The organism is Ruminococcus sp. (assembly GCF_016283395.1).
Window position 1 is genome coordinate 1 of sequence record NZ_JAEEMU010000041.1, and the last position, 57,671, is coordinate 57,671.

At 43.1% G+C, this 57,671-nt stretch carries 45 protein-coding genes and 1 tRNA gene; 17 read left to right on the plus strand and 29 right to left on the minus strand.

Annotated elements, in window-relative coordinates; all coding sequences use genetic code 11:
* Together QZZ41_RS08920 and QZZ41_RS08925 are read left to right on the plus strand one after the other, a co-directional pair.
* Positions 1-256, plus strand: a 256-nt coding sequence (locus QZZ41_RS08920) for a hypothetical protein (RefSeq protein WP_367267470.1), incomplete at its 5' end; no start/stop codon positions are given.
* A 56-nt stretch (positions 257-312) separates the two neighbouring features.
* Positions 313-1,734, plus strand: a complete 1,422-nt coding sequence (locus tag QZZ41_RS08925; RefSeq protein ID WP_028515271.1) for a sodium:alanine symporter family protein — start codon at positions 313-315, stop codon at positions 1,732-1,734.
* A gap of 189 nt (positions 1,735-1,923) precedes the next feature.
* Here QZZ41_RS08925 and QZZ41_RS08930 read toward each other — a convergent pair.
* The 10 genes from QZZ41_RS08930 to QZZ41_RS08975 form a co-directional block, all read right to left on the minus strand.
* Positions 1,924-1,999, minus strand: a tRNA-Ala gene (locus tag QZZ41_RS08930).
* A gap of 46 nt (positions 2,000-2,045) precedes the next feature.
* Positions 2,046-3,191 carry a family 10 glycosylhydrolase gene (locus tag QZZ41_RS08935; protein WP_295070639.1) on the minus strand — a complete coding sequence of 382 codons (1,146 nt, stop codon included), beginning with the start codon at positions 3,189-3,191 and terminating at the stop codon, positions 2,046-2,048.
* A 46-nt stretch (positions 3,192-3,237) separates the two neighbouring features.
* Complete coding sequence (locus QZZ41_RS08940; protein WP_295070642.1) at positions 3,238-3,705, minus strand: GNAT family N-acetyltransferase; 468 nt, start codon at positions 3,703-3,705, stop codon at positions 3,238-3,240.
* A gap of 90 nt (positions 3,706-3,795) precedes the next feature.
* Positions 3,796-7,518, minus strand: a complete 3,723-nt coding sequence (rpoC, locus tag QZZ41_RS08945; RefSeq protein ID WP_295070645.1) for a DNA-directed RNA polymerase subunit beta' — start codon at positions 7,516-7,518, stop codon at positions 3,796-3,798.
* Between the two features lie 121 nt (positions 7,519-7,639).
* Positions 7,640-11,554 (minus strand): DNA-directed RNA polymerase subunit beta, encoded by a 3,915-nt coding sequence (rpoB, locus tag QZZ41_RS08950; protein WP_295070648.1) that lies wholly within the window; start codon positions 11,552-11,554, stop codon positions 7,640-7,642.
* 347 nt (positions 11,555-11,901) lie between these two features.
* Positions 11,902-12,981 (minus strand): TraB/GumN family protein, encoded by a 1,080-nt coding sequence (locus tag QZZ41_RS08955; protein WP_295070651.1) that lies wholly within the window; start codon positions 12,979-12,981, stop codon positions 11,902-11,904.
* Between the two features lie 27 nt (positions 12,982-13,008).
* Positions 13,009-13,677 (minus strand): GntR family transcriptional regulator, encoded by a 669-nt coding sequence (locus QZZ41_RS08960; protein WP_074714378.1) that lies wholly within the window; start codon positions 13,675-13,677, stop codon positions 13,009-13,011.
* A 246-nt stretch (positions 13,678-13,923) separates the two neighbouring features.
* Complete coding sequence (locus tag QZZ41_RS08965; protein WP_295070655.1) at positions 13,924-14,880, minus strand: PPK2 family polyphosphate kinase; 957 nt, start codon at positions 14,878-14,880, stop codon at positions 13,924-13,926.
* A gap of 49 nt (positions 14,881-14,929) precedes the next feature.
* A complete protein-coding gene (locus QZZ41_RS08970) occupies positions 14,930-15,910 on the minus strand; it encodes a DUF4003 family protein (RefSeq protein WP_295070657.1) in 981 nt (326 codons plus the stop codon).
* Positions 15,911-16,488: 578 nt separating this feature from the next.
* Positions 16,489-17,913: a glycoside hydrolase family 16 protein gene (locus tag QZZ41_RS08975; RefSeq protein ID WP_295070660.1), complete on the minus strand. Its 1,425-nt coding sequence runs from the start codon at positions 17,911-17,913 to the stop codon at positions 16,489-16,491.
* A gap of 393 nt (positions 17,914-18,306) precedes the next feature.
* On the opposite strand from QZZ41_RS08975, the gene QZZ41_RS08980 reads away from it, so the two are divergent.
* The 3 genes from QZZ41_RS08980 (at position 18,307) to QZZ41_RS08990 (ending at position 22,737) form a co-directional block, all read left to right on the plus strand.
* The gene (locus QZZ41_RS08980) at positions 18,307-18,981 is read left to right on the plus strand and encodes a hypothetical protein (RefSeq protein WP_295070665.1); all 675 of its coding nucleotides are present in this window, start codon (positions 18,307-18,309) and stop codon (positions 18,979-18,981) included.
* A gap of 62 nt (positions 18,982-19,043) precedes the next feature.
* Positions 19,044-19,844 carry an RNA methyltransferase gene (locus QZZ41_RS08985; protein WP_295070667.1) on the plus strand — a complete coding sequence of 267 codons (801 nt, stop codon included), beginning with the start codon at positions 19,044-19,046 and terminating at the stop codon, positions 19,842-19,844.
* A gap of 145 nt (positions 19,845-19,989) precedes the next feature.
* Positions 19,990-22,737 (plus strand): DUF6055 domain-containing protein, encoded by a 2,748-nt coding sequence (locus tag QZZ41_RS08990; protein WP_295070670.1) that lies wholly within the window; start codon positions 19,990-19,992, stop codon positions 22,735-22,737.
* Between the two features lie 47 nt (positions 22,738-22,784).
* On the opposite strand, the gene QZZ41_RS08995 is transcribed toward QZZ41_RS08990, so the two are convergent.
* From QZZ41_RS08995 to QZZ41_RS09010, 4 genes are all read right to left on the minus strand, one after another.
* Positions 22,785-24,518 (minus strand): cell wall metabolism sensor histidine kinase WalK, encoded by a 1,734-nt coding sequence (locus tag QZZ41_RS08995; protein WP_295070675.1) that lies wholly within the window; start codon positions 24,516-24,518, stop codon positions 22,785-22,787.
* 5 nt (positions 24,519-24,523) lie between these two features.
* A complete protein-coding gene (locus QZZ41_RS09000) occupies positions 24,524-25,198 on the minus strand; it encodes a response regulator transcription factor (RefSeq protein ID WP_295070677.1) in 675 nt (224 codons plus the stop codon).
* A gap of 1,455 nt (positions 25,199-26,653) precedes the next feature.
* On the minus strand, positions 26,654-28,234 hold the full coding sequence (locus QZZ41_RS09005; protein ID WP_295070680.1) for a hypothetical protein: 1,581 nt from the start codon (positions 28,232-28,234) through the stop codon (positions 26,654-26,656).
* Complete coding sequence (locus QZZ41_RS09010; protein ID WP_295066703.1) at positions 28,212-28,454, minus strand: hypothetical protein; 243 nt, start codon at positions 28,452-28,454, stop codon at positions 28,212-28,214. The genes QZZ41_RS09005 and QZZ41_RS09010 overlap by 23 nt, the downstream gene beginning before the upstream one ends.
* Positions 28,455-28,750: 296 nt before the next feature.
* On the opposite strand from QZZ41_RS09010, the gene QZZ41_RS09015 reads away from it, so the two are divergent.
* Together QZZ41_RS09015 and QZZ41_RS09020 are read left to right on the plus strand one after the other, a co-directional pair.
* Entirely contained in the window at positions 28,751-29,479 is a 729-nt protein-coding gene (locus QZZ41_RS09015; protein ID WP_295070683.1) for an ABC transporter ATP-binding protein, read from the plus strand.
* A 12-nt stretch (positions 29,480-29,491) separates the two neighbouring features.
* The gene (locus tag QZZ41_RS09020; protein WP_295070685.1) at positions 29,492-30,418 is read left to right on the plus strand and encodes a SufD family Fe-S cluster assembly protein; all 927 of its coding nucleotides are present in this window, start codon (positions 29,492-29,494) and stop codon (positions 30,416-30,418) included.
* Between the two features lie 607 nt (positions 30,419-31,025).
* On the opposite strand, the gene QZZ41_RS09025 is transcribed toward QZZ41_RS09020, so the two are convergent.
* The 4 genes from QZZ41_RS09025 to QZZ41_RS09040 all read right to left on the minus strand — a co-directional run bounded on the left by QZZ41_RS09025 (position 31,026) and on the right by QZZ41_RS09040 (position 35,446).
* Positions 31,026-31,691 carry a nitroreductase family protein gene (locus tag QZZ41_RS09025; protein WP_295070689.1) on the minus strand — a complete coding sequence of 222 codons (666 nt, stop codon included), beginning with the start codon at positions 31,689-31,691 and terminating at the stop codon, positions 31,026-31,028.
* 119 nt (positions 31,692-31,810) lie between these two features.
* Entirely contained in the window at positions 31,811-32,857 is a 1,047-nt protein-coding gene (locus tag QZZ41_RS09030; protein ID WP_295070693.1) for a hypothetical protein, read from the minus strand.
* A 302-nt stretch (positions 32,858-33,159) separates the two neighbouring features.
* Complete coding sequence (locus QZZ41_RS09035) at positions 33,160-34,746, minus strand: hypothetical protein (protein ID WP_295070695.1); 1,587 nt, start codon at positions 34,744-34,746, stop codon at positions 33,160-33,162.
* Positions 34,739-35,446 (minus strand): ATP-binding cassette domain-containing protein, encoded by a 708-nt coding sequence (locus QZZ41_RS09040; protein ID WP_295070698.1) that lies wholly within the window; start codon positions 35,444-35,446, stop codon positions 34,739-34,741. The genes QZZ41_RS09035 and QZZ41_RS09040 overlap by 8 nt, the downstream gene beginning before the upstream one ends.
* A gap of 184 nt (positions 35,447-35,630) precedes the next feature.
* Here QZZ41_RS09040 and QZZ41_RS09045 point away from each other — a divergent pair, with 184 nt between their 5' ends.
* Both QZZ41_RS09045 and QZZ41_RS09050 read left to right on the plus strand, forming a co-directional pair.
* A complete protein-coding gene (locus QZZ41_RS09045) occupies positions 35,631-36,194 on the plus strand; it encodes a hypothetical protein (protein WP_295070701.1) in 564 nt (187 codons plus the stop codon).
* A 22-nt stretch (positions 36,195-36,216) separates the two neighbouring features.
* The gene (locus QZZ41_RS09050; protein WP_295070704.1) at positions 36,217-36,924 is read left to right on the plus strand and encodes a prolipoprotein diacylglyceryl transferase family protein; all 708 of its coding nucleotides are present in this window, start codon (positions 36,217-36,219) and stop codon (positions 36,922-36,924) included.
* 95 nt (positions 36,925-37,019) lie between these two features.
* Here the strand turns inward: QZZ41_RS09050 and QZZ41_RS09055 are convergent, their stop codons facing one another.
* A complete protein-coding gene (locus QZZ41_RS09055; protein ID WP_295070707.1) occupies positions 37,020-38,435 on the minus strand; it encodes a GGDEF domain-containing protein in 1,416 nt (471 codons plus the stop codon).
* A 366-nt stretch (positions 38,436-38,801) separates the two neighbouring features.
* Here QZZ41_RS09055 and QZZ41_RS09060 point away from each other — a divergent pair, with 366 nt between their 5' ends.
* Positions 38,802-39,005: a hypothetical protein gene (locus QZZ41_RS09060; RefSeq protein ID WP_295070711.1), complete on the plus strand. Its 204-nt coding sequence runs from the start codon at positions 38,802-38,804 to the stop codon at positions 39,003-39,005.
* 84 nt (positions 39,006-39,089) lie between these two features.
* Here the strand turns inward: QZZ41_RS09060 and QZZ41_RS09065 are convergent, their stop codons facing one another.
* Both QZZ41_RS09065 and QZZ41_RS09070 read right to left on the minus strand, forming a co-directional pair.
* The gene (locus QZZ41_RS09065) at positions 39,090-41,333 is read right to left on the minus strand and encodes a hypothetical protein (protein WP_295070714.1); all 2,244 of its coding nucleotides are present in this window, start codon (positions 41,331-41,333) and stop codon (positions 39,090-39,092) included.
* Positions 41,333-41,905 (minus strand): sigma-70 family RNA polymerase sigma factor, encoded by a 573-nt coding sequence (locus QZZ41_RS09070; protein ID WP_295070717.1) that lies wholly within the window; start codon positions 41,903-41,905, stop codon positions 41,333-41,335. Before QZZ41_RS09070 ends, QZZ41_RS09065 begins: the two co-directional genes overlap by 1 nt.
* A gap of 360 nt (positions 41,906-42,265) precedes the next feature.
* On the opposite strand from QZZ41_RS09070, the gene QZZ41_RS09075 reads away from it, so the two are divergent.
* Positions 42,266-43,111, plus strand: coding sequence for a Rossmann-like and DUF2520 domain-containing protein (locus QZZ41_RS09075; protein WP_295070722.1), 846 nt, complete (start codon positions 42,266-42,268; stop codon positions 43,109-43,111).
* A gap of 55 nt (positions 43,112-43,166) precedes the next feature.
* Here QZZ41_RS09075 and QZZ41_RS09080 read toward each other — a convergent pair whose 3' ends face one another.
* The 3 genes from QZZ41_RS09080 to QZZ41_RS09090 form a co-directional block, all read right to left on the minus strand.
* The gene (locus QZZ41_RS09080) at positions 43,167-44,048 is read right to left on the minus strand and encodes a DegV family protein (RefSeq protein ID WP_295070725.1); all 882 of its coding nucleotides are present in this window, start codon (positions 44,046-44,048) and stop codon (positions 43,167-43,169) included.
* A gap of 159 nt (positions 44,049-44,207) precedes the next feature.
* Positions 44,208-44,699: a hypothetical protein gene (locus QZZ41_RS09085; RefSeq protein ID WP_295070728.1), complete on the minus strand. Its 492-nt coding sequence runs from the start codon at positions 44,697-44,699 to the stop codon at positions 44,208-44,210.
* A gap of 229 nt (positions 44,700-44,928) precedes the next feature.
* Positions 44,929-45,987 carry an alpha/beta fold hydrolase gene (locus QZZ41_RS09090; RefSeq protein ID WP_295070729.1) on the minus strand — a complete coding sequence of 353 codons (1,059 nt, stop codon included), beginning with the start codon at positions 45,985-45,987 and terminating at the stop codon, positions 44,929-44,931.
* A gap of 143 nt (positions 45,988-46,130) precedes the next feature.
* On the opposite strand from QZZ41_RS09090, the gene QZZ41_RS09095 reads away from it, so the two are divergent.
* Together QZZ41_RS09095 and QZZ41_RS09100 are read left to right on the plus strand one after the other, a co-directional pair.
* Positions 46,131-47,150 (plus strand): dockerin type I domain-containing protein, encoded by a 1,020-nt coding sequence (locus QZZ41_RS09095; protein ID WP_295070732.1) that lies wholly within the window; start codon positions 46,131-46,133, stop codon positions 47,148-47,150.
* 271 nt (positions 47,151-47,421) lie between these two features.
* Positions 47,422-47,754, plus strand: coding sequence for a hypothetical protein (locus tag QZZ41_RS09100; RefSeq protein ID WP_074714406.1), 333 nt, complete (start codon positions 47,422-47,424; stop codon positions 47,752-47,754).
* Between the two features lie 118 nt (positions 47,755-47,872).
* Here QZZ41_RS09100 and QZZ41_RS09105 read toward each other — a convergent pair whose 3' ends face one another.
* Positions 47,873-48,871 carry a GGGtGRT protein gene (locus tag QZZ41_RS09105; protein WP_074714407.1) on the minus strand — a complete coding sequence of 333 codons (999 nt, stop codon included), beginning with the start codon at positions 48,869-48,871 and terminating at the stop codon, positions 47,873-47,875.
* A 15-nt stretch (positions 48,872-48,886) separates the two neighbouring features.
* Positions 48,887-49,579 carry an iron-sulfur cluster assembly scaffold protein gene (locus QZZ41_RS09110; RefSeq protein ID WP_009985666.1) on the minus strand — a complete coding sequence of 231 codons (693 nt, stop codon included), beginning with the start codon at positions 49,577-49,579 and terminating at the stop codon, positions 48,887-48,889.
* A gap of 225 nt (positions 49,580-49,804) precedes the next feature.
* Here QZZ41_RS09110 and QZZ41_RS09115 point away from each other — a divergent pair, with 225 nt between their 5' ends.
* Positions 49,805-50,272 carry a C-GCAxxG-C-C family protein gene (locus tag QZZ41_RS09115; protein WP_295070738.1) on the plus strand — a complete coding sequence of 156 codons (468 nt, stop codon included), beginning with the start codon at positions 49,805-49,807 and terminating at the stop codon, positions 50,270-50,272.
* Between the two features lie 265 nt (positions 50,273-50,537).
* Positions 50,538-51,650, plus strand: coding sequence for a GGDEF domain-containing protein (locus QZZ41_RS09120; RefSeq protein WP_295070759.1), 1,113 nt, complete (start codon positions 50,538-50,540; stop codon positions 51,648-51,650).
* Positions 51,651-51,693: 43 nt separating this feature from the next.
* Here QZZ41_RS09120 and QZZ41_RS09125 read toward each other — a convergent pair whose 3' ends face one another.
* The 3 genes from QZZ41_RS09125 to QZZ41_RS09135 form a co-directional block, all read right to left on the minus strand.
* Positions 51,694-52,212 (minus strand): cysteine hydrolase family protein, encoded by a 519-nt coding sequence (locus QZZ41_RS09125; protein ID WP_295070762.1) that lies wholly within the window; start codon positions 52,210-52,212, stop codon positions 51,694-51,696.
* A 117-nt stretch (positions 52,213-52,329) separates the two neighbouring features.
* The gene (locus tag QZZ41_RS09130; protein WP_295070766.1) at positions 52,330-54,807 is read right to left on the minus strand and encodes a glycoside hydrolase family 44 protein; all 2,478 of its coding nucleotides are present in this window, start codon (positions 54,805-54,807) and stop codon (positions 52,330-52,332) included.
* Between the two features lie 63 nt (positions 54,808-54,870).
* Positions 54,871-55,767 carry a helix-turn-helix domain-containing protein gene (locus tag QZZ41_RS09135; RefSeq protein WP_295070769.1) on the minus strand — a complete coding sequence of 299 codons (897 nt, stop codon included), beginning with the start codon at positions 55,765-55,767 and terminating at the stop codon, positions 54,871-54,873.
* 235 nt (positions 55,768-56,002) lie between these two features.
* On the opposite strand from QZZ41_RS09135, the gene QZZ41_RS09140 reads away from it, so the two are divergent.
* Together QZZ41_RS09140 and QZZ41_RS09145 are read left to right on the plus strand one after the other, a co-directional pair.
* Positions 56,003-56,356, plus strand: coding sequence for a C-GCAxxG-C-C family protein (locus tag QZZ41_RS09140; RefSeq protein ID WP_295070775.1), 354 nt, complete (start codon positions 56,003-56,005; stop codon positions 56,354-56,356).
* A 74-nt stretch (positions 56,357-56,430) separates the two neighbouring features.
* Entirely contained in the window at positions 56,431-57,459 is a 1,029-nt protein-coding gene (locus tag QZZ41_RS09145) for a 3-deoxy-7-phosphoheptulonate synthase (protein ID WP_295070778.1), read from the plus strand.
* Positions 57,460-57,671: the final 212 nt, after the last annotated feature.

The following is a 57,671-nucleotide window of genomic DNA, read 5'->3' on the forward strand; positions in this document are numbered from 1 at the left end:
TGCCACACTGAAAAAAGAAAAGCTGTATCAGATACCTACATACCGAATGAAGCGAGAAGAGGTCAAGACCATCATCTTCAGATACATCTTCGGCTACTACAATACGCAAAGAATCAATAGCTTCAATGAAGGTGGTCTCCCACCTGTGGCACTAAGGACTTATATGGGCTATGTTCAGAATAAATGGAAAATGAATATCTGTCAGACTTTGGAAATACTACGGACAAAATCCAAGTCTGTACATTTATCCTGTTGACTTTCACGCAAAAGCATGATATAATTTTAACGAAGTTTTAGACAGGAGATGTGTCAATGGATAAGATCAACGATATAATCAGTCAGATTGACAGCTATGTATGGGGACTTCCGCTTATTATCCTCATCATGGCTTGCGGAATATTACTTACATTCAGACTGAGATTTTTGCAGGTACATAAACTTGGCAAGGCATTGAAGTACATGGTGAAGAATGAAGAGGAAGGCAACGGTGAAGTATCAAGCTTCGCGGCACTTTGCACCGCTCTCTCGGCTACCGTCGGAACAGGCAATATAGTCGGAGTCGCAACGGCTATTTCGGCAGGCGGTTCAGGAGCTCTGTTCTGGATGGAGCTTGCCGCATTTTTCGGTATGGCTACAAAATACGCAGAGGGAATGCTTGCGGTAAAATACCGTATCAAGGACGAAAACGGCAATATCCTCGGCGGTCCTTTCTATTATATTGAAAACGGACTCGGAAAGAAATGGAAATGGCTTGGTAAAATGTTTGCAATTTTCGGGCTCCTTGCAGGTATCATGGGAATAGGTACTATAACCCAGATAAACGGTATCACATCAGCTGCAAATAATTTTTTTGACCCGCAGCAAAGTCATACAGTTTCTGTATTCGGCATGGAATACACTTGGACTACCGTAATTGCAGGTGCTGTAATAACTCTGCTGACCGCACTTATCGTTATTGGCGGCATCAAGCGTATTGCCACTGTTTCAGAGATAGTAGTCCCCGTAATGATAATCGCTTATGCAGGCTGCTGTCTTATCATTATTTTCTGCCATATAACAGAGATACCCACGGCATTATCATCTATCATCAAAGGCGCATTCAGCCTTAAAGCTGCAGCAGGCGGTGCGGCTGGAACTGTAATGATGTACGCTATGAAAAGCGGTGTTGCAAGAGGTATCTTCTCAAACGAAGCAGGCCTCGGCTCTGCACCTATTGCAGCCGCTGCCGCCAAAACCAACGAGCCTGTACGTCAAGGTCTTGTTACTATGACAGGTACATTCATCGACACTATCATTGTCTGTACAATGACCGGTCTCGCCATAATCATGTCAGGAAGCCACAATACCTCTGAACTTAAAGGCGTTATGATAACTATGGATGCATTTGACTACGGGCTGCCGTTCAGCGAGAGAATATCCTCGTTCATACTCATGTCCTGTCTTGCAGTGTTTGCGTTTACCACCATACTCGGCTGGAACTATTATTCGGAGCGCTGCCTTTCTTATCTGACAGGCGCTAACAAAAAGATAACAGGAATATATCGCTGGGTGTACATCGCCGCTGTTTTCATAGGTCCTTACCTTGCTGTTGAAGCAGTCTGGAATCTGGCGGACATATTCAACGGTCTTATGGCAATACCTAATGTTGTAGCGATAATCCTGCTCTCGGGAGTAATATCCTCCGAGACAAAAGATTACTTAACAAGACTAAAAGCAGGAAAAGTAAAGGAATAAAAACAGGGGCTGTTTTTTTACAGCCCCTTATTTTTTGTCATGTAGCCAGTTCATCATTTACGATTATGAGGCACGCTTTCTTGTTCAGCATAACGGAAATCTTAACGGAAATCTACTATTTTCTACTTTCCCAAAGCATAATAGCAAAAAACAAAGCCTATGTTTTTGGCTAAACATAGGCTTTTCCGTTGGTGGAGCATAGGGGACTTGAACCCCTGACCCCCACACTGCCAGTGTGATGCGCTCCCAACTGCGCTAATGCCCCAAACTGTTAAAAGTATAGCACATTATTACAGTTCTGTCAAGGGTCTTTAATAATATAGGGCGTACCCGTTGGCTTCAGAAGCTTCAACTGCATCAATCTGCTTGTTTATGATATCTGGATCATTTATCCATTCAAGCTCTGCTGAGTTTCCTGCCCATTTATCCTCGCGTCCTAGCTTATAAGCCGCAAGTCCTATGATAAGTGAAACTCCACTTCCTTCTGCAAGCTCCACCCACTCATCTAAAGTTGACAGGAAAGGCATAGTCTCATTCTCAAAGCCATAGTAAATCTGCGGTACAATATAGTCACAAAATCCGTTCTCACTCCCCCATTTCCTTACATCTGCGTATTGAGTCTCATAATTCGCCTTTATATTTCCCTGCGGACTTATGCCGAACAAAAGCCTTTCGTCCGTTTCTTTTACTGTGTCAAAAAGATTCTTTACATATCGGCTAACATTCTCGGTACGCCATGCAGCAAGGTCTGAAGATTCACTCGTTTCAAAAGCCTCTCTGTCAAAATCTGGTGAAGTCGTCGGGTAAAAGTAATCATCAATATGGACTCCGTCAACTTCGTATTTATTTATTATTTCCCTTACCGAATCGCTGAGCAATTTTTCAATTTCGGAATAAGAAGGATTAAGATACCATCTGCCGTTCACTTTCTTCACAAATGGTTTTTCCATCTCTATCCACTTCTTAACAATGAAGCTATCAGGTAAAATCTGCATTTGCTCTTCAGTTTGCATACGTAGAGGATTTATCCAAACATGAACTGAAATACCACGCTTATGAGCTTCATCGATAACTATCGCAAGAGGATCGTAGTTTCCATCAAGATAAACTCCTTTTGGATATATATCAGAGGAATAATATGCATCACCGTTTGGATGAGCGTGAAAATATACTGTATTCACGCTATCCGCTGCTGCGTTTTCAAGTATCTCCACCACATTTTTTCGAAAATCATCCTCGCTTTTCCCTTGCATATATTCAGGGAACTTAACATAAGGAATCCACATTCCTAATTGTTTCGGGTAATTCATTGGAACATAGCCACTCTTTAATTCTGTTGAACTTGATAATTCACTTAAATCGTTATATTTTCCGCTCTTATTCGGCAGCATATCAGCCGAACAACCTGACGATATGAGAAAAGCAGCTATACTTACAGTTGCAATCAACTTTTTCATGACCATCACCTCACTGCATTATATGCAGTAAACGGACATGATATGCTCATTTTTTCTCATAGAATACTATAGTCATTCTATCATTTATGTCCTGAGTTTCACCTGTCTGACGGTACCCCATTTTCTCATATAAGTGGCAGTTTCCCTCCTCCTGCAATATAGTATCAAGGCACCAGTTATCGTTCCCATGAAGTTCCTCCGCTGCTCTCATAGCAGCATATGCATAACCGTTCCCTCGATATTTTTTCATAATAAAAATAGGCGAGATTCTCTTGGCAGAACCATCCTTCATATCCACAACGCGAATAGCTCCGATTGTATTTTCACCGTGCATTATGAAATAGTAGTATGTATACGGCTGAATAAGCCTCTCCTTCACACGACTCATTGGTTCGTTTGCAGGACTTATTTCATAGTCATGATACTTTTCGAGAAGCTCAGAAAATGCTTCCACTTGCATTTTCCACAATTTTTCGCATTCTGCCATACTGATACGTTTTAACTTGATATTCATATTTACCTCATTATATAATGGACAAAAGTCATTATTTCTTTTCAGAATAATTAAAGGCTCCCGAAGAATACCTCCTCGGGAGCTTTAATGTTATATCTGATTTGCTATTGGAGCAGCTGCATTGTGCTCACCATAGCCTTCATTCTTAACGACCTCAACGTTTCTGTAACACTCCATACCTGTACCTGCAGGAATGAGCTTACCAATGATAACATTCTCCTTAAGTCCGAGGAGTCGGTCGCTCTTGCCTCTGATAGCAGCATCTGTAAGAGCCTTTGTAGTCTCCTGGAATGAAGCTGCCGACATGAAGCTGTCTGAATTTGATGAAGCCTTTGTAATACCCTGAAGAACAGGACTTGTCTGAACAAGCTGTACATTGTACTCACCTGCGTCAATACGAGCCTGAAGCTCTTCATTGATAACATCGATCTCCTTGCTGTCAACAAGTGTACCGGGGAGCAGATAACTGCTACCTGTTTCCTCAACCTTGATCTTACGAAGCATCTGACGAACGATAACCTCAATGTGCTTATCATTGATATCAACACCTTGTAAACGGTAAACCTTCTGAACTTCATTGATGATGTAGTTCTGAACAGCCTGTGTTCCAAGGATATTGAGTATGTCAGCAGGATAGATGTTACCTTCTGTAAGACGTGTTCCCTTTTCAATCTCTTCGTTCTCCTGAACTCTGATTTTAAGGTTATAAGGAATCATATAGCTTTCTGATTCACCTGTCTCATCATTATTAACAATGATATTTCTAGTGGTCTTTATCTCCTCGATATGGATTCTACCTGAAATTCTAGACAGGATAGCAGCACCCTTCGGACGTCTGCTCTCAAAGAGTTCTTCAACACGAGGAAGACCCTGTGTGATATCTTCTGCGTCGGCAGAAGCAACACCACCGGTATGGAAGGTTCTCATGGTAAGCTGTGTACCAGGCTCACCGATAGACTGAGCAGCGATGATACCAACAGCTTCACCGACTGAAACCATGTTGTTGTTTGCAAGGTTAGCACCGTAACACTTAGCACATACGCCTGTTCTGGACTTACAAGTGAGGACTGAACGTATCTTGATCTTTTCGATACCTGCGTCTATTATCTTCTTAGCATCAGCATCGTTTATGATCTTATTGCGTGAAACGATAAGTTCACCTGATTCGTCGCGGAGATCCTCAGCAAGGAATCTGCCTACGAGACGCTCTGCGAAAGGCTCAACTATTTCATTTCCGTTCTTGATCTCGAATACTTCGATACCCTCAGTAGTTCCGCAGTCCTCCTCACGTATGATAACGTCCTGAGAAACATCAACAAGACGACGTGTAAGATAACCAGAGTCAGCTGTACGAAGAGCTGTATCAGCAAGTCCTTTTCTCGCACCACGTGAAGCAATGAAGTACTCCAAGATGTTAAGGCCTTCACGATAGTTAGCTCTGATTGGGATCTCGATAACGGTACCTGACGTATTGGCGATAAGTCCACGCATACCTGCAAGCTGACGGATCTGTGAGATAGAACCACGGGCACCTGAATCAGCCATCATCCAAATAGGATTGTATTTATCAAAGTTGGACTTAAGAGCCTTTGTAACATCGTCTGTGGTATTTGTCCAAAGAGCGATGATTTTCTTAGTCTTTTCCTGTGCGGAGATATATCCGTACTCGTATTCACTTGTTATCTGCTCAACTTCTGCGTCTGCCTTTGCAAGTATATCCTTCTTCTGAGGAGGAATAGTAGCATCGCAGACAGCAACCGTAAGAGCTGCTCTTGTCGAGTACTTGTATCCAAGAGCCTTGATACGATCAAGCACCTCAGATGTAGTAGTAGTTCCATGAATCTTGATACAACGCTCAATAATATCTGAAAGCTGCTTCTTTCCTACGAGGAAAGCAACCTCAAGATCGAACTGCTTGTCGGAATTGGTTCTGTCAACGTATCCAAGGTTCTGAGGAATATTCTCGTTGAAAATGAGTCTTCCAACTGTAGCATCTATTACCTTGGATACCTTCTTGTCACCGATATCCTTTGTTATCTTTACCTTGATATTAGCGTGAAGTGATACATCATGCTCGTTATAAGCCATGAGAGCTTCATTGACATCGCGGAATACCTTGCCTTCACCTGGTTCGCCGGGCTTATCCATTGTCAGATAGTACGAACCAAGTACCATATCCTGTGAAGGAACAGCAACTGGCTTACCATCTGAAGGTTTAAGAAGGTTGTTTGCAGCAAGCATGAGGAATCTTGCCTCTGCCTGTGCCTCAGCTGAAAGCGGAAGATGAACAGCCATCTGGTCACCGTCAAAGTCAGCATTGAACGCAGAACATACAAGCGGATGGAGCTTGATAGCACGACCCTCAACGAGGATAGGCTCGAATGCCTGGATACCAAGTCTGTGAAGCGTAGGAGCACGGTTCAGCATAACAGGGTGATCTTTAATTACGTCCTCAAGAGCGTCCCATACCTTGTTATCAGCACGGTCAATGAGCTTTCTTGCACTCTTAATGTTAGCTATAGCCTTTTTATCAACGAGTCTCTTTAATACGAATGGCTTGAAAAGTTCAAGAGCCATTTCCTTAGGAAGACCACACTGATACATCTTTAGCTCAGGTCCAACAACGATAACCGAACGTCCGGAGTAGTCAACACGCTTACCGAGAAGGTTCTGACGGAAACGTCCCTGCTTACCCTTGAGCATATCTGAAAGTGACTTAAGAGCACGGTTGCTAGGACCTGTAACAGGTCTGCCGTGTCTGCCGTTGTCTATTAGAGCGTCAACAGCTTCCTGAAGCATACGCTTCTCATTTCTTACGATAATGTCAGGAGCGTCAAGCTCAAGCATTCTCTTAAGACGATTGTTTCTGTTTATTACTCTTCTGTAAAGATCGTTAAGATCTGATGTAGCATAACGTCCACCGTCCAGCATAATCATAGGACGGATATCAGGTGGGATAACAGGTACTACGCTGAGTATCATCCACTCTGGCTTGTTGCCAGAAAGACGGAATGCCTCGATTATCTGAAGTCTCTTGAGGAGCTTGACCTTTTTCTGACCAGCAGGGAGACCTACTAACTCAGCCTTGAGGTCATCAGCAACGATTTCAAGGTTGTTTCTCCAATCGATGTCCTCAAGCTCTCTGAACTTCTGACACTCTTCACATTCGCACTCTGTAGGCTTGTTGAAGCACTCAAGCTTCTTTCCGCCGAGAGACACTTTTCCCATTTCAATGAGTCTCTGCTTGTGAGTATCATATCTAGCAGGGTCATACTCATTAAGGAGCTTCCTGATAGCCTCTGCGCCCATCTCTGCCTTGAAATCGTCGCCGTACTTCTCGAGGTATGAGAGGTACTCCTTCTCGGAGAGGAGCTGCTTCTTAAGGAGCTCTGTGTTACCTGGGTCTGTTACGATGTATTTTGTGAAGTAGAGAACTTCCTCTAATCTCTTCTGAGAAACCTCAAGCACCTGACCGATACGGGAAGGTGTACCCTTGAAGTACCAGATGTGAGAAACAGGAGCAGCCAACTCGATGTGACCCATTCTCTCTCTTCTTACTCTTGCTCTTGTGACCTCAACACCGCAGCGGTCACAGATTTTTCCCTTGAAGCGTATCTTCTTGAACTTACCGCAGTGACACTCCCAGTCCTTTGTAGGTCCGAATATTCTTTCACAGAAAAGACCGTCACGCTCAGGTTTCTGGGTTCTGTAATTTATCGTTTCAGGTCTTTCAACTGCACCGTGTGACCAGCTTCTGATCTGCTCAGGCGAAGCAAGACCTATCTTTATTGATTCAAAAGTTGTAAATTCCAAACTGCTACCTCCTAATATATTAATTCGGAATTATGAATTAGGAACTGCCGACCGCAGTCTGCAAAACAGACCACAGTCGTTCATTATTCGTATCCGCTGTTCTTGATTTGTGTTCCTTATATCAGTCCTCGCTGTCGAAGTCGAAATCCTCGCCGCCGTCGTCAAGATCAAGAACGTCGTCATCCTCGGATTCAAGATCCATATCAACATCGTCCTCGTAGCTGAACTCGTCATCACCGTCAACGAAGTCGAGATCTCCGTCTTCCTCATCATCGCCTTCAAAGCCGAAGCCTGCCTCGCCAAGCTCACTTTCATTCAAGTCTGAGCTGTCAAGAGTATCCTCGTCATCGTATGAGCGTGACGGCATCGGATCATCATCGTCAAAGCTCTGAGTGAGGTCAATCTCCTCCTGATTTTCATCAAGCACCTTGACATCAAGACAGAGTGACTGCATTTCCTTGATAAGAACCTTGAAGGATTCAGGGATACCTGGAGTAGGAACGTTCTGTCCCTTAACAATAGCCTCATAGGTATTTACACGTCCGATAGTATCGTCAGACTTAACTGTAAGAATCTCCTGAAGGGTGTAAGCAGCACCGTAAGCTTCAAGAGCCCAAACTTCCATTTCTCCGAAACGCTGTCCGCCGAACTGAGCTTTACCACCCAGAGGCTGCTGTGTAACGAGTGCGTAAGGACCAACTGAACGCGCATGGATCTTATCGTCAACGAGGTGGTGGAGCTTGAGGTAGTACATATAGCCCACAGTTACGCGATTATCGAACTTTTCACCTGTACGTCCGTCATAAAGAGTAAATTTACAATCCTCTGTAAATTCCAGAGCGTTCGGATTTATTACCTTATCCATAGCCTTGAGCTCGAACATATCGTCCTTGTGCTCATTTGCATGGTCGTTGGCCATTTTGAAACATTCACGGATATCGTCCTCGTGAGCACCATCAAATACAGGAGTCATGATGTGCCAGCCGAGAGCCTTACAAGCCATACCGAGATGAACTTCAAGAACCTGTCCAATGTTCATTCGTGAAGGAACACCGAGAGGATTGAGTACGATATCGAGTGGAGTACCATCTGGAAGGAATGGCATATCCTCCTCAGGAAGTATACGTGAAACAACACCCTTGTTACCGTGACGGCCGGCCATCTTATCGCCGACTGTGATCTTACGCTTCTGAGCAATGTAGCAGATAACACGCATATTTACTCCTGCTGAAAGCTCGTCACAGTTATCTCTTGTGAATACCTTTACGTCTACGATAACACCAGATTCACCATGAGGTACCTTAAGTGAATTATCACGAACTTCTCTTGCCTTCTCACCAAAGATAGCACGGAGAAGTCTTTCTTCAGCCGTAAGCTCAGTCTCACCCTTTGGAGTTACCTTACCAACAAGAATATCACCAGAATTAACTTCGGATCCTATGCGGATAATACCATTTTCGTCGAGATTTGCAAGTGCATCATCGCCCACGTTCGGAATATCACGTGTGATTTCCTCTGGTCCGAGCTTTGTATCACGACACTCTATCTCGTATTCTTCTATATGAACTGATGTGAATACATCTTCTCTTACAAGGCGCTCGTTAAGAAGAACGGCATCCTCGTAGTTGTAGCCTTCCCATGTCATGAAGCCTATGAGGGCATTCTTACCAAGTGAGATCTCTCCGTCGGCTGTTGCAGGACCATCTGCAAGCACCTGACCCTTTTTGACCTCCTCGCCTGCTGTAACGATAGGTCTCTGATTTACACAGGTACCCTGGTTGGAACGCTTGAATTTAATAAGCTCGTACTTATGCTCAACACCATCAGTGTCAACCATAGTGATCTTATCTGCATCAACATATGTTACCTTTCCGTCGTAATCGGAAACAACGCATACACCCGAATCAACCGCAGCCTTATATTCCATACCTGTACCAACGAAAGGACGCTCTGTCTTGAGGAGCGGAACAGCCTGACGCTGCATGTTAGATCCCATGAGGGCACGGTTAGCGTCATCGTTCTCAAGGAACGGAATCATAGAAGTAGCTACTGAAACAACCATCTTAGGTGAAACGTCCATGTAGTCAACTTTTTCACGCTCGCACTCGAGTATCTGCTCACGGAAACGTGCATTTACACGAGGTCTTGCCAGCTTGTTGTCCTCTGTTAGAGGCTCGTTAGCCTGAGCAACTACGAAGTTGTCTTCCATATCAGCTGTCATGTAAACGACTTCATTTGTAACTACGCCTGTAGTCTTATCAACCTTTCTGTAAGGAGCCTCAACGAAACCATATTCATTGATTCTTGCGAAAGTAGCAAGATAAGAGATAAGTCCGATATTAGGACCTTCAGGTGTCTCAATAGGACACATTCTTCCATAGTGGCTGTAGTGAACGTCACGTACCTCAAATCCGGCACGGTCTCTTGAAAGACCACCAGGTCCGAGAGCTGAAAGACGTCTTTTATGAGTAAGCTCGGCAAGAGGATTGTTCTGATCCATGAACTGCGAGAGTGGTGAGGAGCAGAAGAACTCCTTCATAGCCGAAGAAATAGGTCTTATATTAATAAGAGTCTGTGGGGTTAGAGTATTTACATCCTGAGTCTGGAGATTCATTCTTTCACGGATGCCGCGCTCCATTCTTGTGTAACCGATACGGAACTGGTTCTGAAGGAGCTCACCAACTGAACGAATACGCCTGTTTCCAAGATGGTCGATATCATCGACAGTACCTACGCCCTCACAAAGGTTGAGGAAGTAGCTGATGGAAGCTCTGATATCATCAAGTGTGATATACTTTGGTGAGAGCTCGTCTGCCTTCTTCTTGATTGTTTCCTCGAGCTCGTCTGCATCTGCGGCGTTGTCTATGATATCCTTGAGAACATTGAAAGAAACTTTCTCATTGATGCCATACTTCTCAGCGTCGAAATCAACATAGCCCTTGATGTCAACCATACCGTTACCAATAACCTTAACGGTCTTCTCCACCATACGGACTGATGTCTCGCCGCGCTCATCAGTAAAGTACTCCTTAGCCTCAACATTTACATACGCACTGTAAACGCCTGCCTGCTCAATCTCACAGGCCTTATCGTAAGTAAGAGTCTCACCTGCATCAGCAAGTATCTCACCTGTCATTTCATTGATAATAGGCTGAGCAAGAGTTCTGCCTGAAAGACGTGAAGCAATACCAAGCTTCTTGTTATACTTGTATCGTCCGAAACGGCAGAGGTCATACCTCTTAGCCTCGAAGAAAAGGTTATTGAGATGACTTACTGCACTTTCTACCGTAGGAGGCTCACCCGGACGGAGTTTCTTGTAAACATCTATAAGAGCGTCTGAGCGGTTCTTGGTCTGATCCTTCTGGAGGATAGTCTGTCTGAGGCGCTCATCATCGCCATAAATCTCAAATATCTCCTCATCTGTCCCCTCTTCACCGAGAGCTCTGATGAAGGTAGTTAGCGGTATTTTTCTGTTCTTATCTATACGAACGTAAACAACGTCGTTAGAATCCTGTTCATACTCCAGCCATGCACCACGGTTAGGGATTATCTGTGAGCTGAAGAGGTCTTTACCTGTCTTGTCCTTAGTGAATGAATAGTAAACACCCGGCGAACGAACGAGCTGAGATACAATAACACGCTCAGCACCATTGATAACGAAAGTTCCGCTGTCAGTCATGAGAGGGAAGTCGCCCATATAGATCTCGCTTTCACTGACTGCACCTGTTTCCTTGTTTGCAAGTGTAGCGGTTGCTTTCATCGAGACCTGATAGGTAGCTCCTCTGGATTTACATTCTGCGAGAGAATACTTGGGAGTATCGTCAAAGCGGTAGTCCTTGAAGTTGAGGACGAGATTGCCGTTGTAGTCAGTGATGGCGGTCATCTCGCGGAACACCTCGCGAAGACCTTCTTCCTTGAACCACTTATACGAGTTCTTCTGTACCTCGATAAGGTTCGGCATCTCCAGAGGCTCGGTAATCTTACCGAAGCTCATTCTGACATTCTTTCCCAGCTGCTTAGGTGTAACATTCACCATAGGCGGAACCTCCTTGTATTTTTTTACTGCCGTTCGTCAGCGACCGGCGCATGAGCGGCAGAAATTATTGTTTGTTATCGTATCCTATGAAAAATTTTTTCGCAAAAACTATTGACAAGCCTGTGCATAATGTGCTATAATATCTTGCAAAATAGCGAGACTATTCCATATTGATACATTATTACATTATAATACAGTTCCTGTCCAATGTCAAGGGACTATGAAAAGATTTATCGAAAGCACCTGTTTTCACAAAAAACAGGTGCCTTTTTTGTGCATTTTTGTCTTATCCCCAACGTTGCATATACATAAAAAAGCTGAGGACTAAAAATGTCCTCAGCTTTTTATCATGCCGCATCTACTCTTTCAACGATGTAGCCTTTTTCTTTCAGTATATCATCAACACCCTTATCGCCTGCGAAATGCGCACTTCCTACCATGAAGAAATAATTATCGCCGTTTTTGAGGTACTCCTCAGCCTTTTCAGCCATACCTGCATTGCGCTTGTAGAGGATAGTGTCCATATAATCGGCATAATCATCTTCAAGCTCCTCGGGAATATCATCTTCTTCGTCCTCTTCATCGAGCTCGTCTATATCGCCCGAAGCCCATGCATCATACATTTCGGCAAACTCCTTTGTATATTCCTTCATATCATCTGCCTTATCTATAGTCTCGGATATCATATAATCCGAAAGCTCATCGGAAAGAGAAGTTATAACGCTTGCCTGTATATCTATAGTTTCTATGTCAACAACCTTTTTGCCGTCCTCATCTGCCATAGTTATAAATCTTGCGTCAACGCCTGATTCCTCAATATTCCCGATGCTCAGAACGCTTACAGACTCGATCTGTGAAGCCCAGAAGCCTGCACTGTAGGTATCAAACATAGGGCTGTACATACCTTTTTCAGAGAGATAATTCTTCATTTTCACGTAAGTCTCTTCCGAGATATGGTCTTTGACCGTAGTTCCGTCTGTGTAGACAAGCTTTTGGTAGAATCCCTGGAGCTGCTCCATATCCTCCATAAGACTGTTTATATTTATCTCAACAGCCACGCCGTCGCATTTTTTGTAAACGTCCATAATGTAATCGGGAAGCGGAAAAGTATTGTCTGTGACAACATGGATCGTTCCCATCATATAGAGCTCATTGCCTGTAGCAGGATCAGTTACCTTCCACATAGCAGGAGTGATATCGGTCACGGATACATAATCGTTTATATCTGTTTCATCTCTTTTTGCCGCTTCTGTAGTCTGCTCTGCAGTTTCTGTCTCAGTCGCAGCCTCTGTGGTCTGTTCCTCTGTCAACGCAGCAGTAGTCGCTTCCTGCTCCTTTTTGCTGTCCGTATTTTTCTTTGTGCATGAAAACGAGCCGACAGCGCATAATAATGCAGCTGCGGCTGCGATAACACGTTCAGTTTTCATAAAAAAAATAATCCTTTCGCTTTTACATTAAAAGCCATCATCGATAAGGTCATAGTGAGCGTCAATTGCTTTCAGACAGAACTCCGTATCACTTGTTATAATGCCCTGAACCATTTTTTCATGACATTCCTGAAGCTTCATCTGCATACTGTGATCGGCAGTTATCAGAAAATCATCTATCCACCTCATATACACCTCTGATACAGCATTCATGAAGGTTATCCAGAAGCTGTTCTCGGTAGCGTAAATAAGCGAATAGTGGAAGTCCCTGTCTGCAAGCGAATTCTCACTTGTGCCCTCGGACTCCTTTAGTCTGTTGAGAGCCGCAACTATATTGAGCTTATGCTCATTGCTGCATCCTCTTCCGATAAGATAACTGCAAACAGTCTTTTCCATGCTTCTTCTGAAAGAACATATCTCTTCTTTTGTAGTTCTGTTCATAAGCAGCATTACGTCCATAGCCTTAGCGATAGACTCTGAGATATTATCGGTAAGATAATTTCCCGAGCCCTGTTTTCCATTGACAATCCCAAGTATTTCAAGACCTCTGAGTGCCTCTCTGACAGTGTTTCTGCTGATCCCGAGCTTTTCCGAGATACTGCGTTCAGTCGGCAGCTTGTCCCCTACCTGCAGCATTCCGCCTCTGATAAGGTCAAGTATATAGTCGATCGTCTTGCGGTATTCACTGTTCCCCATAGCTCCTCCTTATATAATATAATAATAATGGTATATAAAAATTATAGCATATCTTTTTATGCAAGTCAACAGCATAATGTAAATATTTTCCGATCCCCCTAATATCGGCACATTCACAGTAAAAGTCTATATGTATCACACCAAAGGAATTTTCCCTTAAAAAATCCTGTTTCGTTACAGCATATATACTTTTAATATGAGTGTCATATCCAAGAAGCCCCTGCTATAACGGCAGGGGCGTGAATATCACTTCTTGCTCTTTTTCTTTGTCTTTTTTTCAGGCTTCTTTTCGGTCTTTTCAGACTTTTTACCGCTCTTTCCGCTTTCGTACTCAGCCATAGCTTCTGTGAGCACCTTTCTGCACTCAGGCAGTTTCTCCTTTTCATCATCTGGAAGCTCAGGGTACTCGGGCTTGCAAGCCTTCAAAGCGTCAAGGAGTATCTCGGTCACGAGATATCTTGTATACCATCTCTGATCACCCGGGAGCACATACCACGGTGCCTCCTTGGTGGATGTCTTATTTATAACATCGTTAAAGCATTTGAGATATGCGTCGTATTTGTCCCTTACTTTAAGGTCATCGGCGCGGAATTTCCAGTTTTTCTCGGGAAGCTCGATACGTTCGAGGAGCTGTGCAGTCTGTTCCTCTTTTGAAACATGGAGGAATATCTTCACAACGCGGTAGCTGTTCTCATAGAGATACTTCTCGAAATTGTTCACCTGCTCATAACGCTTCTCAAAGAATTCCTTCTTCGAGTCATCGAGTATCCTGTCCGACATATGATAGCCTTTCCATATATCCTCAGCCTGTACGGTAACAAGGTCCTCATAATGGCTTCTGTTGAATATGGCTATCTCGCCTCTGCGGGGGATATTCTGATGGATTCGCCAGAGATAGTCGTGAGCAAGCTCATCGGAAGTAGGTGCTTTGTAGTAATGCACCTTTACTCCCTGCGGATTGATGCCGCTGAAAACATTCTTTATAGTAGAGTCCTTTCCCGAAGCGTCCAACGCCTGGATAACAACGATAAGTCCTTCTCTTGCATCAGCATAGAACTTGTCCTGCAATGCAGCAAGCTCAAGCTTGTTTTCCTCATATTTTTTTATGATCTCTTCCTTATCAACATTATCCTCTTTGCTGTTTGTGGGGAGTTTCCGAATATCGGTCTTTTTACCTCCGATGATGTACTTTTCCGCCTTCATTGTAATTACCTCCGTTCATTTATGGGATCATTGCTTTATTTGATTTGTATCATATTCCGGGTACGACAGGCGCAACAGTCATCATGCTGTAGACCATAAGGGAGTACAGTGCAGCCTGACTTGCCGCCATGAGCACACGTTTTTTCAGTTCATCATTTATATTTATATCTCTTGCATAAGCAGTTGTCAGAAGCATGAAAGCATGGCAGCCGGGCTCGTCGCCGTCAAATCCCGAAAGATCGAACACCGCCTTATGCTGTGCAAGGAAGGCTTCAACATCGCTGACATCGCCGATTATCTCGCTGCTGTCGAAATCAGCTATGGATATTGCCGCCAGCATCGCCAGTTCATAACGCTTGCCGTATTTCTTGCCCTTTTTGAGCATACTGTCATAAAGCTCCTTGAATTTCGCGCACTTGTCCTCAGGCTTGCCGTCAGACATTGCCAGAACATGGGATACCGACTGCATACTGTTCTTTGCGTCACTGTGCTTGAGGAGCTTGTAGCTCGCCTCCATGTCCTCTATAAGGTCGTCATCGGACTTCTCCGAAAATGCAAGCATAACAGCAAAAGCTATATTCTCCTTTGTGGTAAGGATACGGTGCTCTCTTTTCATTCTGTCGTATAGCTGCCTTCCGCGCTTGATATACTCCTCAGCCTTTTCGGCAGGGACTATCTTTGTGAAAAGCATGGACAGCAGAGCCAGATGCTCCGAATTTGCAAAATACTTCCGCATCATCTCATAGCACTGCATATACTGCTTTAATTCGCCCCGAGGGTCATCGCTTACGGAAATAAGCGAAGCGATAAGCGGACGTATAGTACTGCGGAAGCTTGAAAGCATTTTGGGATCAGCCTTGATGAATGTCATGCTGGCTTTGTATTTTGCTAAGTCAAATTCCGCATCAGCAGCACAGAAAACACTTGCACATACAGGATAGAGTATATCCCTTTCAAGCGGGCAAAGATCGGTAAACAGCCCGAGATTGAGCAGATACTTGTCACAGAGTTTCTTGAGAAGCTCCTTCATGGCGCACCTCCCTAACATTTCATCTCAAAAATAATATATCAGAATATCATAAAAGTGTCAAAGCACTTTTTGCGCACAATTTATATTACAGATACGAATCATGTCAATTTATTACCATTGAAGCAGCAGCGTCCCCAAAACCTGCTTACTTCGTCATTTCAGGCAGCTTCATCACAGTATATATGAAGCTTGATAAAACATTTTGGTATCTATATAAAAATATTATATCACACTTCTCAAACAATTTCAACCAAAATTATATAAAAAATCATTTTTTTTCGTACAAAAACTACGATGAGCCGTAAGAAAAGAGCTGTACCATTACAGTACAGCTCCTTCTGATTTGTCCCTTACAATATATTTCTATCTCTTTGCGGAGTGCAGTTCCGCGCAAAAAGCGTCATGAAAACAGAACAAGTGCTCAGTCTGCCCATTCCGCCTTTTACACTGACAATTATATTATCACCCCATTGATAAATCAAGACTTTTATTGCTATAGGGAGCATAATTTGGTCAAATAATGCGAAATTTCGCTGATTTTCAATCATTATATTACCAAATCGCACCTTTCACATATTTCACTCCCATGAAATATCCGAGATAGTGACAGTATGTGCTCCTATCGCAGCAGCGTCGTCGATATTTCCGAGCTGGAACTTTATATCCGCTTTCATATCGCTTGGGAATACCACGTCGAAGCTGTAATGCTTCTTTTCGGGAGTAAGCGTCAGCTTTTCGTCAAGATAACGGGTATATGCACTATCCTCGGCAGTCAGTACCATACTGCGCTGAGCGGTGGAGCTGATATCGAAACTGATAGTGTGCTTTTCTCCCGCCTTGACAGCCTGACCTCTCAGCAGCCCCATAACAGCATATTCCAGTGAACCTGCATTTTTGATATCGACTATGGTACAGCCCTCTCTATTTGCAACAGAAGCCTCCGCGCCCTCGATGTAATTATCCAGCGGCAAAGAGCTCATTTCGGAAGGAACGAACTGAGAACCCGTTTTTTCATAAACTCTTACGTAATCTATATCGAAGTGCTTTTCGCCGTCTGCAAATGTATTAGGTTCAGCGTAGATACCGTCGATACCGTCAAAATGTCCGCCGACAGCGAAATTGAGAATAATATAGAAATTCTGGTCAAAGGGCGCAGGATAGCTGAAGCCCTCGGAATACCAGTCGGTCTGAGTGCTGTACAGGTTTCCGTCCACATACCAGCGTATCTCGCCGCGCTCCCACTCAATACTATAAGTATGCCAGTTCTGAGTGCCGTCACCGTCAGTGAATTTGTAGTCATTGGTGAGATAAGTATTGTTAGGCCATTGTCCGCCGAAATGGATAGTTCCGCATATCTTTTCGGGAGTGCTTCCCCAGCCCTCCATGATATCTATTTCGCCCGATGCAGCCCAGCCGCCGTAGGCACTGTCCTCGGGGAGCATCCATATAGCAGGCCAGAGTGACTTTCCCGAGTCACATCTTGCCCTGACCTCTATTTTACCGCCGCAGGTGGAGAACTTGTGAGCGGTATTGATACGCGCAGATGTATAATCATAGCTTCCCTGTACCTCATCGGCAAGTCTTTCTTTTCTTGCTGCAATAGTGAGGATACCGTCCTTGACAGTGGTATTCTTATCAGTATAGAACTCCTGCTCGTTGTTGCCCCAGCCGTTGGTAACGTAGTTGCCGTTGTCGTCCAGCTTCCAGTTGCCCAGCTCATAGGACCATTTGTCCATATCCAGCGAATTGCCGCTGAATTCATCGCTCCATATGAGTTTATAGCCGTCCTCGGGAGCAGCTTCCGCACCGTTTCCCAGCAGGAAACCGCTGAGTCTTTTCAGCTCCGACTCGGAAGTACCGCCCTTCCTCGCACTTACCATATCGAATATATCAACAATGCCGTCATTATTATAGTCCATGACAGCAGTACCGTCAGCACATACCGAGACAGGAACAGCCGCCGCAAATATCAGCGCAGCTGCCAATGCTTTGATACACTTCATAAATACCGCCTCCTGTTTAAAAGATAGTTTTACGCCATAATTCTAACATTTAAAACAGGCTGTGTCAAGCATTAAAGCCGTTTTTTTATGTGCAAAAGGAACATTTTTTCAATTCGGCACACTGTTATTTAATTGCATTTCGGCGACTTTTCAGTATTACACTTGCAATACAAAAATCACCATGATATAATGTAGTGTGTCCGCAATGACCGTCTGACGGCGTTTATTGCCCGAACTCGGTTCGGCAAGCGCAAAAAATTGCGCGTCATAATTTTTGATGTCAAGCTCATTTTGCCTAAAATGGCAGATGCAGAATGATATATATAAGCTTATATTTCGTTCGCTTGCAGTTAACTTTAACGGATATAAGATACAATTACGGAGGTTAAGATAATGAAAAAGATAATTTCATCTATAGCAGTATGCTCATTAGCTATCTGTGCTCTTGCTTCTTGCGGAAGCGAAAAATCAGCAAAATCAGCAAAATCTGCTGACATAGCAGGTAAATGGTCCATCGACTCGCTTGAGAACGAGTCTATAGAGCAAGGCGGCATCATCTTCAATGACGGCAAGGGTTCCGCTTATACAGACAGCTCTAAAATGTTCCACTTCAACGACGAAGGTCTTGTGATCGGCAGCGATGATGACACAGCTACAAGAACGATCTCAAAAGATCTGTTCAAGGAAGAGGGAAAGACATTAACAATTGACCTTTCAGGAATGGAACTGCTCATAATGAACAAGCTTGACGAAACAGAAGGCTACAACGGAACATATTCCCTGGACGGCGGCATCTTATACGAACAGCTGTCCGCACAGATCTCAGGAAGCGAAGAGAATACAGCAGAAGCCGTTGATATCACACTTATATTTAACGGCGATAAAAGTGAAATGATCTTCAACGATCTGTTCGATTACGAAACCAAAGACGGTCACCTCACATTATCAGGCAATTCTGACGTAATGGGTCTCTCAACCGACGGCAATTCTGCCGAATATAAAATTGAAGGCGACAAGCTGACTATAATAACTAAAAACGGAACTGAAACTTTTACAAGAGTAAAATAAAACAGTCATCAAAAAGCTGCCGAACAGGCAGCTTTTCTTGATTTCACACAAAGGAGAAAACCATGGCAAATATTATCGAGATATCAGACCTTTCAGCACCCGAACTCGCACCATACAGGAACACAGCCGAAAAAGAACTTGAAGCAGCAGGCATTTTCGTAGCCGAAAGCCCTAATGTCATCCGAACTGCATTAAATTTTGGATTTACCCCGATTTCGCTGCTTATGGAACGTAAATATATAAATATACAAGCTGCCGATATTATTGAACTATGTGGAAACATTCCTGTTTATACTGCTCCATCGCAGGTGCTTACGGAGCTGACAGGATTTAAAATGACTCAGGGCGTACTTTGCGCAATGTGCCGCAGGGCTCTGCCCTCACCTGCGAGCATACTCGCAGGTGCTGAGCGGATCGCAGTGCTGGAAGATATAATGAACCAGACAAACATCGGCGCGATCTTCCGCTCAGCTGCGGCACTCGGCTTCGATGCAGTGCTGCTCACTCCCTCTTGCAGCGATCCTCTTTTCCGCCGTTCGATACGTGTCAGCATGGGTACAGTATTTCAGATCCCATGGACTTATCTTGAAAACGAGCCGCCTTACTATATAAATGTATTAAAGGAGTACGGTTTCGCAGCAGCTGCAATGGCACTGAGAAATGACACAGTAAGGATAGACGATACAAAGCTTGCCTCAGAAAAAAAGCTTGCCGTCATTCTCGGAACAGAAGGAAGCGGTCTGAAAGCGGAAACAATTTCAGCCTGCGACTACACAATTAAGATACCGATGCAGCACGGTGTAGACTCGTTAAACGTCGCAGCAGCCAGTGCTGTTGCCTTCTGGCAGTTAAGCAAAAAGTGATAATCTTCACATTGCGGAAAAAATTTTGAAATAATCTGTACAAAAACTATTGAATTTTTCTATAACTTGTGGTATAATATGGTTGTAAGTTTATCGGAGAACGGTAAACGCCTCCCCGTTTTCCGTGAAAAAAGGAGGAATTCAAATGGTCTTAAAAAGGCTGCTGGCTGCGGCTGCCTCCTTCCTTTTGGTCGGAAGCAGTGCCAAATTCCCCACTACCATTGTTGTGGCGGCGGATGCAGAAGTCGAGTATCTGTGCCGAGATTACCACGACTTCTCAGGCGACCAGCACTACATGGACAAGTACAACACTGCAACTTCCCAACATTTCCAGATCATCTGGGGCAATGACGATCAGACAGGTCTAATCAATGACACGTTCATCAAGCTCAACCTCGATCAACTTGAAAAATACCGCGAAATCTATACAACAGAGCTTGGCATGAATGACTCCTCTGAATCCGTTTTCACCCCCGACGGGAAAAAGTACAAGACCAACATTTATCTTACAAGAACGGGACTTCCCGATTTCGAGGAGGGCTGGGCATACATGAGTGCCGAACCATTCACAGGATTTGCCTACATTTTCTGTGATCCTGCCGCAATGATGCAGTTGGACGGTACTGATTCAGCATCTCTCCCTCACGAATACGGACACGTTCTTACCTATCACTCAAAAGGCTGGACCGACCAGACTATCACAGGTCCTTGGTGGGAAGCAGTCGCAAACTGGTTCAAGGAGCAGTATTTCGATACTCTTGAAACTCCTACAACGCATTTTTTCCTTCCCTATCTCAGAAATATGAATCTAACAATTCCCCATGGAAGAATGTACTATGAGGCGTGGATATTCCTCCAGTATCTTTCCGAAAATCCTGACAATTTTGACGCTCTGGGCAAGGACTTTATCATGCGGCTTCAGACCGAAGCTAAACCAAACGAATACCCATTCGATACTATCGAAAGGCTTTCCGGCTGTGATATGAAGGAGCTTATCGGTAGTTTCGCAAAACACATGGCTACCCTCGATTTCAAAAACAAGGAGCTGTACAACGAAGCCCTCAGCAAATCCCTCGAAGATCCGTTTGTATGGCAGCTCATATACACTCAGCCAGAGCCTGCTCCCGATAAAGAGAACTGTTACATAGTTCCCGAAGAGAAAGCTCCTATGCAGACAGGTCTGAATGTTATCCCTCTGAATATCGAAGGAAAACGTGTGTCCGTCACACTCCGCGGCATCTCCGACGCTGAAGAAGCCGACTGGCGTGCTTGTCTCGTTACGGAAAAGAAGGACGGAACAACTAATTATTCTCCGCTTTTCTCAGAAGGTACAAAGACCATTGCCCTCGACGGCACAGAGACAGCTCTTTACCTTACTGTAGCAGCTACTCCCGATGAAATTATCCCGAACAATTTCTATGACAAGGCTGAGAGCGGAGACCAGTACTCATACACCAAAAGCGACTATAAACGCCGCTATCCCTACGAATTTGATATCAAGGGTGCTTCACCTATGTACCGCGATATCAAGAAAAGTATTGAAGGACATAAACACCCCAACGGCGGCGGCTTTGTTGCCGAAACTGTTGAGATAGACGACTCCGTTTACGTCGGACAGGACGCAATGGTGCTCGGAAACTCAGTTATCACAGACAAAGTTGTTATCACAGATCACGCCGTAGTCAATAATGCCACTATTTCCGATAACGCAAGAATAAGCGATTATGCCTGTGTTTACGGATTCTGGTGGGCAACACCAACTATAAGCGGAAACGCTAAGATCGGCGAGAATGCCGTTGTTACCGCAGGTGCTTCTGTATCGGGGAATGCCCGTATAATGGGCAATGCCTACCTCCTCGATGAATACTCCGTAACCGATGACGCTACCGTAAAGGGTACTGCTTATTGCTACGGAAAGGGAGTTGCCTCAGGTCAGGCTATACTCGACGGTGATTTCTACAATGAAAATTCTGTTTCACACGGCGCAGCCTTTGGCTGGATGGAATCAGATGAATACAACGAAGAACTCCCATATACTGACGGTCTGTATGCAGGATATGAATTTGACCGCAAGAGCAACGTATTTGCCTACGATACATACGGTGCTACAAACGGCATAATCAGAAATGCACCTCTCTGGCAGGAACACCGCGCAACTGCGGACGGAGTAATAACCTTCAACGGAGAAAACCAGTACATCATCTGCGATAAGACTCTTGTGGACTACAAGAATATGGAGATATGCACTTCTGTTCTCTGGCGCGGCGGCAATGCCGATCAGCGTGTTTTTGATTTTGGAAACGGTACTTCAATGTACTTCACACCCGCAAACAAGGACGGCAGACCTGAGTTCGGCATCGGCGATACAAAGATAGTATCAAGGGCCGAGTTTGAAAAGGGCGCATGGTATATCGTCCGCGTTATAATCAGCAATAATACAGCAAAGCTCATAATAAACGGCAAAACAATCGGAAGCGCAAAGCTTACCACACTTCCCGAGCAGACATTCAGTCCGCTCACACGCTGCTATATAGCACGCGGTCATTCGGGCAACTACTTCAATGGTTCTATGGATTATTTCCGCGTATATTTCCATGAAGCAGACGATCCCGAATACTACTACACAGGAAAAGAGATATTGCTTTCAGAGCCTACAATTTTAGGCGATGCAAACTGCGACGGTATCATTGACGAAGAAGATGTGAGCCTTATAATGAAGGCTGTTGCATTTCCTTCAAGCTACGGCGTAAAGGGCACTAACCCTGCACATATAACTGTACAGGGACTGTCTAACGCTGACGTTTACGAACCCGGCGGCGGACTTACAAATCAGGACGCTCGCTCAATAAGCAGATACATCGAAGGTGTTATCAAATCACTTCCCGAAAAATAATAACATAAAACAGGCTGCAAGTACATTTGCAGCCTGTCTTTTTTATATTACATCTCTATCATGGCTTTGAATTTTTTGTCCTTGCAGCTCAGCTTCAATGCGAAGCCGTTCTGCACTGCGGCAGCCTCTGCAATGGATAGTCCCAGACCGCTGCTGCTCTTGTCGCTTCGAGCCTTATCGCCCTTTACAAAAGGCATTTTCAGCTCCTTTGTGTCAATATTCTCGACAGTATCGTTCTCTATGACGAATTCCTTTTTGCTCACGGTTATTTTCACAGAACCGTCATTGCGGGTATACTTCACTGCATTGGATATGAGATTATCAACGGCAAGTGAGAGGGAGTCCCCATCGGCATTTACTTCACCGCTGCCCTCTATGGTCAGCTCTATTCCCCTTTCCTCAAAGGCTGATTTGTACTTTTCAGCGCATTTCTCCGCAAGGGCTTTTATATCGACTTTCTTTTTGTTCAGTTTCTTTGTCTGTTCTGTTTTACTGAGTTTCAGCGTCTTGGCTATTATATCATCTGTATAGGAAACATTTTTCACAATAGAACTCAGGTATTTCAGCTCCTTTTCATCACCGCTGTCCTTGCGCATCTCCATAAGATTCTCGGCGTAACCGCCTATTACCGCAAGAGGAGTTTTCAGATCGTGCGCAAGATTGTTTGTGAGCGCACGCTGATAGTCCTCAAAGGCGTACTGCGCCTTGTTTTTCGCATTCTTTATGAGGCATCTCACAAAAGCGATCAACGTAACAAACAGTAAGAACAGCCCTAACAGTATGCAGTACATTCTCTTTACTGATCTTGTCCATACATTGACCTTGTAATAAGTGAACAACCTGCACTTCTTATCATTATACGTAACACTCAGGTACATCGGATTCTCTTTTCTGACTTCAAATAATTTGGGATCTTCGCTCCATTCATAACCTGTGGTGTTATATTTTTCCAATATAGCTTTCCCCACTTCTTTATTATCTGTACCTAATATCATCTCAAATGTTGCTATTGGATATTTACTGCTATTGTCAGAAAAATCCATAAATTCATAGCCTGTCAGGTCAAAGTCTCCTGTATTTATCACTACTTCCTCTTCACTCACTACTTTGTTGTCATCTTCATCATATCTGTTTTCTGAATAATACTTGGTTTTCTTTATAGTATGCGGTATCATTTTATGTTCGGAATAATTCAGATAAGCACTGGTCACATCATACATATAAGAATCATGCTCTGTATAACTTCCTTCAAGCTTTTCGTTAACAAGTCTGGTAAAATCAGGGATATCTACTTCAACAGGATCGCAGCTGAACCACTTGTTATCACTGGGATCGTCACTGTATCTGACAACGAACCACATCTTTGCCATATTTGACGCGAGTATCCTGCCGTCTTCATCAATAAGAGCAGCAACAGCCACTCCGTTTCTGTCATAATATGATGAAGCATATCCTGCAAAATAGCTGAGGAAACGGGGATAAGGCAATTTTGGGGTGTAATTGGTATCATAATATGTTCCCAATCCCATTTTGAAATCCGTCACTTTAAGAGTTCCGCCAAACTTGTCATTTATGTCTTCGCTGGTATGTATCGACAGATTCAGTTCATTCTGAAGAGAACTTTGCTGTCCCCACGCGTAATCGCATATCTTATATTCGATATAGTAATGAAGCAAAAAGCCAAAAATAACAGAGAGCAGTACAGGTATTATCATCGCCTTTGCGAACATCTTCCCGAATGTTGTGCGTTTGGGCTTACGTTTGAAAAGTCCTTTTTTCATTTTGTTCACTCCTTTGTAAGCTTATACCCCCGTCCCACAAGAGTCTTTATCTGCGCACCTGCGCTGCCGAGAGCTTTTCTAAGCTTTTTTATATGATTATCCACTACGCGGTCGCTGCCGAAATAGTCATATCCCCATATCCTGTCAAGTAGAGTATCACGGGTAACTACCCAGTTTTCATGCTCTAAAAGATAGCGAAGTATAGCGAATTCCTTTGGTGGAAGCTCTACTTCATTATCATCAGCAAAGCATCGGAGAGTCCTTGTGTCAAGATTTATACTGCCGCAGCTGAGCACTTTGCTGTCGTCTGCATTGCCTGCACGGCGTACAAGTGCCTCGCATTTGCTGTAGAGTACAGAGAGCAAGAATGGTTTAACGATATAGTCATCGCAGCCCAGGTCATAGCCGTAGAGGATATCCTCTTCCCTGCCCCTTGCAGTTATAAAAATCACGGGGATATCGCTCCTCATTCGCAGCTGTCTGCACAGCGTAAAGCCGTCTGTTTCGGGCAGCATTATATCCAGCAGTACAAGCTCATAGTCCATATCATCACCCCTGATGATATCAAAGGCTTCGCCTCCGTTGTTTACCGCAGATACTTCCGTACCTTTTGTATTAAAGTAGTTTTTGATGACCTCACATATTTCGGTGTCGTCCTCTATAAGCAGAATTTTTTTCATAAGATGCGCGCTCCTTATTACTTTAACTGTATTATAAAACCGCAATGTGTCTTTTGTGTATCCTTTTATTGTCTTTTGTGTAGCTTATTTCTATTTCATTATATACACACCATGCAAAACTGTCAAATTTCTATCCGATTAAAATATGTAAAGAGCAAAAAACGATTAATGAACGTAATTTCAGGCAAAAAATGTCTTGTAATAGCCAAATATTTGTAATATAATATTGTCAGAAAGTCAAAAAGACTTTCTGTAGCAGCAGCATTGAAAACAGCTGACGACAGAAAAAAATACACGATGACACTTCATGTGTAGGCGCATATGAAGCTATAAACGGTTCATAGCTACGGGACTGTACGTCATCGTAAGCGGTACTACAGACCTGAAAAAACATTTCGGAAAATGGGAGCGCGCAGGTCTTTTTTACGGCACTTTTTGACCGCTTTTTTCACAGTCGGAGCTTACAGGTGCAATGCTTGGCTGCTGTGCAGATTTCGTATTCTCCTTGTTGTGATCTGTCCATGTGTCACGGGAGAAAGCGAAAAACGCGGCAATTCTTCATCTGAACTGCCGATGATCTGCACATACTATGGAAAAACCTTACAACAAATCCAAAACTGATTATTACTCTACAATTTTGTAAAACCCCCTCCCTGAACCCTACCTTTTCCATACTAAAAACAAATAAAATGACCGCTGAACCTCATGTATACAGCAATTAATGTGATGTGTACCTGATAGATTCAGCGATCGGGAATTGGCGGGTTCTTCACTGCACCGCAAAAGTCTTACAGAGAGATGAACGTTTTATCCGCATATTCCTAAGGAGTCTGCACCTTCTCAGGATTACCGTTTATCATTGAACAGACCACTCTTAACAGTTACAGGACAAAATATAAATGGTGAAAAAATGATAATGGTCTTTATAAGATTTGCTCTCTGAAAAGCTTTTATAATTGCAAAGGACGGAATATCAGAAAATAAGGCATCTGATATTTACGGCTGCTGAAAGATCGTGATAATTTATCCTGCGATGCTTTCCGTCTCCGTATCGGGAAATTCTTTCCCATCTTAGTACACGCTTGACCCACCTCTCTGAATAATAGATAAGAAAGCCCCTATATGACCGAGGGGGCTTTCTTATTTATACAACTCCTCTTAACCTGTGATACGCATACAGAAGCTTTAATAACTATTATTGAGGGAGACCCTTTTGAAAAAGGGTCCTCCCTCAAACTCCCTCCCTAAAACTTCTGGTTTTATTTTTTCTCAGATAGGGCACAAAGCAAAATTACAAAGCCTTGTAATAATATGATGTGTGCCCTATCTGAGAAAAAATCAGCTAAAAAGTCTTTGGAAAGGGGTTCGGGGAAGAACCTTTCCTCAGAAAGGTTTTCCCCGAGTAATAACTATAAACTTCTATATAAGCATCACAGTTACGGGAGCTGTATAGATCTATCCTACATACTTTATGTACATTTCCGTTGGCTGTACTTCGCTGTCAACGGTTATTATATTTGTACCGCTGTAGGTAGGTATAGCAGTATGAGTATCCGCAAGTGATATGGTATCACCTGCACCGAGGAAGGAGTCACCGAGATCAACAGTTACAGTCTGTGTCTGACCTCGGCTGCTGATATTTACGGGAAGGCTGACGTTATACTTCTCCCACGCACTGTATCCCGTCATATTGCAGGGGTCTGCACCTGTTGTGGCAAACTCCTCAGCTTCAACATCAGAGTCCACTATCATAAAACGGTGATATGCAGGGATAGGATCGCTGTTGTTTTCGTAATATGCTTTGTGGAACAGACCGACTTTAGTATCTTCCTGCAACGTGAATGTGACTTCCTTATGGAAGTAGTTAGGATATGGTGCGCCGTCGTCAACTCTCTTTGATTTTGAACTTATACCGCTTGGCAAAATATCAGATTTTGCAATAATTACCGTATTATCCTCTGCAAGCAGCGTAAACCATTCATTTCCCTGTGTGTTTCCATAACTGAAATTATCATATACGCAGCCGCTGTAATCCTGTATGCCTGTCCAATATCCGCCTGTTCCAGAAAAGCGATTGTTGCCCCAGGTGTCGATCATAAGCTTGTATGTACCTGCTTTAAGAGTTGCAAAATATTCGCAGTAATCATATTTTACAGGTCTTACATCACAAGGTAATGCGTACTGATACTCAGAACGTCTGTAATGAGAATACACAAGCTTTACCCACTGTTCAGTATCTTCAACAAACGTATCATTCCCGGGAATTGATTTTTGTGTATATGCCGAGCAAGCTGTTACTGTCGGAGTTATTGTACCCGGTTCTGAATAATAGCAGGTATAGAACTCGATATCATTGTAAGAAGAATTAAACACCCTTACTGAATAATCAGTATTAGGTTTTACAGGTATAGAATAAGTTTTACAGCGTATTGCTATATTAGACGGTGAAATAATATAATTGTTAGTTCCACCGCCGCCGTCGTCACCACAGTAAAGCTCCTGTGTTACTCCCACAGTTCTCGGAGCTGTGGCGTCATGGTTCACGATATTGCCCTGCATAATGCCCTGCTTATACATTGTAGTATCAGCATCATAGGCTGTCGGTATAGTTGAGCCCTCTGTCATCATAATATCGCCAACGTGTGAGGGCTGGACAGCGTAGTCACCATAATGTCTTATCTGGAAAAGAAGTCGAGCAGCATTTCCGCTGTTAACGGTAAATCCATTGACAGCATTCACAAAACCAGGTGCATATGCAAGCCATGTTCCTGCTGCGCCATTAGGGATAGGGTCGGTTTTTAGTTTAAGGTAGTTTTTTCCGAGCTTTCCGACTCCGCCTGCTGCTCCTGTTATTCTCCAGTCGAGCAAAGATGTACCGTTGGAACGGAAACGGAGCGGAAGTGCCCGTGTAAGCTCGCGTACACCAAAATTGATCTTTCTTGAAACCATAAGGGTTCTCAGATCATCGGTAACTGCTCCTCTGTTTGCAAATAGTAATTCACGCAGCATCGCATCATTCTCCGTCCGTTGGATCATACACTTCGCCTGTTGCCTGATCAACCCATTTTCCGTCGCCGCCGAAGCCGTAAAGATCGCCTGTGCTTATCTCCCATGCAATAGTGCCCTGTGAGATAAGTCTCCCGTCAACTCCGTTCTCGGCTGGGAGCTCGGTCTTTGTATCAACTGCAAGCTCTGCGATAACAAGTGATCTCTCACCGTTAAAGCTCATAAACTTTTCTTTTAATATTGTAAGCATTTTCTTACCTCCTGAAAAATTCTTTGAAAGTACTTTCATAAAGGGGCTGAAAAAAACGTTTTTTCAACGGAAAACCATTGAATATCAGAAAAATTTTTCAAAAAAATTTTCACAGCGGTACAATAGTTAGCTACGTATAACAGTATTTTCCCTATTTTACGTCATATCCATGATATTATTATAAAATTACGGCAGAATAATATAGCGGCGGTTATTGATTTTATTTATAATAAGTGGTATAATTGATAAAGCAATAACAATTTAACATTACGATCAAAAAGAATGGAGTTCTGAAAATGCTTGAACTGAAAAATATTTCCTTCAGTGCTGAAGACAACGGCTCAAATATAGAAATTATCAGAAATATTTCCCATACTATCGGTGATAACAAATTCGTTGTAATAACAGGCCCTAACGGCGGCGGTAAATCTACTCTGGCAAAGATCATTGCAGGTATCGTGCCGAACACAGGCGGTCAGATCATTTTTGACGGTGTCGATATCACCGAAAAAAATATCACCGAACGTGCAAAACTCGGTATCGGATTTGCTTTTCAGCAGCCTGTCCGTTTTAAGGGACTGACTGTTATCGACCTGCTCAGAATAGCCGCAGGCAAGAACCTTTCCGTATCAGATGCCTGCAATTACCTTTCGGAAGTAGGTCTTTGCGCAAAGGACTATATCGACCGTGAGATCAATGCTTCTCTTTCGGGCGGTGAGCTTAAACGTATCGAAATAGCTACAGTCCTCGCAAGAGATGTAAAGCTTGCTATCTTTGACGAGCCCGAGGCAGGTATCGACCTCTGGAGCTTCAATAATCTTATCCGTATCTTTGAGAAAATGCGTCAGGAACGCCACGGAAGAACTATCCTCGTTATCTCTCATCAGGAGCGTATCCTCAATATTGCTGATGAGATAATCGTTATATCAGACGGTAATATCTTAAAGCACGGCGATAAGGATATTATCCTCCCTGAGATCACAGGCACGGAAAACGCAATAAATATCTGTCATAAAATGGCGTAAGGAGGCAAGGATATGGAGCAGATAGATGCAGTTCAGAAAAGACTTTTTCAGGAGGTCGCCGATCTTCACGGTATCCCCGAGGGAGCATATAACCTCCGCGCAAACGGCAAGGCATTAATGAGAAATACTACCGCAAATATCGACATACAGTCTAAGAACGATGTCAGCGGTATAGATATACGCATAAAATCAGGCACTAAGAACGAAAGTATCCATATTCCTGTTGTACTCAGCCAGAGCGGTATCAAGGAAGATGTTTACAATGATTTCTTTGTTGGCGATGACTGCGATGTTCTTATCGTAGCAGGCTGCGGTATCGACAACTGCGGCTCTCAGGACTCCGAGCACGACGGTATACACCGCTTCTTCATAGGCAAGAATTCAAAGGTGCGCTATGTTGAAAAGCATTACGGCTCAGGTGACGGCAGCGGTAAGCGTATCCTCAATCCTGTAACGGAAGTACACATGGATGAGGGCAGCACTATGGAAATGGAAATGGTGCAGATAAAGGGCGTTGACTCTACAAAGCGTACTACTATCGCAGAACTCAAGGCTGATGCAAAGCTTTTAGTCCGCGAAAGACTTATGACTCACGGTCAGCAGCAGGCTTTCAGTATCTATAAGGTCGACCTTAACGGTGACGGTTCAAGTGCTGATGTAGTTTCTCGTTCAGTTGCCCGTGACGACTCTTACCAGAAGCTTGATCTGTGCATAAACGGCAGCGCAGCTTGCAGCGGTCATACAGAGTGCGACTCTATCATCATGGACAACGGCAGGATACTTGCAGTCCCCTCTCTTGAAGCAAACAGCGTTGACGCTGCACTTGTTCACGAGGCTGCTATCGGAAAGATCGCAGGCGAACAGCTCATAAAGCTCATGACTCTCGGTCTTACAGAGGCTGAAGCCGAAGAACAGATAATAAACGGATTCTTAAAGTAAATCATAAAAGCCATAGTATCAGAAGTACTATGGCTTTTATAAATTATGAGGTAACGTAATAATTTGCCGAGCCCATGAAAGGGATTCCAAAGGGACTGTGTTCCTTTGGCAGAGTGACTCCCCACAGGGTGGGGAGATGTCGCAACGCGACAGAGGGGGCGTACCGGTTAGGTCAGAGACAGCGTCTCTGGTCGCTGTTCACAGCTTTTAAAGAACAGCGAAATAATACGAAGGCGCACCGCAAGGGTGAATTCCGAAAACAATCCAGTGAATTGTTTTCGGAAGAGGGTGACTCCCCACGGGGTGGGGAGATGTCGCAACGCGACAGAGGGGACGGACCCGATTAGGGGGCCCTGCAAGAGAGGGCGTCCCTTACATCATTATATCGTTGCTGACGGGCGGATAATATCCGCCCCTACAATGGAACGCCAAGGGTTACTCTATACAGTGTAGGGAGATGTCAGCAAAGCTGACAGAGGATCGCAGCTCCTGTTGGGAGGCGTTCACTACAATCGCATAATCTTCTATATTAGCATTATGATTAATGATATGCTTTTTCTATTACATACAAGAAAAAGGGCGGATAAATCCGCCCTTACTTTTTTAATCATGCACGACACTTATGTCCCGATGCTGCTTCAAAATTGTACTTTACTATACCAAGATCAATTTTTGTCATCATGCCTTTTTTGGCTGTAATGACTGCTTCATCATTTTCAAGAGTTACAAAGAACTTCTGCTGATTAAGTGCGGTAGGTGCCATCATTGCTGCTACCATGCCATTTCTGAACCAAGGCTGCATCTGATCTCCTCTGATATCACAGAGCTTCTCGATAGGCTTTGAACGATGCTTTGTTCCCTCATTTGCTCCGTAACCAATGGCAATAACGCATACGCGCTTTTCATCGTCAGGTATATCTACTCTGACCTTGCTCTTGCCGTATGTTCCTGCTACCCAACAGGTATTGAGTCCCATTTGCTGTGCTGCAAGTACGATCTTTTCGCCGTAGTAACCGCAGCGTTCATCGAGGTCTTCGAGTGATTTCTTTCCGGCGAGAACTATATAATTCCTTGCATTCTCGAATTTTCCAACATGAGAAAGGAATGTGTTAAAACATTCAGGATCGTCATATACTATCTGAAAACCCAGTCCGCCTTCTTCGTTGCACTCTTTGATAAGTTTGTTGAGTTTCTCTTTAAGATCATCTGCTATTGGTTTATTGATAAATTGTCTTACACTGTGTCGTGATTTGATTGCTTCTTTGATATCCATAATACACCTCGTTCCTGCAAAATTGCAGTTTTTATTATTCTAACACATTTTTTTATGAAATGCAATAGATTTTAGATGATATTACGGAAATAAAAGCGAAAATTTCGCAGAAATTCGCCTTAGAGTATCTGATTTATCATATCAAGAGTATAAACATACCTGTCATCGTCTGTATTGCAGCCCACTACTACCGATATATATGTATCGTCATCGCCCTCAAAGGCTGATATGAGACAGCTGCCTGCATTCTGGGTAGTTCCCGTCTTTACGCCTATGGCATTCTCACAGTAGTAGCTGCCGTTAATATCGAGGAGCTGGTTTGAATTCTGCCATGTAAAGACCTTTCCTGCTGTGGAATAAACAGTCTTTTTCGGCAGCTTTACGATATCACAAAGCTCAGGCTCTGACATGACATATTCAGTGAGTTTAAGAAGGTCTGATACCGTAGTATACTGCTCATAATCGTCCCAGCCGTCAGGACTTACAAAAGAACTGTCCTCCATGCCTATGCTTTCCGCAAACTGTTTCATAAGTCCGCAGAAGCAGTTTATAGCTTCGGTATCGTTAAGGTCTGCATCAGGGAATACATTTCTTGCGACCGAAACTGCCACCGTATGAGCTGCGTCATTTCCCGAAGCAAGAAACATTCCTGTTATCAGGTCGCGGAGTGTAAGGCTGTCGCCCACCTCAAGACCTGCAAGGCTGGAATTTGCATTTACGTATGCAAGTTCAGAGCCAGCTGTAAATACGTCGTCCATATCAGCATACTGCATAGCAACAGATGCTGTAAGCAGCTTTGTAAGGCTGGCAGGAGCTGTTTCTTCATTTATATTATAACTGTATATCAGCTCGCCCTTTTTCATGGAATATATGGCAGAAGCCTTACAGTAAGGCAGATAGTCTGTATCGAACTCCGTTTCCTTTTCGGATACGGTCTGAGATCCTGTTTTTGCTGTATCCTCAGCCAGTTCGGTGTCCTCTGTTGGGTATTCGACCTCTGCTGCCTCAAAAACAGCTTCAGCGTTATCATAATATTCATTTGGTTCAGCATTGCCTTTCAGCGATAATATCACAATAAGCAGGATATCTATCAAAAGCACCGAGATAAGTATTATAAGGAGCTTTTTTCTGTGTTCTTTTATCCAGTCAATTATTTTTGCCGACAATAATATCCACCTTTCTGTTAAATAGTCCTCAATAGAATAATCGTTATGTCAGTAAGAAAACTGACATTAATTATAAAACTCTGCCTTTAACCCTTAGGCGTTAGTTATAAGCAAATGTGTCGCCTTCGGCGATTATTTAAATAATGTGAGCGTAAGCGAACACTTTCGGCTAATGGCTGTATAGTTTTTTTCTGAGTTTGTAAGTCTGCATCTATATATTTGAATTTTTTCTGCATATATTTCAAATGATCTTTCCGAACAAAAGCAGACCTGAAATAACTTTTCCGGTCTGCTTTTTAATATCAGCTGTGTATCCTGAAAGTTTTGGGTGCGAACTTATAGACCAGCAGGCAGGCTGCTATGATATACACCACACAGAAAACAATGGTGAGGATACCGAAAGTAAGTGTGGGAACGTGTAAATATATCATCCAGTAGCACACAAGATATGTCACTATAGTTATCAAACGGTATGTGCCGTTCTTTATCTCTGTACCTGCATTGTAGGGCTGGAGAAGATAATATATCGTAAGATAATGTACGGAGAAGAATATACTCAGCGCACATATTGAAACAATAATGACTCCGTAGTTTATAGGATTATCAGTTCCGCCTGACAGGTACAGCAGCGATGCAAGTCCGATGCCGCCGACTACTGCGGGAAGAAGATTTACCTTGATTATCTCACGCAGACGTATACGGAACAATGTAAGAATGGACTTCGGCTCCTTATAGAACGGATATGTGAGCAGACTGTGGTCGCAGTTTACGAAAAGTGCCTGTGTGAACTGCATACCGCGGTTCACTGCATACATGACAAATACGAAATACGGGAGAGAATTGCTTATATACTTGTTTATCCCCTTTGTCTCCTTAGGCACGAAAATGCAAACTATTCCCATCAAAATAATTATTATCGCAAGGAAAAATGTCACCTTTATGGAGCTTTCCCACAGTATCTTTTTATGACGCTTTACAAAAAGCTCATTGAGGTATTCAAATCCGCTCTTGTCACTGGTAATACCAGTATCGGCACTGATATTCTTCTGTGTGTTCTTCTGGAAATTCTGCCTTTGCGCTGCTTTGATATCCATTTGCGACACGAATTCAGCATTGAGTATCTCTTTGTTCAGTGCGCGGTAATTATCATATTTTAATATGTACGGTACAGCTATGACTGCTGCGATGATAAACAATGCAATAATGGCGTATGATACTTTAAGAGGTATCATGCAGCCGAATGCTGCCGTTACGTAAAGTCCTGTTATGCCTGCGCAGCCGAGCAGCAGAATCAGAACGCTGAGTTTGGCTTTTGTTGCAAGCTTCTTGCCTTTTTTAAAGCGTATCATCTCCAGCGGACATACTGCGATCTTTGCTGCTATTCCGTATACTGCAAGCAGCAGACAGCCCTTTATTCCGATACGGTCTGCAAAGAATATCATAGCAGCCACAAAAAAGCCGATGAAGTGCTTCAAAAGCTTGAAAGCATAATTCACAAGAGTGAATTTTTTTGCTTCCATGCCAAGCTGTATCATGGCATAGTACTTATGCTTTTCGGGAGTGAAGATATAGTTATTTGTAAATGCCCCCATAATAGTGAATGGCACAAGGAGATGAAAAATAAACTGCACCGCGTTATGGGCGGGTATCTCCAGCGTACCGTTCCATACAGAAACTGCCAGGAACAGATATGCTATCTTAAAGGCGAACATGGAGAATAACTCCCAGAGTATGGATATGACATAGGCAAATATCTTGAAGCCTGTCATACTGTAGACATCAGGCGGAAAAATCTTCTTTATGAGCGGTATCTGTCTGAAACCGTGAAGTATAGAGTTGACACGGTATGTATTTTTCAGCTTGAAGGAAATGAGCAGAGTTTTAAGCATTGTTATCCTCCCTCAGTGCTGCGATTATCTTGTCCTTGAATTCGTTATTGTCAAGGTCTGACTTGTATACGGGTTCAAGTACACCATGATTGAGAAGCACTATCTCATCGCAGAGATCAAGTGCAAGATCCATGATATGAGTCGAAAGAATAGTTATCTTATTACCTTTAAGTGTGCGGAGAAGCTGCTTCATCTCTTCGGCAACTACTACGTCAAGTGAGGTCAGCGGCTCATCGAGCAGAAGTATATTCGGCTGTGCTATGAAGTTTATGAGCATCTGCATCTTGTTTTTCATACCGTGAGAATAGTCCTTGAGGAGCTTGTCGCGGTCTATGCGGTCGATACCCATATAGTCGAAATATACATCAAGGGGTTTTAAGTCGTGTATCTTGTCAGAATGTATCTCTGTAAAAAACTTCAGGAACTCACGTCCTGTGAGGAATTCGGGAACCGTGGGAGTAGAAAGCACATATCCTATATCCTCGGGGACAAGATCTCTGACGCCTGTATCCGTAAGAAGCGTATACTTTCCCGAATCAGAAGTGATATCGCCGTTTATACAGTTGAAAAGAGTAGTCTTTCCTGCTCCGTTCCTGCCAAGAAGTCCGTATATCTTGCCTGATTCAAAAGTAAATGTTATATCTCTTAGTACCTGTTTGTCGTCATATTTTTTTGATAGATTTTCAATAGAAAAGCGCATAATAAAGCCTCCGTTTATTTGTGTTAAATATACACTCCAATATAAATTATAGCAGTTTACAGCACTTTAGTCAATAAGAAAAAATGATTACATATGTCACTGAATAAATTATTCTTGTCATCTTGAAAATACACGGAAGATAATGTAAAATATAATCAACGAAAGCCAATGGGGAGGCAGTATTATGAAAGTACACTTTTATGAGGTCAAGGATTGTACATACGATATGGTTCAGGGAATTCCTGCAATTTTCGCTCCTGAGGGAGTCGATACAGAGACATTGCAGAGACATTTCTTCATACAGACTATGGACGGAAGATGGTTCCACTATCTTACGAGGGAGGAATACTACTATCTTATGTCGTTCAGTGGTAGCGATGAGGTGGTTTTCAGCTTCGACAGACCTGTAACCAACTATTATCCGCCCAATTATATGCCATACGCTCAGAATAACGCTCAGGACGAGAACAAAGCAAATACAATGTGCGGAATATCCTTAGGACTTATAGGTCTGGGATTTCTTATATCGTCTGTGGCACCTGCTTTGACATTTCCGTGCTGGATAGCTGCTCTTGTGCTTATGATAATAGTCCGCGTTAATCATCCGCAGAACACATTCGGAAAAGTACTTATGATAATCTACATCGTGTTCGGCGTACTTTTCTTTATCGGAATATTGCTGGCAATGGCTGCCTGCGGAATGATAACAGGAGAAATCCTGGACAGCTGCAACAATATCCCGGGATAATGCGGCTTTGGAGATGATATATATGACTTTACACATTGATACTGACTGGGGCAAAATACCGCCCTATGCTATAATGATAATGCTGTCGTTTGCAGCAGGTATCGGTTCTATGTTTTTTATTAACGTAAAAAGCGGAGTCAGAAAGCACATGGCAGGATATCTTTCCCTGCTCGCCCCTTTTATGAGCATATTCTTCGGGCTGCTGCTTACGTATATAACTACTTTCGGAAAGGGCCTGGGACTTTCCTCTATAGGCGGACTTTTCGGTATGTTCGCTGCCGTTGTGACTATTGCACTTATAGGCAGAGACCGCCGCGAGTTCAGAACAATGCTCACAAGCTGCACTCTCGTTGTGCCGCTGATGTACAGCATATCAAAAATAGGCTGTCTGTGCGCAGGCTGCTGCCGCGGCATTGCCTGTCATGGAGCGTTCTGTATTGAGTATACAGGCAAAAGAACGGGAGATATATGCGTATTCCCTGTACAGCTTGCGGAAACTCTCCTGTTTTTCGCTATATTCGTTACGGGTATCATCTTATTTATGAAGAAAAAACAGAACACCGAGCTTTTCGTCATCATCGCATCTGTACTCGGCAAGGGCGGACTGGATTTTCTCCGCGCTTCTCACACGGATAAGATAATATCACTAAATCAGATACTCTGTCTGGTCATTGCAGCCGTTGCAATTGCAGGATATAAATACTTTAAAAAGTTGAGAATTGAGAATTGATATTTTCGCTGCACTCACATTAAACAAACAAGCCCCGAGGCAAAGCCTCGGGGCTTGACTTTCATATAAACCAAACTCTAATAAAGGGAATTATTTTACCTGTGCTTTCTCTCGGGGTATTTGCCGTAATAACGCTTTTTATCCTCATACATTCTCTCATCTGCCGTCCTCATGGCTGCACGTATATCACCGCCATTGTCGTCGCAGTAAAGACCAAGCGCAAAGCTGATATTATCAGGATTTTCGGAGTCTTTCCTGAGCTTCTCAACACGCTCTTTAAGTACTCTTTCACAGACATCAATGGCGATAAGCATGAATTCATCGCCGCCTGCACGGTATATCTCGCACTCAGGGAAGGTCTTCTTTAACAGGGCTGCTGCTCCTTTAAGGAGCTTATCTCCCTCTACATGGCCTTCTTCATCGTTTTTCTGCTTCAAGCCGTTAAGGTCTGCAAAGATTATGCCGAATTTCTGCGGCGAGGGTTCTCTTCCGGAAGTGATACCGAAAACGCGATTGTTCATGGCGTTACGATTATATATACCCGTAAGAAGATCTACGGAGCTGAGTATCTCAAGCTTGTTGAGGAGCTGATAATTGGCTATCTCGGAAGCTATAAAGTAAGATGTTATCTCAAGAGTATCCTTTATCCTGATAGTCTGTTCAATATCAAAATTTACCGACCAGATATAGCCAAGAACTTCGTTATTATGCTTAAGTGGGAACAATACCACGCTGTTAACATCTGCTTCTCTGAGGGAGTCGTACCATACAGGATTTCTTTCCTTTAACACCTGCATATCTTTTTCGTCCTGCACAATAAGGCACGAACTGCCTGCAATAGTGTTTTTCCATGATTCAACAACATCAAAAAAGCCTTCTTTGATGTAAAAATCCATACGCTTTGTTCTGCTTTCGTCATAAACAGATTCAGCCAGCACGGAACATTCTCTCTTTTTAAAATCAGTCAGCAGGATACAGCATTGATCTGCACCGCAAAGCTCTCTGATATCGCAGATGATCTCGTTCATAGTTTCAGAAAAGTTCTCGGTGCTTCTGAGCTTAATACAGGTCTTTATAACAGCAGAGGCTATTTCAGCCGATGTATTCGCCATCATATCGACATTGCTGTTGATAGTAAGCTCCTGAGAATATGAGCAGTACCCCATATTAGGATCATCTGATCTAAGCGGCATCATTACCATATTTATCCAGAAATCATACCTCTCAGGGTGGATATATGTATGCATTATCTTCTTTTTAACAGCACAGTTATAAACAGAATCCTCGAAATTCAGATCCTTTGGGATATACTTTTCATATAGACTATTAGGCACAAACTTGTTATCAAGCATAGACGAAGAAGATACATGATGAGGATCTTCTATCGACTCAACATATGCCTTGTTTCCTGCAACTATCCTGATATCGCCATATCCGCCGTTATCCTGTTTCTCTATAGAGATTATGCAGGTCATTGGTTCAAAATTATCAACATACTTTTGGAAATCCATACTAACTCCTTTCTTAACTATTATTAAGATAAAGTTAATGTATCATTATGTTATATTATAGCATTTTTGTCGTAAAAAGTCCAGTGAATTTTATTTGAAAATACCAATCACTTATACGACTTAAACAACAGATTTAACTAAAAAGTCTGCATATTTTCATTTGATATATAAAAAAAGTATGTGTTTTCATAATAAAAGACGAATAATATTTCTGTATAAAATCCACATTCGTTTTTGATTGTTATATATGCACAATGAGAAAGAAAAAAATTCGTCGGATTTACAATTGAAGGCAGTGATACATTATGGTATAATTTAAGTAACATATTACCGGAAGTCAAATTTACTGAAAAGGAGGGAAACGACATGCAGCCAATACTTATTGTCGGGATAGCTCTGCTCGTACTGTTGATCCTTGTTTCTATGTTTTTCATACACAAGAGCAAGCAAAGAGCTGACGAGGCTTATTATTCCGAGCAGATGAGAAGAAACCAGGAGCGTCAGAGACAGACCGAAGAAGCTGAACGTCAGAGACGTATGATGCAGCGTGAACGTGTAAGCAAAAACTGATATTGTATGAAAGACCGCTTTATAAAGCGGTCTTTTTCGGTGCAGCTGCAAAAATGCCGTCCTCAAATGAGGACGGCATAAGCTTTATTCAGCAAGTATATCTGCTATTTCCTGTGCAAGATTCGGATCATCGCATGAGAACCATAAGCTATTTGACAGGAAGTAATATGGGTATTCTTTATCGACACAGACATAATCAGCAGCTTCCAAACGCGGGTTTGCATTTTCGCCTGATGCCATATCTTTGAGTCCATAACCATCTGCACTGAAATGAATAGTTGTGCTGTTTTCTCCGCTTTGCACATGCATACCTATAAAATGATCAACTGTTCGTGTGGTAAAATCTACAAATCCGTTTTGTTCGGAAGGCATTTCTTCAAAGTCAGGTAACCGCCATTCCTTACTGTCAAGGAGAGAAGAAATCTTCATCAGTTTATCGTCCGACAAATAATTTGTATATTGAATTAATTGTAAAGTGGCTTCATGTTCTTCTCCGTACTGATCTTTAAATTTGTTATATAAGTCTACCTGATTATACGGAACATCTTCATTATTGACACGGCAGCCCCAGCTTCCGTCATTCAGGAATGAGAAACTGATAAGCTCATCTCCAGAATTTTCACCAGACAGATAAGACTTTATCTTCTGTACTAATTCGGTATCATAAGCTCTATAGACCTGTCCCGTCTTTGAGCGAATGATCTCTCCCGAATCATTCTTTCTATATTCGGAAATTTCAACTAATGTATACTCAGGAAGAGTCTGCAAGCTGACAAGAAAATGCATTTTAGTATCTTCACTGTAAATAACTATGCTATCGTCAGCATTGATGTCAGCTTCATTGGTGATAGATTCATTCATGCTTTCTACTTCCCATTTGCAGGAATTTAATGTATTGTATAATGCTTCTTTATCCTTATCTGTAAGATATATGTCAGTATCGTCTTTTATCTTCCAGTTGAAGAAGGCGAAATTATTTTTCGGTGCTGTTTCAACAGCAAAATCATCACCGAGTATCTCTCTTATCCTGCCTGCAAGCTCATCATAATTAATATCGTAAACCTTGATATTATCTCTTGTATGACCTTCATCTGTACATTTGTAATTGTAGTAACCTTCTAAATTACTTCCGTTATTAAACGTTTCAACGTGCATCGAATCATAAACAAGAATATTTGAATCCCTGCGCAAAGTGATATAAGCAAGTTCGTTGCCATTGAGGTATACAAAATCAAGTTTGTCCAAAGACTGGAAGTGGAACGGCATATCTTCAATAAACGGATCTCTGTCCTTTCTTTCCAGCGTCAGGCTGTTAAAGAGTTCGCCAAGCTGCTCACACTTATCCGAAGGTATTGTCCTGCCCTGAGTTACATACGCAAGATAGTCTTCGTCTGTAGTTACACTGATGTTTGTATGATCATCACTTGATACAGTTATTTCATGTGCAAAGAAATCTCCGAACGGTGCGATTTCTTCAATTGCCTCTGTTATTGGCTGCTCGCTCACATTACCGAGTATACCTTCAATAGTAGACTTGAAAAGGTCATAGTCTATTTTCCATGTCTTAACGGAATAATCATCTTCTGCCGCAGCAAGTCTGTCGCCCTCGTCGGTATACTTGCAGCAGCTGTATCGCAGTATACCTGTACCGTTTATATCTTGTATACCTATACATCTGATCTCGTTTCCGTTATCATAGACAAAAGACGGAGCTTCTTTAAAATCATAACTGCCATTTTCTTCATTATCAATATCTTTCAGCGACTGATTGATAGCAGATAATAAAACATCAGCATCGGATATCTCTTCATAGTCGTAGTTATTCAGAAATCCTGCGATCTGTTCACGCTGCTCCTGAGTTATATCCTTGCCTTTGTAAAAAAATACCTTGTATTCTTCATCTGACTCGTTATCAATATATATTGTCCTTGGCTCTGAATTATAATGGCATAGCTGATAGTTTATATCTGCAAAGTCGCCGAAAGGAGCTGTCTTTTTGGTGGTATCTGCATCTGTCATAGCCAATTCACTGTGTCTGAACTGTTTGTATGCGTATGCTCCGCCGCCTAATCCGCCAATTACAAGTGCAGCGGCAGCTGCGACACTGAGAAATCTCTGCCACTTAGGACGGCTGTACACTTCAACGCCGCTGACAGTCTGTTCTGTTGTTTTTTCTATTGGGGTTGATCTTTCTTTGAATTTTCTTTCACTCATACTGAATATCTTCTCCTTTTCCTTGAAATCACGAGGAGGATATTCTTCTGTGAGTCTGTCTATTACGCTCTGTTCTGCATTTTCCAGAAAATCGAGCTCGTTTCTTTCTATCATTAACTCACCTTCCCTTCACCAATATCCGAAAGCACATCTCTCAGCCGCTTTAATACTCGACTGAGCCTTTTTCTTACTGCATCTGCTTTCATCCCGACCATATCTGCAATTTCGTAAGACGATTTTCCGTAATAATACTTCTGCATGATTATAGTCGAATCAGGTTCGCCGAGAGAATTTACCGCATCAAGAACTTCATGGGCGGTCTCTGCTCTTTCTGCGATCTCATCAACTCTCTCCGCAGACGGAATCTGTATGACATCATCACCGTCAATAGATATAGTATCCGCCCTGCGTACATTAAGCTTACGGAACATATCTATCGAACGCCTCTTTGATATTGTTGCGACATAGCCTTTGATATTACCGCTATACTCCCTGCTGGGATCGTACTTCAAAAAAATATCCGAGAAAACATCACTGACACATTCGTCTATATCCTCCCTCGAAGCAAAGCTTCTCAGACGGTTGAATACTATGGTGTAAACATAATTATAGTATTCATCGAATATAAGTCTGTGTGCCTTGTCAGGACTATTTTTTAAAAGCTCGCGCAGTTTTTCGTCAGTCATCTGATCCCTCCCCGCTTGTGTAATCTATTTGTTAAAGCTGTTCAAATGCATTTGTCACGCTCTGTAATATATACTCGCAGTCCTCAAAACGACTGTGACGTGGTGCAGAAAAATTTTTTCGTTGGTTATATTTTATCACAAAATATCGAATAAAACAACTCCTCAGCTAAAAACCGCCTGTTTTTCTTCATCAAATTGCACAAAAATAAAACTGACCATATGTCATGGAATATAATACAACTGCAAATTGATGCGTACAAGTTGATTTTTTGCAGATTTTTAGCACAAATTATTGTATGTACAGCACAATCGTGATATAATTAGTATAGTAACAACATTGGGTTACAGGAGGATATTAAAATGAGAATAGGTTTTATAGGAGCAGGTAAGGTCGGGTTTTCACTCGGAAGATATTTCGTTGAAAACGGACTTACAGTATCCGGATATTACAGCCGTAATATCCAGTCACGAGTAGAAGCTTCACGCTTCACAAGAACAAAGGCATTCGACGAGCTGGCTGATCTTTTAAACAGCAGCGATACGGTGTTCATAACCGTTCCCGATAACGCTATCAGGGAAGTATATGAACAGATAAGGGATATCGGCATAGCCGGAAAGCAGATATGCCATTGCAGCGGCGCGATGTCCGCGCTTGAAGCTTTTCCCGATATCGCAAGATTCGGCGGCAGCGGATGCTCTATCCACCCGCTTTTCCCTGTAAGCAGCAAATACGACTCATACAGGGAGTTCCATAATGCTTTCTTCTGCCTTGAAGGCAGCGAAGCTCATGTTATGCAGTGGAAAAAGATCTTTGAGGACATGGGCAATCCTGTACGAATTATCTCAAGCAGCCATAAGCATGAATACCATGCAGCCTGCGCTGTGTCAAGCAATCTCGTATGCGCACTTGCTGAGGAAAGCGTTGATCTTCTCAAAAAGTGCGGTTTCAGCGAGAACGAAGCACTTGCAGCTCTCCAGCCCCTTGTAATGAGCAATATCCGCCATATCTTCAAGGTCGGTCCTGCACAGGCTCTTACAGGTCCTATTGAGCGAAATGATGTCCAGACAGTCCAGAAGCACATCGAATGTCTTAACCAGGAAAGCGACAAGTCGATGTACAAGGCAGTTTCACGCAAGCTTGTTGAGGTGGCTCAGAAAAGACACCCCGACAGCGACTACAGAAAGATGAACAGAGTCCTTTTATAAACTTACAATACAAACATAGCCCGAAAGCAGTTTTTAACTGCTTTCGGGCTTTTTATCAGTCTATTTTTAGTGTACGCTCAGTCATTCCGACCGCTACGCCCTGAGTGTTCGTTCCTACATGACAGGCTATGCTGCATGAAAGCGGACGATATACAACCTTATATCCTGCAAACTCAGCCTTTACCTTGTCAAACCACTGTTTCGCAGCACGTTTGTCCTCAAAAGTACCTGCCGCACCTATGCTCAGCTTTTCCTTTGGTATGCCTGCATACTTTTCCGCAATGTCCTTATGAACGGCTTCGAGCATTTTCTGCTCAGCACTTGCCATTCCCCTGACTCTTGCATATGCATCGAGCTTGCCGCCCTGTATTTTAAGTATGGGCTTCAGATTGAGCACGGTTGCAATAGCGGCACCTGCGGCGGTTATTCTTCCTGTCTTGGTTATTCGCTTGAGACTCTGAAGAGTTATATATATATCATTCTGATACGCATTTTTTTCAAGCAGCTCCTTTATCTCGGCAGCATTATTCCCTTTGTTCGCAAGATACTTCGCATCGTAAACAGAGTCAAGAAGTGTTACGGATATACGGTGATTGTCGATAACGACCACCTTTCCGTCATATTCTGCTGAAAGAGCCTTCGCTGTACTGCACGAACCGCTAAGTCCGCTTGACATTGGGATATAGACAAGTTCGTCATATCCCTCGGAGAGTATTTTGTCCCACATTTCCGTCATTGCTCCAGGGGACGGCTGAGACGAAACAATATCCTTGTTTTCGTTCAGTGCCTTATACAGTTCGTCATGGGTAAGCGTCACTTCCTCAAGATGATCCTTTCCGTCAATAATAACAGGCATCGGCAAAACATATATGCCGTATCGGCTGCCCTCCTCAAGTGATATACCACTGTTAGTGTCAGTCATGACCGCAGTTTTCATTCAGTTTTCCTCGTTTCCATCAGCTTTATACATCTCTGCCTCAGCAGAGCAAATTTCCCATAGGTGATTATACCATTATACGCCGATATTGTCAATAGAACCTGATCTATAATCACGAGTGTAAAATGAAAAGCTCCGATTAAAATCGGAGCTTGTATATCACCATGAGAGCTTATTGTCCTCTATCTTAGCGTCAAGAAGCTGGCAGTACAGATTTACGCCCTCTTTGTAATAATTGAAAGTGCCCGATACTGTTATTTCACTGTTAAGGGCAGGATAATCATCGGGGTATTTGTGTTCGCCGTCAAGTACGAACTCTATTCCCTGTGAGCAGCAGGCTGTAGCATCACTTATAAGCACGGCAAAGTACTCATTGCCTGTCTGTTCGTCCTTAAAATATGAAAACGGACCTTTTACACGTATCTTCTGTCCCATATAATTGTCAGGATTTGATACCATATCATAGACCTGTGCATAGACCATCTGTGAATTCAGCTCTGTCAGATCCACATCGTATCCGTTTACAGCAACAGCTGCTTCTGCCTTTGAAGATGTATCAGCATCGGATGATGTGCTTTCTTTCTGCGCTCCGCAGGAACAAAGGCTCGCCGCTAAAAGCATTGGTATAAATAAAGATCTTTTTAAAGACATCTTTTTTCTCTCCTCACAAATTGATAATCGATTTCATTTTCAATCATATTATACCACTATATTTTCAAAAAATCAAGTCACAAAATTCTTTTATTTTTCAATAAAAAAGACTGCTGAGAGGGGAGCCCCCTCTGGCGAGATCGTGGCATAAAATTACCGAGCCCATAATCACAGGCTCGGTAACCCACTTTTCCGTTACGAGGAGATAACTGATAAGCAGTCCTCGTTATTACAGATTTTTGCTGAAGAAATCGTCTATAAGCTTTATAAGCTCATCATTCGTACTGTTATACATTTCCTTGTCTATCATATCAACGAACTTTATGTATTCATCGTCAGGAATATCATCACCGTACTTATTCTCAAGCTCATCAAGCTTTGGAGTAATGAATTCCTCCTTGTACTTCTTGTATTCGGGAGTGTAGAAATAGCTGTTATGCCCATTCCTGCCCTCTTCGTCAAACACCTTGTATTCCACATTCGGGTTTGTTATATCACTCTTATGCGCAATTATAGCTGCTCCATTATAGTCTATGACATCATCATCGTTGCCATGCAGCACAAGCACAGGTATACCCGACTTGTTTATGCCGTCAACTGCCGATATTGAGGAGTCGCTGCCGAATTTGACCTTATTATACAGCCATACCACAGGATCAAGAAGTTTGCCCCAAACGCCATATCTTCCGCCGCAAGTCTCTGAAAGCTCCTCAAACGGCGTATTATAGCCTGACATAGTTATATCTGCTTTTACATCATGGTCGTAGTTGAGCACGGCTGCCGCTGCATATCCGCCCCAGCTGTGTCCAAGCACAAATTTATCAAGTATATTGAGACGAGCGTCGCTTTCCGCATAAGTAAGTGCGTTATCAAGGTCGAGGACAGACTGTGCAAGTCCTTTTGTACCCTCTCCTTCGCTGTAGCCGCTTCCTGTAGCGTCATAGGCGAATACACGCCAGCCGCAGTCAACAAGCCTCGTTATAAGTGAGAGATACATCTCGTGACCGCTGCCTATACCATGAGCGAATACGATAAGTCCCTTGTTGTTGTCCATGCCGTATATGTAGCCTTTGAGAGTATTGTCCCCTGATTTGAAGCTTACCTCTTCACGTGGATATTCCTTCTCATAATGGTCGTAGAACCATGTGGCAGCTTTATTCCTGTCAGGATAATCGCCTCGTCCGAAGCTCTTCGACATTTCCTTTGACGTTATTATGTATGCTATTACAAAAGATATTATCAGAAATAAAAATAATGCTATGAAAACTCTTTTCAGTACTTTTTTCATTGCTCTTTCCCCCTTGCTTTCTGTTAATTATACCACTTTGTATTTTTGATGTCAACAACTGCAAAGTACGGTATACATAATCATTGACATTATATGCCGAGTCTGCTAAAATAAATGTATCTTATTTTTTATGGAGGTAACATATGAAAAACACATTCACAAAAATAGCCACTGCTTTTCTTTCCGCTTCTGTGTTGATGATATCATCTGCTGCTCACGCATTTGCTGCGTATGAACTCGGTGATGTCAACAACAACGGTTATGTAGATGCAGTAGACGCATCGCTCATTCTGTCGGAATACGCAAGCAGTGCAACTCAGAAGGGCGGAACTTTCACAGACGAACAAAGAAAAGCTGCCGATGTGAACCACGACAATTACGTTGATGCAGTTGACGCTTCACATATCCTTGCATACTACGCATACAAGTCCACAAGCGGTACTCTTGACCTCGAAGCTTTCGTAAACGCTCCAACAACCGCTGCTACAACTACTAAGGCTGCCACAACAACGACTACTGCAACGACTACAACTGCCGTTACCACCACGGTAACTGCTGTATCTGTAGATTACAGCGAAGATATCATAGGCTTCTGGGAGCTTGTTCCCGATGACGAAGATGATACCGACAAAATGGGACTCTTCTTTGCTAAAGACGGTACAGGCGGAGTATACGATATTACCTCCGATATGTTCCGTTTCAGCGGAAATGATTTCATTTTATCCGATACAGTTATACCCTCACCGCTCTTCTCTGATGATAACGGCAAGATCATAATCAATGACAGTGAAGAAAACATTATCGAAATGGAAAGGATAAAAAGCTCAAACGGATATCTTGGAACATATCACTTCTATGGCGGTAAGTTATACGACATTCTGGCAAACAGCTTCAAGCTTGACCGCAAATCAGAAGTAAATCCCATTTATGCTATACTTGATTTCTATGAAAACGGTCAGAGCAAGATAGTTTTCAAAAACTACTTCACTTATAAGCTGAACGGAAACACCATTGAATTAACAGAAAATGAAAACCTTATGGTACTGTTTAATGGTCCGGGGACTGTAAAGATCGAAGGAGATAAAATGTCTGTTACGGACGGCAATGAAGCAGTGCTCTTTACAAGAGTAAAATTCCCCTCAGATGAAAGCCTGCTTTATTAAATATGTTTATCTGCTGCGGTAACTATAAATGTTACCGCAGTGTTTCTTTGTTCATTCAAACATCATGTTTACATAATCTCCATATATAGTCGTTTTCTACAAGTCTACACCTCGTTTTTCGGCAGCAATATAGACAACATTGCGGAATTTTTTTAAGGCAGTATAACGAATAAAATTAATAAACTGTAACATTTCATAAAAAGGGGTTTACAAATCCCCATATTCAAAGTATTATAATAACATAATTTTTTATTTTATAGGGGGCTTTTTTATGAAACTTTTTTCAATGTTAGGAGCAATTTACGACGACATCACGACAGGCGCAAATTCCTACATCTACGATGAGGATTATGACTGCTTATACCTGCCTGTCAGCAAAGAGTTTGTCAACCAGATCCTGGGAAGAAAGTGTGAGCAGTGCGGAGTTCTTGTTTTCACTATGGACAGCAACTTCTGGTATTCGGTTGACAGCGTTCTCATCGATGAAGATGAGACACCAAGGGATTTGAGAGAAGAAATCAATGAATACGTTGAGGACCTCGAGTTAGGTCATCAGTACCAGGCACTCAGCTGTGCTATCTCAAACGTTTTTTGCAAAATCTGACAACGCAAAGGACCGCCTTTTATAGGCGGTCCTTTTTCTCTTTTGATGCAGCACCATCATTCTCACATAAAAAAGAGCAGTCCAAGCGGACTGCTCTTTCTGTATATTCAGTAATAAATTACTTCATAGCCTCTTCAACAGCAACTGCGCAAGCAACTGTTGCACCAACCATCGGGTTGTTACCCATACCGATAAGTCCCATCATCTCAACGTGAGCAGGAACAGATGAAGAACCTGCGAACTGAGCGTCAGAGTGCATACGGCCGAGTGTATCTGTCATACCGTATGAAGCAGGGCCTGCTGCCATGTTATCTGGGTGGAGTGTACGTCCTGTACCGCCGCCTGAAGCAACTGAGAAGTACTTCTTGCCAGCGTCAACGCGCTCCTTCTTGTATGTACCTGCAACCGGGTGCTGGAAACGTGTTGGGTTTGTTGAGTTACCTGTGATAGATACGTCAACGTTTTCCTTCCACATGATAGCAACGCCTTCTCTTACATCGTTTGCACCGTAACAGTTAACCTTTGCACGGAGACCGTCTGAGTAAGCCTTGCGGAATACTTCCTTAACTTCGCCTGTAGCGTAGTCCATTTCTGTCTCAATGTATGTAAAGCCGTTGATACGAGCAATGATCTGAGCAGCATCCTTACCGAGACCGTTAAGGATTACGCGGAGTGGCTTCTGACGAACCTTGTTTGCCTTCTCAGCGATACCGATAGCACCTTCAGCAGCAGCGAATGACTCGTGACCTGCGAGGAATGCGAAACACTCTGTATCTTCTTCGAGAAGCATCTTACCGAGGTTACCGTGACCAAGACCAACCTTACGCTGATCTGCAACAGAACCAGGGATACAGAAAGCCTGGAGGCCTTCACCGATAGCTGCAGCAGCGTCAGCAGCTCTCTTGCAGCCCTTCTTTATAGCGATAGCGCAGCCTACTGTGTAAGCCCACTTTGCATTTTCAAAACAAATTGGCTGGATACCCTCTACGAGCTTGTAGATGTCGAGTCCCTTAGCCTTGCATACGTCAGCACACTCTTCGATAGAGCTGATGCCATATTCTTTAAGAACAGCGAGAATCTGCTTCTCACGTCTCTCATATGATTCAAATAAAGCCATTTTTACAAGTCCTCCTTAGTCTTTTCTTGGATCAACGATCTTAACTGCGTCAGCAACTCTGCCGTACTGGCCCTGAGCCTTTTCAAAAGCAGTGTTAGCGTCATCGCCAGCCTTGATGAAGTCCATCATCTTACCAAAGTTGATAAACTTGTAGCCGATGATCTCGTCGTCCTCATTAAGAGCAAGACCTGTGATATATCCGTCTGTGAGTTCAAGATAACGTGGACCCTTCTTGAGAGTACCGTATGTAGTACCGATCTGTGAACGGAGTCCCTTACCAAGATCCTCAAGACCTGCACCGATAACGAGACCGCCCTCAGAGAATGCAGACTGTGAACGTCCGTACACGATCTGGAGGAAGAGCTCTCTCATAGCTGTGTTTATAGCGTCACAAACAAGGTCTGTGTTAAGAGCTTCAAGAATTGTTCTGCCCGGGAGGATCTCAGCAGCCATAGCAGCGGAGTGAGTCATACCTGAGCATCCGATAGTCTCAACGAGAGCTTCCTGGATAACACCTTCCTTAACGTTAAGTGTGAGCTTGCAGGTACCCTGCTGAGGTGCACACCAACCGATACCGTGTGTAAATCCGGAAATATCCTTTATCTCCTTAGCCTTTACCCATTTTGCTTCCTCAGGTATCGGAGCTGCGCCGTGAGCAACGCCCTGTGCGATAGGGCACATTGTTTCAACTTCGTGCGAATAAATCATTATAAATACTCCTTTCGGTTTTTAGACAGCCGAATGAACTGCCCTTGCATACAGTAAATATTATACTACATTTCAGTAGGTTAATCAAGAAAAAAGCTTAAAAATAAACTATGTTATTGTTAGCATACAATAACATATATTCAGGCTTTTTATCCTTTCTGCGTTGATTTTATGCCGAAAAAGTTATATAATTATTGCACTGATACATATTAAGGAGCTGTTTTTATGAAATACGATCATGCTGAAAAAGCCTGTCAGCTTTTTGCAGACGGACTCAACTGCGCTCAGTCAGTCCTTGTTGCTTTCTGCGATGTTACAGGACTTGACAAAGAACTTGCCATAAAACTTTCCTCCTCATTCGGCGGAGGTATGGGACGTATGCGCGAGGTCTGCGGCACCTGCTCTGCCATGTTTATGATAGCAGGTATAGTTTACGGTCCAGGAGAAAGCTTCTCACACGAGGATAAATCAGAGCATTACAAGAGGATACAGTATCTTGCTTCTCAGTTCAAGGAGGCGCATGATACCATTATCTGCCGTGAACTGCTGATAGGACTGGCTGTCACAAGCACTCCCGAGCCCGAAAGAAGAACAGAGGAGTATTACAAGGTACGTCCCTGTGTCAGGTTCGTTCGTACTGCTGCTGAAATAATGGACAAATATTTATCTGAAAACCCGCCCGCAAACGGCTGATTTTCGGTAATATAACATTTCATGCATATAGTCACAAATTGCTCTTCTATAGCGTATTTTACAAAAATTGCGCTTTCACGCTCAAAAGTTTTTACCCTCTTTCTTTCCACCAAATAAAGCCGAAAAGACAGTAATGTTTATTATTTTTTGGTGCACAGGCTATTTTTTACAATTTATTTATTGAAATTTGTATTGATTTGGTGTATACTATTCTATAATAGATTTTTATGAGTAAAAACTCACCCGAAGGGAAGTGACTTTTTATATGACCTCCCGAAAGAGTTCGGAGATCCTGCGTGAGTTTGTAGAAGATCATCAGCATTTTTTTGATAAGACACATGAGAAAACAATATATGTAATCGGTCTCGTCAGCTGCCTCTGTGCCCATATTTCCTATTTCTTTATATTTCATATGCTGAATATAAAGGAAATGATGTACTTCAACATCGGAAGCATTGCTTTTTATATAGTTGCACTTATTTTTGTTCCTATCCTGAAAAACGATAAAAGTATGCTGCTCTATCTTTCCGACCTTGAAATAATCGCTCATGCAGCCTATGCCACGTATCTGCTCGGCTGGAAACCAGATTTTGGTATGTTCCTGCTACTGATAATCCCTGCAACGTTCCTTACACAAGGAAAACGCTTTTATATACCGTTCATTGTTACGTTTATATCAATGGCGATCTATATTTACCTTAAATTTATAATCACTGACGAAACCATTTTAAAATACCCTCTTGAAGATGCAGGCATACTCAGAGCCATGCATATGATCAATGTTTTCATCGGTGCATTCGTTATGCTATTCGCATCAGCAAGCTATATGCTCCAGCGCGAGTACATGGAATACCAGCTTGTCAGCCAGCGTGAAACGTTCAAGAATCTCGCTTCAATAGATCCTCTTACACAGCTTTACAACCGCCGTGCTATGAACGAGAATATAAGGACTATCCGCAGAGAGTGTCCTACCACTACTACAAGCTATGTTATCGGTATCGGTGATATCGACAACTTCAAAAAGATAAACGATACCTACGGACATGATATAGGTGATAAGGTACTGGTCTATGTTGCAAATCTCTTCATAAGCCTTATCCCCAAGGGAGGATATGCTGCCCGCTGGGGCGGTGAGGAATTCCTCTTCGTTATCCCCGAAGCTACTATAAAAGACGGTGTTGAGTTTACGGAAAAGATACACAAGTCTCTGAGAGCTCATATTTTCGAGATCGAGGACTGTGAATTCGGTGTTACTATGACATTCGGCGTAAACACGGGAATACAGACCGATAAGATAGACAGTGTTATCACTAAAGCTGATAAACGTCTATACAAAGGCAAAAACAACGGAAAAAACCATACAGAGTTCACAGATTAAAAAACGGAAGGTATTAACTTTTTACCTTCCGTTTTTGTTTTATTCAGATGTACTTTACGCCAAGTGATGTGAGTTTATCTCTCATTTTTTTATGCTTGAAATCAGAGAAACGGCAGCCTGTGCTCTTTTCGATTATACTTACGCTGAGTCCCGCCTTGACTGCGCCTTTTGCTGTAGCTCCTACGCAGCCGCACTCGTCAAGTCCGCAGAGCACGACCTCGGTATACCCTCTTGACTTTACATGCTCTCTGAATTTTGAAGCAGTAAATGTATCAGGAAGATTTTTCTCGAAATACAGATCTGTTACCTTATCCATTCCCTTATACAGCTCAGCTCCCTCTGTCCCCTTTATAGAGAAGCCGATGAACCACTTATTTGTGATGATATTGGGGAACATCTGCGCAATATAGATCACATCATCGCCGTTTGCGTGAAATTCATTTATGCTCCTGTTCACTTCCGCTGTGAGCTTGTCGGTGTCATAGCTGAATTTCTTCATTCTCTTGTCCCAGAGATAATCATTCTGCATATCAATTACGATAAGTGCCTTTTTATCTGCCATTTTCAGTCCCTCATTTCAAAATTTGTTAAAAATATTATATCATATGCAGATCATATTGTCAAGCAAAAAGGACTCCTTTCGGAGTCCTTTTTTATGAGAGGTATTAAAAATTGGATATTACTTTTCAGCCTTTTCGGGAAGTGAAGGAATGAGCTTGAGCAGGTATCTCTGGATAGATACTGCGTCATTTGTTGTAACTCCGTCACCTGTGTTGTAAACATCGGCATTCTTTGAGCCCTTATCGGTGATATGGGTCTTGTCTGAACCTGTAAGACCATATTTGTTTGGATTTGCAAGGCTCTGCATGATGAGTACAGCGTCTGAAAGGTCAACTTCATTATCGCAGTTTGCATCACCGTACTTAATATCAGCAGGCTTATTTGAAGTTGTCACTGTTGTTGAAGTAACAGTTGAAGTTGTTGTTTTGGCTGTGGTAGTTGTTGTCTTTGATGTTGTTGTGGTTGCAGAAGTTGTAGTAGTTGTTGTATCAGGCTTTACTGCAGGTGTTTCGCCCTGTGCATACTCATATACTACCTGTATGCTCTTGTAATCAACTGCGATGACATCTTCTACAGAAGCTTCGCTCTTTTCAGAAGCGTCCCACCACTTCTGAAGCTCTATCTTGCCGTCAGCAACAGTAGCTTTGAGCTCCTCAACTACCTTTTCAGCACCCTCACCTGTTTCCTTGTTGAGTATGCCGTCAAACTTGACTGTAGCTGTTGAATTGCCCAGATTAAGGCTGTAGCTCTTGTATGTCCAGAAGTTCTCGCCTGCGTCTGAAACTGCGTTTATACATACTGCGCAGCCTGCTGTGCCCCAGCCTGAGCCTGCACTTGAAGTAACATTGCCGTTGATGATGATCTTTGAAAGGTGCTTTGCATCCTCGATAGGTACTACAACGTAGCCCTTGTCGTTTGTCAGTGACTTGATATCTGTGTATTCTTTTGTTACTGTCTCTGTCTTTGTCTCTTCAAAGGTCTTGAGTCCGTCAAAAGTGTCAGCCTTATCGGATACTACTACCATAGCAGCAGAGAAAGCAGGAAGCTCAACATTTACCTTGTTATCCTTTACGTCCTTAACGATGTCGATGAGCTTTATCTGCTCGTCATCGCCGTAAATAGCGTATACAGCTGCCGACTTATACTTGTTGTCTGTGTTTTTCAGGTCGATAACAGCATTCTCAGTCTCCTTGAGGTTCTTGTTTGTGACCATTACAGTTACCTGTGAGTCGTCCTTTGCATTTACAGCCGCATAGGTGCTTGACTTTGAAACATCCTCTGTCTTTGCAGGGATAAGTGTATCACCGAAGCAGCCGCCCTTGCCGTCATAGTTGGTGTAAAGGTTGATACCTGCAACGATGAAAGGATCGCCGCCCCAGAGTGAAGCGAAATAAACGCCCTGATCCGCATAGCAGCCAAGTGCCTCTACCTCAGCGATAGTGCCCGAAGCATCATTTCCGCCGCCGAAGTTGTACTCAGAGATACCGAGCTTTGTGCCCGGATAGTACTTGTCGATAGAAGCCTGTATAGTCGGAAGTATCGGTACGTTCTGCATACACCACTGACCTATCCAGCTGTTCTCAGAGAAGCCTTCCTCATAGAGCGTACGTACAGACTGGAGTCTGTCCTCGATGCCGTTTCTTGCAGACTCTGAGTAGTAGTGGATATCAAGTACATCAAGAAGTCTTGTGCCTGTCTCCTCGGAAGCCTTTTTCATCTGGTCAAGGTAGCAGTCAAGATACCAGTGATAGTTATTTGCAGCCTTTACTTCTTCCCACTCGGTATGTGCATCGTCGTCATCGAGGTGGTCGAAAGCTGTATAGCCGTAGAGAGCAGGTCCGAATACCTCTGCATCGGGATCGAGCTTCTTTACGTTCCTTGCCACTTCTATAGACTTTTCACCCAGTTCCTTGATAGTTACAGATTCGGGGTGCATTCTGCTGTGTGTGTCATTCCAGAGAACAGGCTCATTGTCAAGGCTGTAGCCCTGGATACCTGTCTCAGACTTTGAATTGCCCAGCTTCTTGATGATGTAGTTCACGTATTCATCCATGTAGACTACACCGTCTGTAAGGTCTGGAGTATCGGCAAAATCAGTGCCTTTTGTGAGAACTACCTTGTTCCAGCGTTTTGAAGGAGCTTTCTCCTCCTCTGTTACTGTACCGTTCTTATCTGCCGAAACATAACCTGCAAGCTGTAATGTTGTGAGCTTGTAGCCCACATTGTTCTTTGCTGCATCCTTTGAGAGTACCTGAACGCAGTCAGCAGGATCATCTGACTCTGAGAGATTTGTGTCCGAGCTGTGCTTCCAGTCAGAACCTGCGTTGGAAGCGTTTGTCTCCCAGTTGTATGCTGTCATACGGTTGCCGCCCTGACGGACAGCATAGGTTTTCACGTCCTTGAGATTAGTGGTGTACTGGTTCACGCCATAGATAAGGGGAGATATCTCTTTTCGCTCGCCCTTGAGATCGACTGTGATATTCATATCATAGCCGCCTGCCGCATTTACGGTATTATGAGGGATACCGCTCATGGGAGCAGTAACTGCGCAGCCTGATACGACACAGGCTGCAAGAAACGCTGCTGTTTTTTTCATGTTTTTTCCTCCTGTTTTTTACCGTGCCTAAACGGTCTTTTTAACAGCTTTCGCTGTTATCGTCTATAGCTCGCCTTCCTTCCACCACGGCACCTGCGGTACTATCTCGTCCTGTTCACCGTTCTCACGCCTGAAAGCTCCGCGCTCCCATAAATCAACATTGGGATCCATGTATTTCAGATAGTTGGTAATGGTCTTAGCCAGTACCAGTATAAGAGTAAGTGATGTATGATGAGTATAGCCGTAGAGTATGACAGGCTGGTCATTAAGGTCGGCAGAAACGCGCCAGACAAGTCCGAAACGGTCAAGCCTGTCGATGATATGCTGGACCTTTTCCGACGGTATGTCCAGTTTTTCGGATATCATCGCTACCGAGAACATCTTGTTCCTTACGCTTGCTCCGAGATAGCTTATTATACTTATAGCGTCATCATCGGCAAGTGTATTAAACAGCCTTACCATATTTGTGGTGTCACCGAAGTAGGAATTAACGCCCTTTTCGGGTATCTCAAGGAAACAGAAGTACCTGAGATCAGTATTCAGCCGTGAGAGTGCTAATTCACGGTCTGTTTTAAGTCCTGCAAAGGTCTCGTGCTCAAAGCTTGTGCGCAGCCTGCCCACTGTATCTTTATTGGGGTTGCAGGCACAAAGCGCAGTATACATCATTTTCATAAATAGCTCTGAACGCTTTTCTTCGGGAACAGAGCGAACCTCGTCATCTATGAGCTGTTCGATGTCTCGCTCGCTGTCCATGACCTTTACTCCGAAAAGAGAATCAAGTGAGATGTTAAGCTCCTTTGCGATACGCGGAAGAAGCTCACCGTCGGGATAACTTGAATTCTCCCACTTTGATACTGCCTGGGGCGAAACATTCAGCCGTGCTGCAAGCTGCTCCTGAGTTAGCCCTAAAGCTTTTCTGCGTTTTACAAGGTTTGTTCGGAAAGTGCTGTTTTTATCCATTTTAATCTCACCTTTTCGTTTCTATAATCATTCTACCACAACTTTCGGTAGAATACAAGCGAATATAAATAGACTCATCTCAACTGTTGGTTGATTTTCGACAATCTCTAAACCGCTTTCATGCTTTTTATAATAGCACAAAATGCCGTAGATTTCATTTTTTTTTATGAAGCAGTCTTTACTTTTGCCGTTTTTTCTGTTATTATATAGTTATCAATCACAAGGAGTGTTCAAAATGGCAGAAAAAACCGAAAAAGCCGTAAAGTACCACAAAAGCTTCTACAGCTGTTCCGCATCTGTACTCTGTGCCTTTGCCGATGACGCAGGCATGGACGCAGAACAGGCAAAAGCCGCAGCTGCACCCTTTGCAGGCGGAAAAATGATAAAATGCGGTGCTGTATTGGCAGCAGAATATGTTCTCGCAATGAAGTACGGTAAAGATACAGACAAGATAAGCGAATTTGAAAACAAGTTCATTTCACGCAATAAGTCCGCGATCTGCCGCGAATTAAAAAGCGGTCTGCGTACTTGCAGAGGCTGTGTTACAGATTCCGCCGAGATACTTGAAGAAATGCTCAGCAACGGGTAAAGTCTCATTTATCACGCTCACTCAGCGTGATATGAGCCTTTTGTTATAAATCATCAGAGAGGAAGAAAAAATATATGAATATGAACTTCAAATGCAAGCTTCCTATACCTGCCGAAGTTAAGGCACAGTACCCTGTTTCGGAGGAGCTTGAAAAAGTCATAGAAGCAAGAAACAAGCAGATTGCCGATGTTATCGGCGGAAAGTCTGATAAGATACTCCTTATCATCGGACCTTGCTCCGCGGATATCGAGGAAAGCGTTCTCGATTACATCTGCCGTCTGAGAAAAGTGCAGGACAAGGTTGAGGATAAGATACTCATCGTTCCACGTATCTATACAAACAAGCCAAGAACTACAGGCAAGGGCTACAAGGGAATGTTACACCAGCCTGATCCAAGCAAAGAGCCTGATATGTACAAGGGCATAGTTGCAATACGTGAAATGCACCTCCGCGCAATACAGGAAACAGGCTTCACCTGCGCTGACGAGATGCTCTACCCCGAAAATCACCGTTACCTCAACGACCTTCTCGGATATGTGGCTGTTGGAGCTCGTTCTGTTGAAAATCAGCAGCACCGTCTTACTGCCAGCGGTCTCAATATACCTGTAGGTATGAAAAATCCTGTAAGCGGCAGTATCCCTGTACTTATGAACTCTATCGAGGCTGCACAGTCAGGTCATACATTCCTGTACCGTGGCTGGGAAGTAAGCACAAAGGGAAATCCCCTTGCACATTCCATACTCAGAGGTTTCGAGAACAATCACGGTCAGCATATGCCTAATTATCACTATGAGGACTTACAGCTCCTCTTTGATATGTACCAGCAGAAGGGATTTGAAAATCCTGCCGTTATAGTTGACACAAACCACTGCAACTCTGGCAAGCACCCTCTCGAACAGCCAAGAATAGTCAAGGAAGTCATCAGCAGCTGCCGCTATAACAGCGATATCCGCAAGCTTGTGAAAGGCTTCATGATCGAAAGCTACATCGAGGACGGCGCACAGAAGATAGACGAGCATATATACGGCAAATCTATCACCGATCCTTGTCTCGGCTGGGAAAAGACCGAAAAAATGATACTTGATATCGCAGACAGACTGTGATAAAAAACTGCTTCAACAGTGATATTGATATAGAAGATGTATGCTTATTATTGAGAGAACCCCTTTTGAAAAAGGGGCTTCTCTCAAACTCTCTCCCGAAAACTTCTGGTTTATTTTTTCCATATAGAGCGTGACCTGTATACTTGCGGGTCTTTTTTATTATCTACACGCGCTCTATATGAAAAAAATCAGCTAAAAAGTCTTTGGAAAGG

Coding starts and splice junctions, on each gene's coding strand:
- QZZ41_RS09065 (WP_295070714.1), bottom strand. CDS start 41,333: ATGATAGAAAGAAACGAGCTCGATTTTCTGGAAAATGCAGAACAGAGC.
- QZZ41_RS08960 (WP_074714378.1), bottom strand. CDS start 13,677: ATGGGGAACAGTGAATACCGCAAGACGATCGACTATATACTTGACCTT.
- QZZ41_RS09070 (WP_295070717.1), bottom strand. CDS start 41,905: ATGACTGACGAAAAACTGCGCGAGCTTTTAAAAAATAGTCCTGACAAG.
- QZZ41_RS09075 (WP_295070722.1), top strand. CDS start 42,266: ATGAGAATAGGTTTTATAGGAGCAGGTAAGGTCGGGTTTTCACTCGGA.
- QZZ41_RS09005 (WP_295070680.1), bottom strand. CDS start 28,234: ATGATCCAACGGACGGAGAATGATGCGATGCTGCGTGAATTACTATTT.
- QZZ41_RS09110 (WP_009985666.1), bottom strand. CDS start 49,579: ATGATTTATTCGCACGAAGTTGAAACAATGTGCCCTATCGCACAGGGC.
- QZZ41_RS08935 (WP_295070639.1), bottom strand. CDS start 3,191: ATGAAAAAGTTGATTGCAACTGTAAGTATAGCTGCTTTTCTCATATCG.
- QZZ41_RS09025 (WP_295070689.1), bottom strand. CDS start 31,691: ATGGATATCAAAGAAGCAATCAAATCACGACACAGTGTAAGACAATTT.
- QZZ41_RS09095 (WP_295070732.1), top strand. CDS start 46,131: ATGAAAAACACATTCACAAAAATAGCCACTGCTTTTCTTTCCGCTTCT.
- QZZ41_RS09055 (WP_295070707.1), bottom strand. CDS start 38,435: ATGGATTTCCAAAAGTATGTTGATAATTTTGAACCAATGACCTGCATA.
- QZZ41_RS09125 (WP_295070762.1), bottom strand. CDS start 52,212: ATGGCAGATAAAAAGGCACTTATCGTAATTGATATGCAGAATGATTAT.
- QZZ41_RS08985 (WP_295070667.1), top strand. CDS start 19,044: ATGGCAAATATTATCGAGATATCAGACCTTTCAGCACCCGAACTCGCA.
- QZZ41_RS09000 (WP_295070677.1), bottom strand. CDS start 25,198: ATGAAAAAAATTCTGCTTATAGAGGACGACACCGAAATATGTGAGGTC.
- QZZ41_RS08995 (WP_295070675.1), bottom strand. CDS start 24,518: ATGAAAAAAGGACTTTTCAAACGTAAGCCCAAACGCACAACATTCGGG.
- QZZ41_RS09040 (WP_295070698.1), bottom strand. CDS start 35,446: ATGCGCTTTTCTATTGAAAATCTATCAAAAAAATATGACGACAAACAG.
- QZZ41_RS09120 (WP_295070759.1), top strand. CDS start 50,538: ATGACCTCCCGAAAGAGTTCGGAGATCCTGCGTGAGTTTGTAGAAGAT.
- QZZ41_RS09035 (WP_295070695.1), bottom strand. CDS start 34,746: ATGCTTAAAACTCTGCTCATTTCCTTCAAGCTGAAAAATACATACCGT.
- QZZ41_RS09145 (WP_295070778.1), top strand. CDS start 56,431: ATGAATATGAACTTCAAATGCAAGCTTCCTATACCTGCCGAAGTTAAG.
- QZZ41_RS09080 (WP_295070725.1), bottom strand. CDS start 44,048: ATGAAAACTGCGGTCATGACTGACACTAACAGTGGTATATCACTTGAG.
- QZZ41_RS09010 (WP_295066703.1), bottom strand. CDS start 28,454: ATGCTTACAATATTAAAAGAAAAGTTTATGAGCTTTAACGGTGAGAGA.
- QZZ41_RS09050 (WP_295070704.1), top strand. CDS start 36,217: ATGACTTTACACATTGATACTGACTGGGGCAAAATACCGCCCTATGCT.
- QZZ41_RS08955 (WP_295070651.1), bottom strand. CDS start 12,981: ATGAAAACTGAACGTGTTATCGCAGCCGCAGCTGCATTATTATGCGCT.
- QZZ41_RS09020 (WP_295070685.1), top strand. CDS start 29,492: ATGGAGCAGATAGATGCAGTTCAGAAAAGACTTTTTCAGGAGGTCGCC.
- QZZ41_RS08970 (WP_295070657.1), bottom strand. CDS start 15,910: ATGAAGGAGCTTCTCAAGAAACTCTGTGACAAGTATCTGCTCAATCTC.
- QZZ41_RS08925 (WP_028515271.1), top strand. CDS start 313: ATGGATAAGATCAACGATATAATCAGTCAGATTGACAGCTATGTATGG.
- QZZ41_RS09090 (WP_295070729.1), bottom strand. CDS start 45,987: ATGAAAAAAGTACTGAAAAGAGTTTTCATAGCATTATTTTTATTTCTG.
- QZZ41_RS09135 (WP_295070769.1), bottom strand. CDS start 55,767: ATGGATAAAAACAGCACTTTCCGAACAAACCTTGTAAAACGCAGAAAA.
- QZZ41_RS09085 (WP_295070728.1), bottom strand. CDS start 44,699: ATGTCTTTAAAAAGATCTTTATTTATACCAATGCTTTTAGCGGCGAGC.
- QZZ41_RS09105 (WP_074714407.1), bottom strand. CDS start 48,871: ATGGCTTTATTTGAATCATATGAGAGACGTGAGAAGCAGATTCTCGCT.
- rpoB (WP_295070648.1), bottom strand. CDS start 11,554: ATGGTGAATGTTACACCTAAGCAGCTGGGAAAGAATGTCAGAATGAGC.
- QZZ41_RS09060 (WP_295070711.1), top strand. CDS start 38,802: ATGCAGCCAATACTTATTGTCGGGATAGCTCTGCTCGTACTGTTGATC.
- QZZ41_RS08980 (WP_295070665.1), top strand. CDS start 18,307: ATGAAAAAGATAATTTCATCTATAGCAGTATGCTCATTAGCTATCTGT.
- QZZ41_RS09140 (WP_295070775.1), top strand. CDS start 56,003: ATGGCAGAAAAAACCGAAAAAGCCGTAAAGTACCACAAAAGCTTCTAC.
- QZZ41_RS08975 (WP_295070660.1), bottom strand. CDS start 17,913: ATGAAGTGTATCAAAGCATTGGCAGCTGCGCTGATATTTGCGGCGGCT.
- QZZ41_RS09130 (WP_295070766.1), bottom strand. CDS start 54,807: ATGAAAAAAACAGCAGCGTTTCTTGCAGCCTGTGTCGTATCAGGCTGC.
- QZZ41_RS09115 (WP_295070738.1), top strand. CDS start 49,805: ATGAAATACGATCATGCTGAAAAAGCCTGTCAGCTTTTTGCAGACGGA.
- QZZ41_RS09100 (WP_074714406.1), top strand. CDS start 47,422: ATGAAACTTTTTTCAATGTTAGGAGCAATTTACGACGACATCACGACA.
- QZZ41_RS08940 (WP_295070642.1), bottom strand. CDS start 3,705: ATGAATATCAAGTTAAAACGTATCAGTATGGCAGAATGCGAAAAATTG.
- QZZ41_RS08990 (WP_295070670.1), top strand. CDS start 19,990: ATGGTCTTAAAAAGGCTGCTGGCTGCGGCTGCCTCCTTCCTTTTGGTC.
- QZZ41_RS08965 (WP_295070655.1), bottom strand. CDS start 14,880: ATGAAGGCGGAAAAGTACATCATCGGAGGTAAAAAGACCGATATTCGG.
- QZZ41_RS09045 (WP_295070701.1), top strand. CDS start 35,631: ATGAAAGTACACTTTTATGAGGTCAAGGATTGTACATACGATATGGTT.
- QZZ41_RS09015 (WP_295070683.1), top strand. CDS start 28,751: ATGCTTGAACTGAAAAATATTTCCTTCAGTGCTGAAGACAACGGCTCA.